This is a genomic window from Pseudomonas sp. Pseusp88, assembly GCF_047303955.1.
Taxonomy (GTDB): domain Bacteria; phylum Pseudomonadota; class Gammaproteobacteria; order Pseudomonadales; family Pseudomonadaceae; genus Aquipseudomonas.
Genome location: NZ_JBGLYM010000032.1, coordinates 1 through 56,233, shown reverse-complemented (window position 1 = coordinate 56,233; position 56,233 = coordinate 1). Strand labels below are relative to the sequence as shown.

The following is a 56,233-nucleotide window of genomic DNA, read 5'->3' as shown; positions in this document are numbered from 1 at the left end:
CGCTCGCTGATCCACCTGGCCGCCGGTTGCCCTGCACACCTGCGTCGCAAGCTGCACCGCACCACCATCCAGGGTGATGCGCCGTTCTGATTCAGGAGTACCGTTTCATGAATGCTGTTTTGCAAGGCCACACGGCCAGCGAAAGCCCGGTTGCCCAGACGCTGCCTGTGCAGGCGCCTGACGCGCTGCTGAAGGTACAGAACGTCAGCCTGGAATACCGCACCCCCGAGCGCGTGGTGCGGGCCACCCATCAAGTCAGCTTTGAAGTCGATCCGTCCGACCGCTTCGTCCTGCTTGGCCCTTCTGGCTGTGGGAAATCGACCTTGCTCAAAGCCGTGGCCGGTTTTATCCGGCCCAGCGAAGGCGAAATTCGCCTTGCCGGTGAGCAGGTTTCCGAGCCTGGTCCGGACCGGATCGTTGTATTCCAGGAGTTCGACCAACTGCCGCCCTGGAAAACCGTGATCCAGAACGTCATGTTCCCGCTGCTGGCCTCGCGCACCCTGAAAAAGCCCGAAGCCCAAGAACGTGCGCGTTACTACCTGGAAAAAGTCGGCCTCAGCGCCTTCGCCGACGCCTACCCGCACACGCTGTCCGGTGGCATGAAGGCACGAGTGGCGATTGCCCGTGCCCTGGCGATGCAACCGAAGATCCTGCTGATGGATGAGCCCTTCGCCGCTCTTGATGCCCTGACCCGGCGCAAGATGCAGGAGGAGCTGCTGGAGCTGTGGGAAGAGGTGCGATTCACCTTGTTGTTCGTCACCCACTCCATCGAAGAAGCGTTGGTGGTTGGCAATCGCATCCTGCTGCTGTCGCCTCATCCGGGACGTGTGCGGGCCGAGATCAACAGCCATCAGTTCGACCTGAAAAGCCTCGGCGGTACTGCCTTCCAGAGCACGGCGCAACGCATTCACCGCCTGCTGTTCGACGAAAGCGACGGCAGCCCGGTGGAGCGCGATCTGAGCTTCCAGGATATTCGAATCGCCTATTGATAAGCCCCTGATTGTGGGAGCGAATTCATTCGCGAATGCGGTATTTCAGTCGCTGAAAATGCGTTGAATGTGCTGGCCTCTTCGCGAATGAATTCGCTCCCACAGAAAGTGCGCCTTCAAAGATTTCACACCAGATCATGTGTTTCATGAGAGTCGGCAACCAGTATTCAAGAGATCAGAACCATGAGCCTTGCACCCCCCATCCGTGAGGAATACGAAGTCACGCTACAGCCCTTCACCCAAGAAGACCTGGCGCGTGATATCCCCCTGGCCCAACGCATCTGGCAACTGAGCTGGGTGCGCAAGAGCGTGATCCTCATCGCCCTCGCCGTGCTGTGGGAAATTGCGGCGCGTATCCAGGGCAATGACCTGCTGCTGCCCAGCTTCCTGCAAACCGCGTCGGCATTTTACGACGGCATCATCAGCGGCGAGCTACTGAGCAAGGTGTGGATTTCCCTGACCGTACTGGTCAAGGGCTATCTGATCGGTATTGTCCTGGCCTTTGGCCTGACGACCTTGGCGGTGTCGACCCAGTTGGGGCGCGATCTGCTCAGCACCCTGACTGCGATGTTCAACCCGTTGCCGGCCATTGCCCTGTTGCCGTTGTCCCTGCTGTGGTTCGGTCTGGGCCAGAACAGCCTGATTTTTGTGTTGGTGCATTCGGTGCTGTGGGCGTTGGCCTTGAACACCTACGCCGGTTTCCTTGGCGTTTCCGAGACTCAGCGCATGGCGGGGCGCAACTATGGCCTCAAGGGGCTGCGCTTTGTCTGGTACATCCTGATCCCGGCGGCACTGCCCTCGATCCTGGCGGGCCTGAAGATCGGCTGGGCCTTTGCCTGGCGCACCCTGATCGCCGCCGAGCTGGTGTTCGGCGCTTCATCGGGCAAGGGCGGTCTTGGCTGGTACATCTTCCAGAACCGTAACGAGCTGTATACCGACAAGGTCTTCGCCGGCCTGGCGGCGGTGATTCTGATCGGCCTGCTGGTGGAAAACCTGCTGTTCGCCAATGTCGAGAAGCTGACCGTGAAGCGTTGGGGCATGCAGCGCTAAGAAACCTGACACCTGTGGGAGCGGGGCAAGCCCTGCTCCAACGAGTACTACCACCCACCACTCGAATTTTCCTGAGGTTCTACATGGCAGCTTCTTTCAAACGTCCCGCACTGACTGTGCTGGCGGCCACAATCGGCTTGTTCGCAGGCTTGCTCAGCAGCGGCGCCCAGGCGGAAGGCAAGATCAGCATCGCCCAACAATTCGGTATCGGTTACCTGATCCTTGACGTGGTTCGCGATCAGAAACTGATCGAGAAGCACGGTAAGCAGGAAGGGTTGGATATCACCGTGGACTGGAACAGCATTTCCGGCGCCACGGCCATGAACGAAGCGCTGCTGGCCGGTGCCCTGGATGTGGTATCCGCCGGTATTCCGCCGATGCTGGTGCTGTGGGACCGTACAAAGGGCAAGCAGAACGTCAAGGCCATCGCCTCCCTGGGCTCGATGCCCAATTACCTGCTGACCAACAACCCAAACGTGAAGACCCTCAAGGACTTCAGCGACAAGGATCGCATCGCCGTACCTGCTGCGGGCGTAGGCTTCCAGTCGCGCACCCTGCAGATCGAAACGGCCAAGCAGTTTGGTAACGACAACTTCAAGAAATTCGACAATATCTCCGTCAGCGTGCCGCACCCGGACGCCACCTCGGCGCTGATTGCCGGTGGTTCGGAAATCAACTCGCACTTCTCCAGCCCACCGTTCCAGTATCAGGAACTGGAAAACCCCAACGTGCACAAGGTGCTGAGTTCCTACGACATCCTCGGCGGCCAGGCCACGTTCAACGTGCTCTACACCACGCAGAAATTCCACGACGAAAACCCCAAGACCTACAAGGCGTTCTACGACGCCCTGGCCGAGGCGGAGAAGATCATCAAGGCCGACAAGCCTGCGGCGGCCAAGACCTACATTGCTGTCGAACAATCCAAGCTGCCGCTGCCTCTGGTCGAGAAGATCGTCGCCGATCCGGAAATCGACTTCACTGTGGTGCCGCAACGCACCTATATCTACGCCGAGAAACTGCATGAGCTGGGCGTGCTGAAGAACAAGGCGACTGACTGGAAGGAATACTTCTTCGAAGAAGCCCATGGTGGCGCGGGCAGCTGATTGGCGCTACTCAAGCGATGAAATGAATTCGCGGCTGAATGAGATTGGCGTGGGAGTGAATTCATTCGCGAAAGCGGTATTCCATCTGATGCAGATGTATTGGATTTACTGGCCTCTTCGCGAATGAATTCGCTCCCACAATTCTTTCCCACGACGTTGCTTTGAAACAAAAAACCGCCTGCTGACAGGCGGTTTATTTTGCCCTCACGTCACTCGCTGTTCCTGCATCTGTTCCCGCTGATGATTGGCCAGGGCCTTGGCCATATCGATCAGGTAAAGAAAGGGAGCAGTCCTGCGCATTCGTCACTTTTGGTGTGGCCGCAGCGCTATGGCGGAAAATTTTGCGGGAACGAACTGTGGGAGCGAATTCATTCGCGAAAGCGGTATTCCAGCTGATGCACATGTATTGGATTTACTGGCCTCTTCGCGAATGAATTCGCTCCCGCAGTTGATTCCCGCCGTTCGCTCACAACGGTGGGGCGCTGATACTACTGAGCCTTGCGCCAGACACTCGCCAACCAAGGCTGTTGATCCCTCGGCAGCCCCGCCGGCCGGTAGTAATGCTCCAGCTCGACAAAGCCTGCCGTCGTCAGCAGTTGCCGCCAGTTTTCCAGATCGTGGTAGGCGCCGTAGCGCGGGCCTTTCCAGCCTTCCTGGTTGTCGCCGCGGGGGTTGGAGCTGAACAGCACGCCGCCGGGTTTCAGTGCCGCATGCAGTTCACGCAGTACCCGGGGCAGCTCCTGCTTGGGCACATGGAACAGCACGGCATTGGCGAAAATGCCGTCGAAGCGTTCGGCCGGCAGGTTGAGTTCGAGGAAGTTCTGTTGCAAGACCTCGCAGCCAGTGTCGGCCCGGGCCATTTCGGCGAAACGTTCGGAGCCGTCGAGGCCGGTGGCGATATGGCCCATGAGGGTGAACGTCTGCAGATCACGCCCCGGGCCGCAGCCGAAGTCGAGGATCTGCAGCGGCGCCGGACCCTGGATATGCCGAAGCAGGGCGTCGATGTTCTGGCTGACGTCGTGGTCGCGAGTGCCTTCGCGAAAGTCATCGGCAACCTGGTTGTAGTGGTCCAGGGTCGTGGCGGTGATGGTCTGTAGCGTGTCGCGGTCGAGGGTCATGGGGGCTTCGCGCAGGGCTCGTTGAGTGCTGACCTTACTCAAAATGCCCTGCGCCGCATAGCTCAGCGCTTGTTCAGCACCCGTGCCAGGCGATCGCCGCCGAACTGGATAAACGCCACCAGCACCACCAACAGCACGATTACCGTGACCATCACCTGGCTGTCGAAACGCTGATAACCGTAGCGGTAAGCGATGTCGCCAAGGCCACCGGCACCGATGGCACCGGCCATGGCCGAGGAGTTGATCATGGTCACCAGAGTAATGGTGAAACCGCCGACGATGCCCGGCCGCGCTTCGGGCAGCAGCACATGCCAGACGATGTGCCAGCGGCGGCAACCCATGGCCTGGGCGGCTTCGATCAGGCCGTGGTCGACTTCACGCAGGCTGACTTCGGCGATGCGCGCAAAGAATGGCGTCGCCGCGATGGTCAGGGGCACGACCGCCGCCCAAACGCCGTAAGTGGTGCCGACGATCAGCCGGGTAAAGGGAATCAGCGCGACCATCAGAATCAGGAACGGTACCGAGCGGAACAGGTTAACGAAGGCGCCGAGTATGCGATTGAGGTTCGGCGCCTCGTAGATGCCGCCTTTATGGCTGGTGACCAGAATCACCGCCAGTGGGATGCCCACCAACAGCGCAATCAACGATGAAACGCCGACCATCAGAAAGGTATCCAGGGTGCCCTGGAGCAAGCGATCAAACCACATAGCCGATGACCTCCACATGCTGTGCCTGTTGTCGGGCACGACTGAGCAACTCTTCGCGGCTGTAACGCGATGCCGCCACCGAAATCAGCAGGTGCCCCAGGGGACGGCCCTGAATGCGTTCGATACCGCCATTGAGCAGGCGAATCTGTCCGCCGAGGGCGTTGAACAGCGCCGCCAGATCGGGCTCTTCGCCGGACTCGCCGGTAAAGTGCAGGTCCAGTACCAGCGCTGCGTCCGGCTGCGGTGGCTGTGCGTGCAAGCGAGCCTGCAAGTCTTCCGGCAAGCCGTGCTGCAGCGGTGCCAGCAGAGTTTTGCTGACCGCATGCTGCGGGCTGCCGAACACCTGCCAGACCGGCCCTTGCTCGACGACTTTGCCCTGTTCCAGCACGACGACGCGGTCGCAGATATCGCGGATCACTGCCATCTCGTGGGTGATGAGGATAATGGTCAGGCCCAGGCGCTGATTGATCTGTTTGAGCAGGCCAAGGATCGACTGGGTGGTCTCCGGATCCAGGGCCGAGGTCGCTTCGTCGCACAGCAGAATGTCCGGGTCATGGACCAGAGCGCGGGCAATGCCGACGCGCTGTTTCTGCCCGCCGGACAACTGCGCCGGGTAGGCGTGATGTTTGTCTTGCAGGCCGACCAGTTCCAGCAACCCGGCCACTTTGCGCTGGCGCTGTTCCTTGGCGACGCCTGCGACTTTGAGCGGCAGTTCGACGTTCTGCCACACGGTCTTGGCCGACATCAGGTTGAAGTGCTGGAAGATCATGCCGATGCGCCGACGCAATTTGACCAAGCTGTCTTCGTTCAGCTCACCGATATCCATCTGATTGATCAGCACCCGGCCGCTGCTCGGTTGCTCAAGACGGTTGATGGTGCGGATCAGCGACGACTTGCCCGCGCCGCTGCGGCCGATGATGCCGAAAATTTCGCCGCGCTGGATGGCCAGGTCGATGTTGTGCAGCGCCTGCACCGGGCCTTGTTGCCCGTTGTAGGTCTTGCCCAGGTTGATGAAACGTACCAGTGCGTTGTTCAGGTCAGGATGCAGTTCGACCTTGTCGGCGGACTGCGCGTTGTCGGTGGGCTGCTGACGCTGGGCGATGGCGGTCATGTCACTTTTCCCAACCGGCCTGATAGAGCTTGCCATTGACCTTGTCCAGGGAGGCACGCACAACCGGCGAGTGTTGATAGATGTCGATGAACTTGGCCAGGCGTGGATCGTTCTTGTGGTCCGGGCGGATCACGAACTGGATGACGTATTCCGGGTGATCGAGACCGTCGAAGAGAATCGCCGAGCTTGGGTCGAAGGTCTTGGCCAGACGGATATAAGCCGGGTAGCCCTGGACCAGGTCGGCATCATCGTAGGCGCGCACCAGTTGCACGGCTTCGACCTGAATGATCTTCAGCTTCTTTGGGTTGGCGGTGATGTCTTCTTCGGTGGCCTTATATCCAACACCCGGCTTGAGAGTCAGCAGACCGGCCTTGGCCAGCAGTTGCAGACCGCGCCCGGCATTGATCGGGTCATTGGCGATTGCCACGGTGGCGCCGCTTGGCAGCTCATCAAAGCTTTTGTACTTCTTCGAGTACAGACCGACGTTATTGATAATCCCTGGCGCATAGGATTCCAGATGGGTCCCGGCGTTGGCATTGGCATTGGTCAGGAACGGGATGTGCTGGAAGTAGTTCACGTCGATATCACCCGCTGCGAGGCTGACGTTGGGGGCGATCCAGTCGGTGAATTCCACCAGTTCGACTTTCAGGCCCTGCTTGCCGGCTTCCTCGACGGCAGCTTCCAGGGGGATGGCGAAAGCGGCGGTGGTGCCGACTTTCAACGGCGCATCGGCGGCGTGGGCGGTGAGGGTCAACAGGCCCAGGGCCAGGGTGGCGATCAGTTTGTTCATGGGTGAATTCCGCAAGGTTTGGGTTTTGTCTGATAGATGCATTCATCGCTGAGCAATATGGGAGCGAATTCATTCGCGAAGAGGGCAGCAAAACCAAAACATTTCCATGGTTTGAAATACCGTTTTCGCGAATGAATTCGCTCCCACAAAAATCTCGTTCTTTCAGCTGGTTATGAGTTGTTTGGCTGTCGGTAACTGGCCCCGGTATGCCGTTCGGGCAAATGCGCTTCACCCTCGGGAAACAGCTTTTCCCGTAATGAGCCGCTGTCGTAGGCGGTCTTGTAGGAGCCGCGTCGTTGCAGCTCGGGGATCACCAGTTCGATGAAGTCGACGTAGCTCTGCGGCGTGACGATGCGGGTCAGGTTGAAGCCGTCGAGGCCGGTTTCGGCTATCCAGGATTCCAGTTCGTCAGCCACCTGCTGCGCCGAGCCGACCACGGTGAAGTAGCGCCCGCCCAGGGCGTGTTGGTCGAGCAGGCGTTGGCGGGTCCAGTCGTTGTTCTTGAGGTTTTTCGTCGCGGACTGGATGGCGTTGCTCTTAACGTACTGGATCGGTTCATCCAGTTCGTATTCGGCAAAGTCGATGCCGGTGGAAGCTGCGAAGTGCGCCACACCCGCCTCGGCGCTGGCGTACTGGCGATACTCCGCAAGCTTGGCTTGGGCCTCTGCTTCGGTGGCGCCGACGATTACGTTCAGGCCCATGAAGATCTTGATGTCTTCAGGCTTGCGCCCGGCGGCCTCGGCGCTGGCGCGGACCTTGTCCACCTGCTCGCGGGTCGCGGTCTTGTTCTGGCCGCTGATGAATACGCACTCGGCATGACGCCCGGCGAATTGCAGGCCGCGCTCGGAGCTGCCGGCCTGGAACAGCACTGGCGTGCGCTGCGGCGACGGCTCGCACAGGTGGTAACCCTCGACCCGGTAGAACTCGCCTTCATGGCGGACCTTGTGCACTTTGTCCGGCTGCGCATAGATACGTCGGGCCGGGTCATTAAGTACGGCGCCATCTTCCCAGCTGCCTTCCCAAAGTTTGTAGAGCACTTCCAGGTACTCGTCGGCCTGATCGTAGCGACGGTCATGTTCGACCTGCTGGCTCAGGCCCATGGCCCGGGCGGCGCTGTCGAGGTAACCGGTGACGATATTCCAGCCCACCCGGCCGCGGCTCAGGTGATCGAGGGTCGACATGCGTCGGGCGAACAGATATGGCGGCTCGTAGGTCAGGTTGGCGGTGAGGCCGAAACCCAGATTGCGCGTGACTGCCGCCATGGCCGAGACCAGTAGCAACGGGTCGTTGACCGGCAACTGGATGGATTCTTTGAGCGGCACGTCCACCGAGTTCTGATAGACGTCGTAGACGCCGACGATATCTGCGATGAACAGGCCGTCGAACAGCCCGCGCTCGAGCAGTTGGGCCAGTTCGGTCCAGTATTCCAGGGTCTTGTACTGGGTCGAATTGTCCTGTGGATGAGTCCACAGGCCATGATTGATATGGCCGATGCAGTTCATGTTGAACGCATTGAGCAGGATCTTTTTCTTCGCCATCAGAGGGTCCCCCGGCGTGGAGGATTGATGTCGTTGAGGTAGTAATTGCCGATAGCGTGGTACTTCCAGCGCACCGGGTCATGCAGGGTGTGCACGCGGGCGTTGCGCCAGTGACGGTCCAGGCCGTGTTCGGCCAGGGTGGCCTGGCTGCCCGCGAGTTCAAACAGGGTGCTGCCCGCAGCCAGGGACACTTCGGTGCTGATGGCACGGGCTTCGGCCACGGCAATCGAGGCGGCGGCGAGGCTCTCGGCGCTGGTGTCGAGTTGAGCGCGGTCGAGGAATTCACCTGCACGCTCGAGCAAGGCTTCGCAGGCACTCAGGCGTGCGCCGAGCTTGCCGAAGCTATGCAGCGTCAGCGGGTCGTCCACGGCCTTGTCGCTGCCGGAGTCGATCCATGGCCGGGTGCGGGTACGAACGAAAACCAGCGCATCGTCATAGGCGGCGCGGGCGATGCCGGTGTCGATGGCCGCGTGGAGAATTTGTGCCAGAGGGCCGACTGTAGTGGGGCGTTCGAAGGCGCTCTGGAATGGCACGACGTCGTCCGCCTGCACGAACACACTGTTGAACACCACCGAGCCGCTGCCGGTGGTACGTTGGCCGAAGCCGCTCCAGTCGTCTATCACGCTCAGGCCGGGGCTGTCGGCGGCGACAAAAGCCAGTTGCTGGACGCCGTCGTCATCGATGACCGAGGTGGGAATGCGCTGCGCATACAAGGCGCCGGTCGCGTAGAACTTGCGGCCATTGATGCGATAGCCATCGCCGTCGCGGCTCAGGCGTGTGGTGCGGTCATGGGCTGTGCGGGTGCCCAGTTCGGCCAGGGCATTGCCGAAACGCACGCCGCGCAATGCTTCGCCATAAAGGCGTTGTTGCTGGGCCGGGTTGCCGTTTACCCGCAGCACTTCCAGTGCATAGAAATGGTTTTGCGGGATTTGTCCGAGGGAGGCATCGGCAGCGGTAATCAGCGCAATGACTTTGGCCAGGGTGACATTGGACACGCCAGCACCGCCATGGGCTTTGGGCACGTTGATGCCCCACAGGCCTGACTGGCTGAACACGTCGAGTTCGGCCAGGGGCAGGCGACGTTCGCGATCGCGCAGAACACTCTCGCGTTGAAACTGTGCAGCCAGTGCGGTGGCGATTTCCAGGGCCTGGGCGTCGTCACCGATCACAGCGGCGGGAGAAGTAAAACTCATTGGGTGGTGCTCCAGAGGTCTGGTTCAGATCCACGAATGGCGGGCGGGCAGGTTGCCGTTAAGGTTCCAGGCGCCGATGGCGTGGTATTTCCAGCGCACCGGGTCGTGCAGGGTGTGCACTCTTGCGTTGCGCCAGTGGCGGTCGAGGTTGAACTCGGCGAGGGTGGCGCGGCTGCCAGCCAGTTCGAACAGCTTCTCGCTGGCCAGCAGGGCGATTTCCGTGGTCAGTACCTTGGCCTCTGCCACGGCGATGGAAGCCCTGGCGGCGGACTGTTCGTCGACCTCCGTGGCGGCGACTTCGTCCAGTACTTGCCCGGCCTTGCGCAGCAGGGCTTCAGCGGCATGCAGGTCGAGTTTGAGCTTGCCGATATCGGCGATCACATAAAGGTCGTCACTGGCCCGCTCGACATTGGCATCTACCCACGGCCGTGAACGTTCTCGGACAAAGCTGATGGCGTCGTCTATGGCGCCACGGGCAATTCCCGCATCGATGGCCGCCTGGATCAGTTGCGAAACCGCGCCTTGAATATTCGGCACCAGGGCCTGGCGCCAGTTGTCGATCACCCGCTCGGCATCGACCCGCACGCCTTCCAGCAGCACCGTGCCGCTGGCGGTGGTGCGCTGGCCGAAGCCGGACCAATCGTCGACGATACTCAGGCCCGGCGCATTGCGCGGCACCAGTGCCAGCACCTGACGACCTTCGTCATTCAATGCTTTTACCGCGACCCAATGGGCGAACAGGGCGCCGGTGGAGTAGAACTTCTGTCCGTCGATGATGAATTGATCACCGTCGCGCCGGGCCCGGGCCTTGAGTTCCAGGGTGTTTTTTGTGCCGCGTTCAGGCCCGGCATTGCCGATGCGCCAGCCGTCCAGGACACTCTGGAACAGCGCGCGTTTCTGCGACTCGGTGGCGCAGCCCGCCACCAGTTGCAGGATGCCGAAATGATTCTGCGGGATCTGCCCCAGGGCCGGATCGGCTGTGCAGATAATGCGAAATACCTCAGCCAGGGTGACGAATGAAATCTGCGGCCCGCCGTAGATTCGGGCAACGGAAATACTGCCCAGGCCGCTGCGGGTGAAGTGTTCGATTTCCGCCCAGGGCAGTTTGCGCTCGCGGTCGCGTTGGGCCGCGTGGACACGGGCGATGGCCGCCAGCTCATGTGCGGCGACGATGGCTTCGGCATCAGAGCGCAGAACCTTGGCGGGCAGCAATGGAGCGATGTTGTCCCGGGCCTGCTGTGGTGGTGTGCGGTTGACCGTTGAAATGACCATGGGAACCTCGTATGAAACGCTGCAGTGGCTGCGGCGAGAAAAATCAACGATGTCCGGTGGTCCGGTCTATATACCCTAATCGTGTATAAAAATTAAATAAACTACCGTTTAGGAATAAGCATAGAAGACTAAGCTCAGCCTGTTGTCAGAGAACGGTGACGTAGGTGAAGGTCAGGATAAAAATGCACATCACAGCGACTTTTTTTCGTTGCATGGTGGTCATCCTCGGTATTGATCACGTGTTTTGATACAGGCTAGCAGCGCGTCATAAGTGAACCGTGGAATAGCTGTAGGAATAAGTGCGGTGTTGTGTGGGATAAATCTGAATGGTCATCAATATGTGTGGAAGTTCACACTGTTTGGCGCTGCGAGTAAAGACGATGCCGATACGGCGGATGAATTGCTATTGGTTATCCGCCGTATCGGCCGTGTGTGATGTGCTCGAAGTTAAAGGGTTTTTTTCGCAATATTGGAAGTGTTGATGATGCGCGTCGGTGCCCAGCGTGAGTTATTCCCGGCCCGGTCAATGATGCAGTAGGTTATTTCCTGAGCCTCTTCGACGCAGGCCTCACGAATGAACTCCGGGGGCACTGTGAATGTCACCGGCATGCCCACTTCATCGGCACTGAGGGCGGGGAGGTCCATGCGCAAATCACCCCAGCGCAAGGTGATCTCATCATGGGCCGCCATGTTCAGGTACGGCGCGATGCTCACGGGCATGCCGTCGAGCATGTGACTGGAGTGCAGCCCGCGTTGCAGCACCGGGTCGGGCAGTGTCAGCGGTTCCAGGCCCTGGTTTTCCTCGGTGTCCGGGTCCAGCAACTGGCCGCCGGGCAGATCCAGCCTGACCCAGAGCGTGCAGGGAATGGAGGCTTCGGGCAGGTCACCTATCTTCATGATCCGATAGCTGATCTTGACCTTGCCGTTCTGCAGAAAACTTTCCGGGACACGTAAGGCTATGGTCTGGCCGATGTCGGCGGCGTTGACGGTTTTTGAGGTCACGTAGCAGCCTCCCCAGAGCAGCTCGATCAGGTCGCCTTCGTCCATGGCCGGGTAGGGTTCTATATGTACCATCAGGTGAGCGGCGGCCAGACGGCCGATGCCCCTGTGATGTGCCTGGGGCACATGGGGGGGCGGGAGGGTGAGATGAGGTGTCTTGCAAGTGGTGGTATGAGTCATATTCTGAATACTCTTGATCGTCGACTTTCCAAGTAACAGCAGGACAGGGATGCACCGGGAAAACGACTTAACATTTAAGGGGTATCGAATGGTGGAGTGCTGAAAGTTACGGCAGGTATTGCAAGGTGTTGGTCGGTAATATTTGCAATAGAACAATGACGTTAAACCTTCCGCCATCACCGAGCTAATTGGGTTATTGCGAGGCTGTCAAGAAGTGTTGCGGGTAAAATATGATGGAGGAGTGAAGTCAGAAATTTCCCACGAATATAGTGGTATTTATCTGCATTTGTTTAATTGTTTCCCTACCAAATGCGTCGCGGATTGCCTTGATAGCGTCGGATAGAAGTTTTTCAGTATGTGAAGTTGTTTAAATGTTACAGGAGGATAGTGTGTGTTTGACGACGATTCAACAGGGTTGCAAGCCGCACAAAAAAGCGCCCGGAGGCGCTTTGTTCATGCGGTGGTCTAGTGTCCTGTCTCGTAAATAAGCTGTTCAATCTGGACGGCGTCGGATTTCGCCAGGCGGCGTTGCCGCTCCTGACAAAACCAGCCACTCGACCAGAGTGAACGTATTTGCGAAACAGGAAACTGGATCAATTGCGGCTGCGCTCGAGAAATTGCCGGGTCCGTTCTTCGCGAGGGTTGGCAAACAGAGCCTTGGCTTCACCCTGTTCGACGATGACGCCCTTGTCGATGAAAATCACCCGATTGGCCACATCTCTGGCAAAGCTCATTTCATGGGTCACGATGACCATGGTGCGTTTCTCTTCGGCCAGGCTGCGGATGGTCGCCAGCACTTCACCCACCAGTTCAGGGTCCAGTGCCGAGGTCGGCTCATCGAACAGAATGACTTCCGGTTCCATGGCCAATGCCCGGGCAATCGCCACCCGCTGTTGCTGCCCGCCGGACAGACGACGCGGATAGGATTGCTCCTTGCCCGCCAGACCCACCCTGGCCAGCAGCTTGCGACCCAGACCGATCGCCTCTTCACGTGCCATCTTCTTGACCACGATGGGCCCTTCGATGACGTTTTCCAGCGCGGTGCGATGGGGGAACAGGTTGAAGTTCTGGAAAACAAAGCCGACGTGCTGGCGCAACTGGCGAATCAAACCTTGTTGCTGGCTCAGCGGACGGCTGCCATCAATGGCAATGTCGCCGACGACGATCTTGCCGCTGCTCGGTTCTTCGAGGAAGTTCAGGCAGCGCAGCAGGGTGGTCTTGCCCGAGCCGCTGGGGCCGATAATGGCCACCACTTCGCCGGCCTCGACTTTCAGATCAATGCCCTTGAGCACCTGCTGGCCCTTGAATTCCTTGGTCAGCTTTTCAACCACTATCATGCTCATGACTCCAGATCATGCCGATTGACCCGCGCTTCCAGACGGTTCTGCAAATGCGCGAGCAGGCTGGCGAGGATCCAGTAGATCAAGGCGGCGGCAAGGTACATGGTGAAGACTTCGAAGGTCCGGGCGGTGATCAACTGCGCCTGACGGAACAGCTCCGGCACCTGAATGGTGGCTGCCAGGGCGGTGTCCTTGACCAGTGAGATGAAACTGTTGCCCAGCGGCGGCAAAGCGGTGCGTGCAGCCTGCGGCAGGATGGCCCTGCGCATGGTCTGCGCGCGGGTCATGCCGATGCTGGCGGCGGCTTCCCATTGCCCACGATCCACGGCGCCGATGGCGGCACGCAGGATTTCGCAGGCATAGGCGCCCATGTTCAGGGAAAAACCGAGCAGGGCTGCCGGTAAAGGGTCCAGTTCGATCCCCAGTTGCGGCAGGCCGTAATAGATCACGAACAGCTGCACGAGCAGAGGCGTGCCGCGGAAAAACGATACATAGATCCGCGCAATCCAGCCCAGCCAGCGCCGGGATGACAAACGCATCAGCGCCAGGCCGAAGCCCAGCGCCAATCCGAAGAACATCCCGCCCAGGCTGAGGATGACCGTAAAGTAGGCGCCCTTGAGCAAAAAGGGCACCGAATCCAGCGCGAGCTGTAGGCTCTCTTCAATCATTTGGTTACATCAGCGTTGAAGTACTTCTGCGACAGCTTGGCCAGGGTTCCGTCGGCGCGCAGTTTATCCAGGGCTTTGTTGATGGCGTCCAGCAGTTCTGGCTCGCCTTTACGCAGGGCGATACCGGATTCCTGACGGGAGAATGGAGCGCCCGACACGGCTAATGGCACCTTGCTCTTGTTGGAGATCTCAAGCGCTGCAAGACGGTCAACGAGGATCGCATCGACACGTCCGACGCTCAGATCCTGAAGCTTGGTCGGATCATCATCATAGGTCTTGACGATAGCGTCCGGCACATTGGTCTTGAGCCATTGCTCGTAATTGGTGCCCAGGCCTACGCCGACCTTGTGGCCTGCCAGCGACGCGGGGGTGTCATATTTGCCAGCATCTTTTTTCTGCACCAGAGCCTGGATACCGGACACGGTGTAGGGTTCGGAGAAGTCGTACTTCTTCTTGCGCTCGTCAGAGATGGTCACCTGATTGACCACGATGTCCAGGCGCTTGGACTCCAGCGCGGCGAGGATACCGTCCCACTTGGTCGGCTGCAGCTTGACCTTGACGCCCAGCTCCTTGGCCAGCGCTTCGGACAGATCCACTTCGAAACCGGCCAGCTTGCCGTCTTCACCGACGAAGCTGAATGGTGGGTAGGTGCCTTCCAGGCCGACGTTGAGGGTGCCGTTCTTCTTGATGGTTGCGAGTTGTTCACCGGCAACGGCCTGGGTCATCAGGCTGGCGCCCATGACCAGACCCATGGCGGAAACGAGCAGTGTGCGACGGATGGCAGACAGATTCATACGAGCCCCTTGTTTTAGGAATGTTTTGGCTTGAAGCCTTTAACCAGCTTTTGCGGCACTTGAACAGCCCGTGTGCCTTGGGCCGCGACTATAGAGAGGCGGCCCATATGAAATAAAATAATTAAAATCTATTTGTTGGTTCTATTTGGGTATAAGTGTCTACGTCGGTCAATCGCCGAATACCCCAGGGTAAGCAAACAGCGCCGGAGCGCCACCGGTATGCAGGAATATCAACGGGCCGTCGTCGAAACGCTGGCGCCCGATACCGTCGAGCAAGCCAGCCATGGCCTTGCCGGTGTAGACCGGATCAAGCAGCAGGCCTTCATGACTGGCGACCAGTTTCACTGCAGCCAGCGTGCCAGCATTGGGTTCCCCGTAGCGCGGGCCGTAATACTTATCCCACAGATGCACTTTGAAGGCATCCGGCACCGGTACGCCCAACAGCTCGGCAGTGCGTTCGGCCAAGCCCTGGACTTTAGGGAATTGGGTTTCCTCCGGCCGCGACACGGTGACGCCGACGACAGGGAGGCCTGGTAGTTCTTCGGCCAGGGCCAATGCCAGGCCGCTATGGGTGCCTGCGCTGCCCGAGGCCAGCACCACGGCGGCGAAGTCCAGGCCGGTCATTTTGATCTGTTCGGCCAGTTCCAGCCCGGCCCGCACATAGCCCAGGGCGCCGAGGGCATTGGAGCCGCCGATGGGCACCAGATACGGTTTCTTGCCGCTGGAGCTCAGGCGGGCGGCCAGGGACTGCAATTGTTCGTCGGCGTTATCGAGGTTTTCCACCAGTTCGACCTTGGCATCGAACAGATCCAGCAACAGGCGGTTGCCGTTGTGCAGGTAGTTGCTGTCTTCACTGGCGATGGGATTCTCCAGCAGGGCCACGCAGCCCAGGCCCAGTTGCGCGGCGAGGGCGGCGGTCTGGCGGACGTGGTTGGACTGGATGGCGCCAGCGGTGACCAGGGTGTCGGCGCCTTGCGCCAGGGCATCGGCGGCCAGGTATTCGAGCTTGCGCAGCTTATTGCCGCCCATCGCCAGTGGCGTGGTGTCATCACGTTTGACGTAGATATCGCGCCCCGCCCACGCAGACAGGCGTTCAAGTTTCACCAGCGCCGTCGGCGCACCAAGCAGGTCCAGACGGTTAAAGCGGGCGAGCTGTTGTTTGATCATGAGGGTCGATGAGCCGTACAGATAAGTCGCAGGACTATAGGTCAGAGGTTTCCCCTGTATCAACCGCCACGTACTTATGCGATGAGCGTTCAGCCCTCGCACAAATTGTTATTTTTTCCTCATAAAAGTTTGCCGTAGAGTGGCCGCATCAGCGGTCGCCACCCTAAAAGACCGCGTCCTGTCAGGAGATGTCAGCGTGAGCGAACTAACCAAAGCCTCCGTCAACGGTCGCTCCAGTCATTGGCAATTGCAGGGCATCGTCAGCCAGTTGCGTGAAGCACGGGCTGACTGGCGCACCCGCAATGGCCGGGTCAGCGGCGAGCATGGCGGTCGCGAACTGCCTTCCCGCGCAGCCATGGGCGACATTCTTGAAGCGCTCAGCGGGGCGTTGTTCCCCATGCGCCTGGGACCGGTGGATTTGCGCGAAGAGAGCGAGGATTTCTATGTCGGCCACACCCTGGACGTAGCGCTCAATGCGTTGCTGGCCCAGGCCCGGCTTGAGCTGCGTTACGTCGCCCATCAACGTGGCCAGGATGTGACCGGCGTGGACCAGAAGGCTCTGGAGCTGATCCAGGGTTTCGCCAGTGCGTTGCCGGGCATTCGTCGTTTGCTCGACACCGATGTGCTTGCCGCTTACCACGGCGACCCGGCGGCACGCAGCGTCGACGAGGTGTTGTTGTGCTATCCGGGGATACTCGCCGTGATCCATCACCGCCTGGCGCACTACCTGTACCGCGTCGGCTTGCCGCTGCTGGCGCGGATCAGCTCGGAAATCGCCCACTCGGCCACCGGCATCGATATCCACCCCGGCGCACAGATCGGCGCCAGCTTCTTTATCGACCATGGGACGGGCGTGGTTATCGGCGAAACCGCGATCATCGGCGAGCGCGTGCGCATCTATCAGGCCGTGACCCTGGGCGCCAAACGCTTCCCGGCCGATGAAGACGGCCAATTGCAGAAAGGTCATGCCCGTCACCCGATCGTCGAAGACGATGTAGTGATCTATGCCGGTGCGACCATTCTCGGGCGCATCACCATCGGCCAGGGCTCGACGGTCGGCGGTAACGTCTGGCTGACCCGCAGCGTACCGGCGGGTTGCAACCTGACCCAGGCCAACCTGCTGCAGGCGCAGACTGACGATGGCTGCCAGCAGAAAGGCCGGGAATGATCCTGCTGGTGTGATCCATGTCGCAATTGGAAGTGCTGCCTGTCGGGTTGGATTGAACAGGCGGCACCCCGGCCTCATGCTGAGGCTTATAGAGTGCGGGCTATGGTTGCCCTCTATGAGGCGGCTAACTGCCATTAGTCTTTTTATCGGGTATTCCGTCTCTATTGCTGTTTCAATAGCCGTGTTCGCTTTCTGAACAGAGGATCATTCCATGCAAGTGACATTGAACAACTCCGTTTACCCGGGCCTCAGCGCCATGCAGGTTGGCGAGACTCGTGTCGATCAGGCAGCCAGCCAGCTCGCCAACAACAACATCGAAATCTCTGGCCGCAGCCAGTCTTCGGATTTCCAGTTGGAGCGTTTGCGCGCGGTTGACCGTTCCCAGCGTTCGGACATGGCCACCAATGTCGTCGAGCTGGAGTCGGGCAAGAACCAGGTTCAGGCCGGTGCTGCTGTGCAAAAGGCCAGCGACGAAATGCTCGGTACTCTGATCAACGTAACTGCCTGATAAAGCCCCTTCTTGCCGTGCGAATCTGCGCACGGCAGCTCTATGAATCTCCCGGTATCACTTCCCTGTATCGCCCTCGCAACACCCTCCTGCTCAACTAGACTTTCTGCTATCGCCACTCGTTGGGGGGTTGGTCTTGCGCTGTTTCGGTGGGACGGGCTTTAGCCGGTAATACGCGTCCCCGGCTAAAGCCGGTCCCACAGAATATCCAGGCCGCCGACGATGAATGGTTTGCGCAGCCCGCTTGACAAGATTTGGGCGTAAACGTATGTTTCAAACACCCGTTTGATCGACAGGCATCAGAGAGTTGTCCGGTGCTCTTCATCACACCGATCGGTCATTCATTCCAGGATTCATCAGCAGAGGTTTATCGCTATGCCTGAATACAAGGCCCCCTTGCGTGATATTCGCTTCGTACGTGACGAACTGCTCGGTTATGCAGCCCACTACGAAAGCCTGCCGGCTTGCCAGGACGCCACGCCTGACATGGTGGACGCCATTCTCGAAGAGGGCGCCAAGTTCTGTGAGCAGGTACTGGCACCGCTGAACCGTGTCGGCGATACCGAGGGCTGCACCTGGAGTGAAACCGGCGTGAAGACGCCGACCGGCTTCAAACAGGCATACAAGCAATTCGTTGAAGGCGGCTGGCCAAGCCTGGCCCATGATGTCGCTCACGGCGGTCAGGGCCTGCCTGAGTCCCTGGGCCTGGCGGTCAGCGAAATGGTCGGCGAAGCCAACTGGTCGTGGGGCATGTACCCAGGCCTGTCCCATGGCGCGATGAACACCATTTCCGAGCACGGCACGCCTGAGCAGCAAGAGGCTTACCTGACCAAGCTGGTCTCCGGCGAATGGACCGGCACCATGTGCCTGACCGAACCGCACTGCGGCACCGATCTGGGCATGTTGCGCACCAAGGCCGAGCCACAGGCTGACGGCAGCTACAAAGTGTCCGGCACCAAGATTTTCATCTCCGCCGGTGAACACGACATGGCCGATAACATCGTCCATATCGTTCTGGCGCGCCTGCCCGATGCACCGGCCGGCACCAAAGGCATCTCGCTGTTCATCGTGCCCAAGTTCATTCCATCGATCGAAGGCAGCATCGGTGAGCGTAACGCCGTGACCTGCGGCTCCATCGAACACAAGATGGGCATTCACGGCAACGCCACCTGCGTGATGAACTTCGACGGCGCTACCGGCTACCTGATCGGCCCGGCGAACAAGGGCCTGAACTGCATGTTCACGTTCATGAACACCGCTCGCCTGGGTACCGCGCTGCAAGGCCTGGCCCACGCCGAGATCGGTTTCCAGGGCGGCCTGAAATATGCCCGCGAGCGCCTGCAGATGCGTTCCCTGACCGGTCCGAAGTCTCCGGAAAAGGCCGCTGACGCGATCATCGTGCACCCGGACGTACGCCGCATGCTGCTGACCATGAAGGCCTTCGCCGAAGGTACGCGGGCCATGGTGTACTTCACCGCGAAACAGGTCGATATCGTCAAGTACAGCGAAGACGCCGACGCCAAGAAAGCCGCCGACGCGCTGCTGGCCTTCATGACCCCGATCGCCAAGGCGTTCATGACTGAAGTGGGCTTCGAATCCGCCAACCACGGCGTACAGATCTACGGTGGCCACGGTTTCATCGCCGAGTGGGGCATGGAGCAGAACGTGCGCGACAGCCGTATTTCCATGCTGTACGAAGGCACCACCGGCATCCAGGCGCTGGACCTGCTGGGCCGCAAAGTGCTGATGACCCAAGGCGAAGCACTGAAAAGCTTCACCAGGATCGTCCACAAGTTCTGCCAGGGCAACGAAGGCAACGCTGCTGTCCAGGAGTTCGTCACCCCGTTGGCGGCACTGAACAAGGAGTGGGGCGAGCTGACCATGAAGATCGGCATGGCCGCCATGAAAGACCGCGAAGAAGTCGGCGCAGCCTCGGTGGACTACGTTATGTACTCCGGCTACGCCTGCCTGGCCTACTTCTGGGCTGACATGGCGCGCCTGGCAGCAGAAAAAATCGCCGCTGGCACCACCGAAGAAGCGTTCTACAACGCCAAGTTGCAGACCGCACGCTTCTACTTCCAGCGCATCCTGCCGCGTACCCGTACCCACGTGGCCGCGATCCTGTCGGGTGCCAACAACCTGATGGACATGAAAGAAGAAGATTTCGCACTGGGTTACTAAGTCCCCGGCGTTTCTCAAAGGCCGCCTCCCTGCATGGGGAGGCGGCTTTTTTTTTGGCAATCAGATCACAACCATCTGAATTGGAATGGGGTTTCGCAGGAGCTGCCTAAGGCTGCGAACGGGTCTCCCTGATCTACCGCTATCGCAGCCTTCGGCAGCTCCTACAAGAATCTCACTCCAATTCAGGTGCGGCATAAGGCGGTAATCCTCAGGTAGTTAAATAACCTTCATGCAGCGCCGATAAACCTTTTCTCTTTCCTGCCGTTAAAGAAAGTAGCCCGCTATTTAGTACTACTGAATGCATTAATCATCCGTTGAGGGCACAATGCCATCATACGAGTTCTTTACCCTGGTGCCGGGTAGGAGACACCCCCTTGCTGCGTTCTTCCGCTACACGCTTCAGTCATTTCCTGCCCTCGCTGGTGCTTCTTCTCGCCGGGCTCGCAGCTGCGTACGTCAAGGACCTGAACGTTTTCTTCACTTCACTGTTCAACGTCCTGCCAACCCTGGTGCTGTTGTTGGGCGGGGCCTACTGCACGGTGTATCGACGCCAGCGTGAGTTGTTCCTGATGCTCACGGTGTACGTTGCCTATTTCCTGCTCGATACCCAGACCGATTACTACCGCGACAACGGCAAGGTGCGGGAAGACGCGGCGGTGGTCTTTCATCTGATCTGCCTGTTGTTGCCCGTCTTGTACGGCCTGTTCGCCGCCTGGGAGGAGCGCACTCACCTGCTGCAGGACATGGTGGCCCGTGCCGCCGTGCTGCTGGCCGTAGGTGGTGTGGCGCTGGGCCTTGAGCAGAGTTATCCGGACGCGCTGCTGGCCTGGCTGGCCGATATTCGCTGGCCGGCCTTGCATGGTTCGTGGATGAGCCTGATTCAGCTGTCCTACGCGATGTTCCTGCTGGCCTTCTGCCTGTTGATCGCCCAGTACGTGCAAAAGCCGCGACCGCTGCATGCGGCGCAACTGGTGGGTCTGCTGGGGCTGTTCTGGGCCTTGCCGAAAACCTTCATTCTGCCGTTCACCCTGAATATCCTGTGCAGTCAGGTGATGCTGATGATTGCCGCCGCCGTGGCCCATGAGGCCTACCAGATGGCTTTCCGCGACGAGCTCACCGGTCTGCCGGGGCGTCGTGCATTGAATGAACGCATGCAGCGCCTGGGGCGCAACTATGTGCTGGCCATGGGTGACGTCGATCACTTCAAGAAATTCAACGACACCCACGGTCACGATGTCGGCGACCAAGTGCTGCGTCTGGTCGCGAGTAAGCTGGCGAAGATCACCAACGGCGGCGGGCGCGCCTATCGCTATGGCGGTGAAGAGTTCGCCATTGTTTTCGCTGGCAAGAGCGTCGAGGAATGCCTGCCCCATCTTGAGGTGATCCGCGAATCCATCGCCAACTACAGCATCCAGTTGCGTAACCCCGACAGTCGCCCGCAGGACGATCAGCAGGGGCGACAGAAGCGTGGTGGGGCTGGGGCTTCTGCGGTATCGGTGACGGTCAGCATTGGCGTTGCCGAGCGCCTGCCGGAACACCGCACGCCGGACGAAGTGCTCAAGGCCGCCGACCAGGCGCTGTACAGCGCCAAGGGTGCGGGGCGTAACTGCGTCATGGTGTTCGGCCAGCAGAACAAGCGCGGGGCCGTTCGGGCGCCGGAGATGGCGGGGTAGGTCAGCGCTTTCTATCGCAGGCCCACGGAACACAGCAAGCCAGTCGGTATGTCGGGTAAAAATGGTGTGACCATAATCAGATAAATAGTCACTACTTGACCCTATGTGTCGCAAATGATCTTGGGATACACTCGGCTGCAATCGACACTGCGGCTCTGGAATTTGTGAGCCGGGTCATTCCCCCAGGATCCAGCTCCTGTTTTGCGAGGTATGCCATGGCTGACTACAAAGCCCCCCTGCGCGATATGCGCTTTGTCCTCAATGAAGTCTTCGAAGTGTCCAAGCGCTGGGCCCAGCTGCCGCAACTGGCAGAGGTGGTCGATGCCGAAACCGTCGAAGCGATTCTTGAAGAAGCCGGCAAGGTCACCAGCAAAACCATCGCGCCCCTGAGCCGCGCGGCCGATGAAGAAGGCTGCCACTGGAAAGATACCGTCGTTACCACGCCAGCCGGTTTTCCCCAGGCCTACCAGACCTACGCAGAAGGCGGTTGGGTCGGTGTAGGCGGCAACCCCGAGTTCGGTGGCATGGGCATGCCCAAGGTGGTCTCGGCTCAAGTCGAAGAAATGCTCAACTCCGCCAGCCTGGCTTTCGGCCTGTATCCGATGCTGACCTCCGGCGCCTGCGTATCGATCAATACCCACGCTACCGAAGAACTGAAAGCGACTTACCTGCCGAATATGTACGCCGGTACCTGGGCCGGGTCCATGTGCCTGACCGAAGCCCACGCCGGTACCGACCTGGGCATCATCCGCACCAAGGCCGAGCCTCAGGCTGATGGCGCCTACAAGATCAGCGGCACGAAGATCTTCATCACCGGCGGCGAGCACGATCTGACCGAGAACATTATCCATCTGGTCCTGGCCAAGCTGCCGGACGCGCCGGCCGGTCCGAAAGGTATCTCGCTGTTCCTGGTACCCAAGTTCATGGTCAATGCCGATGGCAGCCTGGGCGAGCGCAACACCGTCAGCTGCGGTTCCATTGAACACAAGATGGGCATCCAGGCCTCTGCGACCTGCGTGATCAACTTCGACGGCGCCACCGGTTACCTGGTCGGCGAGCCCAACAAGGGCCTGGCGGCGATGTTTACCATGATGAACTACGAGCGTCTGGGCGTCGGTATTCAGGGCCTGGCTTCGGGCGAGCGCTCCTACCAGAATGCCGTGGACTACGCCCGCGACCGCCTGCAAAGCCGCGCGCCGACCGGTGCACAGCAGAAAGACAAGGTGGCTGACCCGATCATCGTCCACCCGGACGTGCGCCGCATGCTGCTGACCATGAAAGCCTTTAACGAGGGCGGTCGGGCCTTTTCGACCTATGTGGCGATGCAACTGGACGTGGCCAAATTCAGCGATGACGACGCCGAGCGCGAGCGCGCCGATGCATTGGTGGCGTTGCTGACGCCAGTGGCCAAGGCTTTCCTCACCGATCTGGGGCTGGAAACCACGGTACATGGCCAGCAAGTGTTTGGCGGCCATGGCTTCATTCGTGAGTGGGGCCAGGAGCAACTGGTGCGTGACGTGCGAATTACCCAGATCTATGAAGGCACCAACGGCATCCAGGCGCTGGACCTGGTCGGGCGCAAGATCGTCGGGAGCGGTGGGGCTTACTACAAGCTGTTCGCCGATGAAATCCGCCAGTTCGTCGCCTCGTGCGACAGCTCGGTGATCGAATTCACCCAGCCATTGAGCGCGGCCCTTAACACTCTGGACGAGCTGACCGACTGGGTACTGGATCGCTCGCGCAATAACCCCAATGAAATTGGCGCTGCGTCAGTTGAATACCTGCATGTCTTCGGTTACACCGCCTACGCCTACCTGTGGGCGATGATGGCCAAGGCTGCGCTGGGCAAGGAGCAGCAGGAAGACTTCTACGCCAGCAAATTGGGCACTGCGCGCTTCTTCTTCGCCCGCCTGCTGCCGCGTATTCACTCGCTCGATGCGTCGGTGCGCGCTGGCAGTGAATCGTTGTTTCTGCTGGACGCGTCGCAGTTTTGATGAGTTGAACGCAAGCGTTCGCTCGACTGGCGTGCAACCCCATGTAGACGCTGGCGAAGGCTGCGAAGACGGTTTGACGGGTAAACCCGATTCGCAGCCTGCGGCAGCTCCTACAGATCTCATTTCAATTCATTGGCTGAAATGCATTTGTAAGCATTTGCTTACACGCCGTGGTGCTGTTTGACCATATCGGCAAAATGGATCCAAAGATAATCTACTTCACATGGACGTCGCGCAGGATGCGCATAAAGAGATAACAGGGACACGTAGGGAATACCTGCCAGGATGGTGGGACGAAAGGGATATCACGGGAAACAATATGCAAAACCCCGCTTCGGCGGGGTTTTCTTTTGGGCGCGATTTATGTCGCTGCCAAACCTTCCAACGGTGCCGTGCGCACATCCTCAAGCAACGAACGCAGCAACTCGATGGTTGCCTGCTGGCGCTGCGCATCTCGATAGACCAGGCCAATCTGTAAAGGCACGCGTGGCTCGCTCAAGGGTTTCCATAGCAGCTCCGGGTTCTGCTGCGCCTGTCGGGCACGCCCAGGCAACACGGTTACCAAGTGAGTGTGTTCCAGGCTGTCGAGAATCACCGCCATGCTATTGAGCTCGGCCTGCACATGGGGCCTGCGTCCCAGATTGGCCAACTGTGTCTGCCAGATCTGACGCACCTGGAATTCTTCTCCGAGTAACAGCATCGGCAGGTCCGCCGCCTGATTCAGCGACACTTTCTTGAACTCGCGCAGTGGATGGCTGGCGGGCATGACCAGTTGCAGCTCGTCTTCGTACAGTAACAGGCTGTGCAGCCCAGGCTGACGCGGCGGCAGGTAGCTGATGCCGATATCCAGCGAGCCATTGAGCAGGCGCCGCTCCACTTCCATGCCGGTCAGCTCGTAGATCTGCACGACCAGATGCGGCTGGGCTTTGCGGATGCGTTCAAGCATCTGCGGCACCAGGCTGGGGTGCACGGTTTGTAGTACGCCGATGGCCAGAGTACGCAAAGCCTGACCCTTGAAATGACGCAGGGCCTCCCGCGCTCGCTCCATGCCTTCGAGCAACGGCACCGCGTGGTTGTACAAGGTATGGGCAGCAAGGGTCGGCAACAGGCGTTTGCTGCTGCGTTCGAACAGGCTGACATCCAGGCTGTTTTCCAGATGGCGGATCTGTTGTGACAGTGCTGGTTGCGACAGCGAAAGACGCTCGGCAGCCCGGCCGACATGGCCTTCTTCAAACACCGCGACGAAATATCGCAGTTGGCGCATATCCATAAGTAACTCTTATCGAAAAAGCTCGAAAATCGAAATGGTGGTTCGCCCCTCAGGAGCATAGTCTATCCCCTATTCAAAGGGCATGAGGGCTGAAAATCGTGATGGGCAACGTGACTGTTGAAGGTGTTTACATAGGGAAAGCGAAAAACCTAGGTCACGGATTGATCATCGATATCGATAAGCAGCGACTTGACGGACGCATCTGGTTATGGCCGCAGGGCCTTGGCACCGATGAACACGGCGATCCGCGCTTCCACACCGGCCCGGAACGCGCCGTGCATCACTACCCGGCCGAGCATTACGCCTGGTGGCGCAAGCTCTACCCGCATATCGACTGGAGTGCCCCGGCCTTCGGCGAAAACCTCGCCACCCATGGTGTCACCGAAGAGCAGGTGTGCCTGGGTGACATGTTTCGCTGGGGCGGCGCCTTGCTGCAAATCAGTCAGCCACGTTCGCCGTGCTATCGCCTCAGCCAGCGTTGGGGTCTGCAGGATATGCCACAGGAGGCACAGGATTCCGGTCGTTGCGGCTGGTTCTACCGTGTGCTCAAGCCCGGCTTTGTCAGCGCCGAAGACTCCCTCGAACTGATCCAGCGCAGCTACCCTGGCCTGACTGTGGCCTGGGCCTTGCGCAGCTTCTTTCTCGAACCACTGGAACACGGCAACCTGAAGAAACTGGTGGACTGTCCCGCGCTGTCTTCACGCTGGCGTGACATTGCCCTCAAGCGTCTGCGCAGCGGTCGGGTCGAAGACTGGTCAGACCGTTTGCTGGGTTTGCCACTGGAAGGGCTACGCGCATGAACCTGTTCAAGTTGCGGCGCCCGACCATTGATATTGACGACGCCACCCGCAGCCAGGCCTTGCCCGCGCAACGCCGGGATGTTTCCAGCCGCCACCTGATGCCGGGGGCTGAACGCAGCGATCCGGTATTTGTCCGTGGGCAGGGCTCGTGGCTGTGGGACAGCGATGGCCGTCCATATCTCGATTTCAATCAGGGCGGCGCGGTGAATAGCCTCGGCCATAGCCCCACGGTGTTGATCCGTGCCCTGAATAATCAGGCCATGGCCCTGATCAACCCCGGCGCCGGTCTGCATCATCGCGGCGTGGTCGATCTGGCCCAGCGCTTGTGTGAAAGCACCGGCAGCGACCAGGCCTACCTGCTCAACAGCGGCAGTGAGGCCTGCGAAGCAGCAATCAAGCTGGCGCGCAAATGGGGGAGGCTGCACCGTGGCGGCGCCATTGGCATCATCACCGCGCGACAAGGCTGCCATGGCCGCAGCATCGCCGGGCTGTCGACTTGCGGTTACGAGAATGGTCTGCCCGGTTTCAGCCAGGTGCCATTTAACGACCTGGCCGCGCTGCACAGTGCAGTCGATGCCCAGACCGTGGCGATCATCCTCGAGCCGATCCAGAGCGAGGCCGGGGTGATTCCCGCTACCCATGACTATCTGCAAGGCGTTGCCAAGCTGTGCCGCGAGCTTGGCATCCTGCTGATCCTCGATGAAGTACAGACTGGCATGGGGCGTTGCGGCACGTTGCTCTGTGAAGAGACTTACGACATCCGTGCCGATATTGTCGTGCTTGGCAAAGGCCTGGGCGGCGGCGTGCCCTTGGCGGCGTTGCTGGCGAGGGGCAAAGCCTGCTGCGCTGAATCGGGTGAGCTGGAAGGCAGTCACCATGGCAATGCGCTGATGACCGCTGCCGGCCTTGCCGTACTGCACAGCGTGATGGAGGAAGGCTTTCTGCAACGGGTACGCGAAACCGGTGAATACCTGCAACAGGGTCTGACCCGGCTGAGCCTGCGCTATCAGCACGGCGAAGTGCGCGGCCAGGGTCTGCTCTGGGGCATGCAACTGGACAGCGATTCGGCCGCCGCCGTGGTTGCCGCCGCACAACTCGAAGGCCTGCTGCTCAATACCCCGCAAGCCGACTGCCTGCGCTTTTCCCCGGCGCTGACCGTCAGCCGCGCCAATATCGACGAAATGCTCCAGCGCCTGGGCCGTGCCTTCGCCCGGGCCAGGACTGCCCGCCTGAATCAGGGCCGCAACCCATCGGCCTGAGCCCTGGGCAAACCGAACCGTCGCGTTAGTAACGCGTTGCCCCGCGCCGGATGTCTTGGCGCGGGGCTTTTTTATTGCGAAAGCGGCAGCTCCTGCAGGGAAGGTCATGGCCTCACGATACTGGCTCGTTGCCATTTCCCCGCGGAACCCTGATGCCGCCCCAAGGTCGATTAAGCATGGGGCGTAATTGAACGCCCATCATCAGGAGCCTCACCCATGGATATCATCCGCATCATCATCGCCATTCTGCTGCCCCCGCTGGGTGTGTTCCTTCAGGTCGGTTTTGCCGGGGCGTTCTGGCTCAATATCCTGCTGACCCTACTGGGTTACTTCCCGGGCATCATCCATGCGGTCTACATCATCGCCAGCCGCAAGTAAGCCCGTTCGGATGTCAGCAAACCGCTCGGTCTGAATTGAAATCATGTCCCCTGGGAGCCGGCTTGCTGGCGATTGTTTTGGATCGGTCGGTGAATATGTCGGCTGCTCACCGCATCGCCAGCAAGTCGGCTCCTGCGTTTATAGCGCCAGGCGCCTGACCCTGACGATCAATGGCTCTGCCGCCGCTCCCCCTCCAGCACCGCCTGATAGAACGCGCATTCCTTTTCCAGGGCATCGGCGAGGTTGGCTGCCTTGCGAAAGCCATGGTGTTCGTCGCGATAGTAGTGCGCCTGGACGCGGGTGCCGTTGTCTTGCAGGGCCTTGACCATGGTGCGGGTCTGTTCGGGGACGACCACGGCGTCGAGTTCGCCCTGGAAGAAAATCACCGGCACATGAATGCGTACTGCATGCAGCAACGGGGTGCGGGTCTGATAGCGTTCGGCGTCTTTGATCGGGTCGCCGATCAGCCAATCCAGATAATGCGCTTCAAATTTGTGCGTGACTTTGCCTAGCGCGAGGGGATCGCTGACGCCATACAGGCTGGCGCCGCCACGAAATACATGACGGAAGGCCAGGGCGCAGAGGGCGGTGTAGCCGCCGGCACTGCCGCCGCGAATGAACGCCTGTTGTTCGTTGATCAGGCCGCGTTCGGCCAGGTGGGCGACTACGGCGCAGGCATCGTCGACGTCCGCCACGCCCCAGTTCAGGCGCAGAGCGTTGCGGTAGATGCGGCCATAGCCGGTGCTGCCGCGATAGTTGAGGTCGGCCACGGCAAAGCCGCGCTGGCTCCAGTACTGGATGCGCAGGTCGAGCACCGGATAGCAGGCAGAGGTCGGGCCGCCATGGATAAACACCACCAGCGGCGGTTTGGCTGCGCCATTGATTGGCGGGTAGAAGTAGCCGTGGGCCTGCACCTTGCCGTTGGCGCCGCTGGCATAGCGCAGCGGTTGCGCACGGCTGATACGTGCAGCGGGCAGCGGTGAGCCGCCACCGGCAATCATCTTCGACTTGCGAGTATTGCGGTTGATGGCGATGACGGTGGGCAGGCAAGTGGCTGAGGCGGCGACGCAGTAGATGTTCTCATCGTCGAGGGTCAGGCTGCGGAAGCGACTGTACTCGCCGCTGAAATCGGTCACTACGCCGTGGCTATCGCGCAGGCCCAATACACCGACACCATTTTCCGACCAGGTGGCGAGGTAGGCGCCCATGTCGATGGCCAGCCAGCTGTGCCCGCCCAACTGCCAGGGCGCCGGTGCGTGATCGGCTTCGGCAGCCTTGAGGTGGGTCAGGCCGAAGGAACCCTCGACGCAAGGCTGCCAATAGCCTTCCTGATCACTGAGGCAGTAAAGGCGGTTATGGGCGTCGAAGCAGGGTTGCTGGATGGACTCTTCGTCGCGGTCCCCGGCCAGGCAGCGCGGCTCGGACCATCCCCCCGTCTCCAGGCGCTTGCATATCATCAGCAGCGTACTGGTCCAGGGTTGGTGGGGGTTTTGCCACTCGACCCAGGCCAGTCGCTGCCCGTCAGGGCTCATGGTCGGCGATGCGTAGAAGTCGGCGCCCCGGGCCAGGACCAGGCGCCTGCCGTCGCGGATATCGAAGGACACCAGTTGATGGACGTCTTTGTCTTCTTCCACGGCCAGGACCAGGCCATTGGCGAAGTGCAGGTCGCCGTAGCGCTTGCGGCCACGAGTGAGGGCCTTGGGGTCGCCCTCTTCGAAGGGCTGCACATAGATCTGTTGATCGCTTTCATTGACGAAGATAACCGAGTCTTCCGTCAGGCAGAACGCGCCACCGCCATACTCATAGACCCGGCTGCGCACGCTGAAGTCGGCAGGCGTCAGGCAGGTGATGGTGTCCTCGAATCTGCGCCATATCCGGCTGTTGCCTTCAGCGGGGCGATACTCATTCCAGAACAGGCCGGCCGGGCTGATTTGCAGTTCCGCAAAATCAACGCCTGCCGCTACGGCCTGGGCTGCTGTGAGGGTTTCAGGATCTAGCGATGAGGTGCGAATTTCTGTCATTGCGAAATGCCATCTCGTCTATTTTTTGGCTAGCATACTCGGCTTCTTCGCGGGCTTGAATGATCAATTTATGGTCTAAGGATTTTCCGCATACGGGGTCAGCATTTGCCGCATCCCCGGTCAGCATGAAGGCCTGACAACGGCAGCCGCCGAAGTCTTTTTCCTTCTCATCGCACGAGCGGCAGGGCTCGGGCATCCAGTCATAGCCACGGAAGCGATTGAAGCCGAACGAGTCGTACCAGATGTGTTGCAGGCTATGGTCGCGCACGTTGGGAAACTGGATCGGCATCTGCCGCGCGCCGTGACAGGGCAGGGCTGTGCCGTCCGGCGTAATGGTGAGGAACAGGCTGCCCCAGCCGTTCATGCAGGCTTTCGGGCGCTCTTCGTAATAGTCGGGGGTAACGAAGATGAGCTTGCACGGGTGACTCTCTGCGGCCAGCCTGGCGCGGTATTCATTGGTGATGCGCTCGGCCCGTACCAGTTGTTCTTTGCTCGGCAGCAGGCCCGCGCGGTTGAGGTAGGCCCAGCCGTAGAACTGACAGGTGGCCAGCTCGACGAAGTCCGCTTCCAGGGCCAGGCACAGCTCGATGATGCGGTCGATGCGATCGATATTATGTCGGTGGGTGACGAAATTGAGGACCATGGGGTAGCCATGCTTCTTCACCGCCTTGGCCATTTCCAGCTTGTGGGCGAAGGCTTTCTTGGAGCCTGCGAGCATGTTGTTGACCTGCTCGTCGCTGGCCTGAAAGCTGATCTGGATATGGTCCAGCCCGGCTTCCTTGAAGTCGATGATCTTCTGTTCGGTGAGACCGATGCCGGAGGTGATCAGGTTGGTGTAATAACCCAGGCGTCGGGCTTCGCGGATCAGTTCGGCCAGGTCCTGGCGGACCAGCGGTTCGCCACCGGAAAAGCCGATCTGCGCCGCGCCCATCTGCCGTGCTTCGGCCATGACCTTGAACCATTGCTCGGTGCTCAGCTCCTGGCCTTGCCGGGCAAAGTCCAATGGGTTGGAGCAGTAAGGACATTGCAGCGGGCAGCGGTAGGTCAGCTCGGCGAGCAGCCATAATGGCAGGCCGATTGCGGGTTTCGCTGGCAGCTCAGGCAAGTTCGATCCAGTGTTCAGCACGGGCGACCTCCATGAATTGCTCGACGTCTTCGCCAAGCTCCGGCACACCGGGGAATTGCTCGTCGAGCAGGGCGATGATCGCCGCCACCGAGCGCTCCCCGTCGATCAGGCCACCGATGGCGGCGGCGCTTTCATTAAGCTTGATCATGCCTTCCGGATAGAGCAGCACATGGCCGTTCTGCGCCGGTTCGAACTGGTAGCGATAGCCGCGCCGCCAACCTGGAATGCGATTGCGATCAAAGCTCATAGGGCGATCCCCCGGTGCCAGACCCGTTGGTCGGTGACGCTGTGATAGGGCGGCCGGTGCAGCTCGTAGGCCATGCTCATGGCGTCCAGCATGCTCCATAAAATGTCGAGTTTGAACTGGAGGATTTCCAGCATGCGCTGCTGGCCCTCAAAGGTGGTGTAGTGCTCCAGGGTGATCGCCAGCCCGTGCTCGACATCGCGCCGCGCCTGGCTCAGGCGGCTGCGGAAATATTCGTAGCCGCTGGGGTCGATCCACGGGTAGTGCTGCGGCCAGCTGTCCAGACGCGACTGATGAATGAGCGGTGCGAAAAGTTCGGTCAGCGAGCTGCTGGCTGCTTCCTGCCAACTGGCGCGACGGGCAAAGTTGACGTAGGCATCGACGGCAAAGCGCACGCCGGGCAGCACCAGTTCCTGGGAGCGCAACTGATCCGGGTCCAGACCCACGGCCTGGCCCAGGCGCAGCCAGGCTTCGATACCGCCGTCTTCGCCGGGGGCGCCGTCGTGGTCGATCATGCGCTGAATCCATTCGCGGCGGACATTGCGGTCCGGGCAGTTGGCCATGATCGCGGCGTCTTTCAGCGGGATATTGACCTGGTAGTAGAAGCGGTTGGCGACCCAGCCCTGAATCTGCTCGCGGCTGGCCCGGCCTTCGTACATGGCGACATGGAAGGGGTGGTGGATATGGTAATAGGCGCCTTTGGCGCGCAAGGCCCGTTCGAATTCGGCGGGGGATAGGGCTGGGTGTTCGCTCATTCAATTGTCCCCTGAGGATCATGTGTGGCAATCAATGTGGGAGCGAATTCATTCGCGAAAGCGGTATTTCAGACGGTACACATGCGCCGGATGTACTGGCCTGTTCGCGAATAAATTCGCTCCCACAAAGGTTAGGTGTGAGTCACCATCTACAACTCGATACTCATCCCATCAAACGCTACTTCGACTTCGCGTCGGGTCAGTTCTGCCCGTTGCGGCGAGTCTTCGTCGAGGATCGGATTGGTGTTGTTGATGTGGATAAGTACCTTGCGCTGCCTGGGCAGGCGCTCCAGCACGTCGAGCATGCCGCCCATACCGTTCTGTGCCAGGTGGCCCATTTCCCGACCGGTGCGGGTGCCGACGCCGCGCTGTTGCATTTCGTCGTCGTCCCACAGGGTGCCGTCCACCAGCAGGCAATCGGCCAGTTGCATCTGGCTCATCAGGGCGTCGTCGACCTGGCCCAGACCGGGGGCGTAGAACAGCCGGCCGCCAGTTTTCAGGTCTTCGACGATCAGGCCGATGTTGTCGCCCGGATGCGGGTCGAAACGATGGGGCGAATAGGGCGGTGCGGCGCTGCGCAAGGGCAGCGGGGTGAAGCGCAGGTTCGGGCAGGCGGGAACGGTGAAGCTGCCGTGCAGTTCGATGCGGTTCCACGCCAGGCCGCCATTCCAGTGCTTGAGCATTTCGAACAGCGGGAAGCCGGTGCTCAAATCTTCATGGACCATATCGGTACACCAGACCTGGTGCGGGCAACCTTCGCGCAGGCTGAGCAGGCCGGTGGTGTGGTCGATCTGGCTGTCCATCAGGATGATCGCGGCAATTGCTGTATCACGCAGCGCTCGCCCCGGTTGCATCGGTGCAAAGCTTTGCAATTGTGCGCGGATATCCGGGGAGGCATTGCACAGCACCCAGTTCACGCCGTCATCGGACAGGGCGATGGAGGACTGTGTGCGCGCTTTCGCGTTGAGACTGCCGTCCCGCAGGCCTGCGCAGTTGACGCAGTTGCAGTTCCATTGCGGGAAACCGCCACCGGCGGCTGAGCCGAGAATCTGGATAAGCATGGAGTCGAACATCCCTTTCGCGATTGGTTGTGGGACCGGCTTCAGCCGGGAATACGCCTTCCCGGCTGAAGCCGGTCCCACAGTATTGTTATGCCGATGCCATAGCGTTTGTTGTGCCGGAGGCACTACGAAAAAGCCCCGGCGAACCGGGGCTTCGTGCCGCGTTGCGATCAACGGTTGGCAAAGTACATGGTGACTTCGAAGCCGATGCGCAGGTCTGTGTAGGTCGGTTTGGTCCACATAAGCGTTTCCTCCGGGTAAGTGCCGCGATGGGCGTTACAAGGTTAGTCCAGCTGCGGCGGTAAACGTTCAGGGCCCTGTGTCGCGATGTATATGAAGGTTTGTTTAAGACGTATTACGGCTTGTTGCAGGGCTGCGGCGTCCAGTCGGGCAATGGCCATGGGCAATGCGTCGAAGTAGTCGTCTCCATGTCCGGCCAGATGTGCTTGCCACAGCAGCTGCGCGGCCTGGGCGTAGTCAAGGGCATCGGGCGCGAACTGCGCGGTCAGGGCCTTGGCCTGGGCGGGAAGATCGACGCTGGCAATGAGTCGGGGCAGGTCGTCGATAAACTCTTCCATATGCTCGGCCAGTTGACCGACCGGTGTTCCCGGCGACTGCACGCCGAACAGCCAGCCGACTTGCCCGTTGAGCTGGCGAATACCGCTGAATACTGCGTAGCCCAGTTGCAGCTCGACCCGCAGGCGTTGATAGAAAGGCGCCTGAGCCAGATGAGCGAGCAGGCGCCACGCGGCTTCGTTGGCAAGATCATTGTCGGGCGTCGGGCAGAACAGCAGCAGGGCGTGTTCGGTCGAATCGCAAGGCTGAACGCACCAGCGTCGGCCGGGCTGAACAGTCAGTGGCGCTCGCACGGACAGGGACTCAGTGCCGGGGAGTGGCGTAGAGGGCAGCAATTGCGCCAATGACGCGCCGTGGGCAAAGGCGATCCAGCGGCTGCTTTGCCAGAGAAGTGAAAGGTCCTCGGTTTCGGCGCGGTGCTCGGGCAGGTTGTAGTCCGGCAGATGGTTGAGCAACTGACGAATGGGGATCAGTGGGGCTTTGTCGGCAGGTTCGGCTGAATTCGCTGTGATGAGGCAGCGCAGGGCGCTATCGGCAATCGCTGCCATGGGCGCGGCAAGGCCGGTCAGGGCAAGTTGCCAGTAAACGTCATAGGCGCTGAAGCTCAGATTGACCCCGGCTTCATTGGCTTGTTCGATCAGGGCGCCAAGGCCGCTATTGAGTCTGCGCCAGAGCGTCGGGTGTGCGGCGGGCAGCTGCCAGCGCAGGAATAGCGCGGCTTCGTTACCGCTGTCAGTCGCCGATGCGAGAAAAGGGTTAGGCGCGGGTAATTGCCATTCGATGGCTGTGTCCGGGGGTGGGCCTTGTAGTTGATCGAACAGTGCTGCAAGCGCGAGGGCGCCCTGATCAGACAACTCGCCGGGCAGTTTGCGCGCGTGGTGATGGGCCAGGTCCAGGGCGCTGCAGGTGTGCAGGCGCAGTTGTTGGCGCAGGTTGTATTCGTGGCGCAGGGCGGGCCAGTGGGTTTTGAAGAAGTCCAGCCAATCGAAAAATATCAGGGGCCCTCTCGCGGATGAATCCGCTCCCACAGGGGGGCACGGACAACCTGCGGGAGCGAATTTATTCGCGAAGACGGCGCCAGCAGCACCGTCGATCCTGAGCAAAGCCTGCCCGGCGAATTGATACAGCACCTCGGCCCCAGCCAACCAGCTACAGAAAAAACCGAGCGCCTCATCCGCCCCATCCGGCAAATCTTCACAGGCAAACAACAGCGGCACTGTCGAAGGCTTGTCGAATAACGGTGGCGGTTCAGTCTGTGCCACGCGAATCCCCGGCGCAAATAACCCGCCCGCACTCAACGCCAGGGCCCGCAACTCCTCCACCGGCTGCGGCCCGCTCAGGCACAGACGCATCTGCCCGGCCTGATAAAAGCGTCGATAGAAACCCATCAGCCCTTGCTGAAAAGAGGCGTCCGGCACCGGCAGGCTGTAGCGGTTACCAGAGTGAAAGCCGCGCAATGGATGTCGGGGCGATAGATTGGCCAGCAGCGCTTGCTGCGCGCGGGCGTTGGCATCCCGGGACCAGGCGATGAATTCGGCGTGCAGCACTTCCCGTTCGCGCAGTTGCTCGGCCAGGGCCATGCGCGGATGAGCGAGCATGTCGCACAGGCGCTCCAGACCTTGGCTGAATGTGTCCGGGGGCAGTTCGAAGAAAAAGTCGGTGCAGCGCTCGCGCGTGCTGGCGTTGACCTGCCCGCCATGGCGCTGGACGAAGGTCATCAGGTTGTCGGCCGCTGGAAAGCGTTTGGTGCCAAGGAAAAACAGGTGCTCAAGAAAGTGTGCCAGTCCCGGCCATGCCAGAGGGGCGTCATGGCTGCCCACCGCGACTCGCAAAGAGGCTGCGCTGCGTTTCAGGCGTGGTGCGTGGCACAACACCACGCCCAGGCCGTTGGGCAGGATCAGGTCTTCGCGGGTTTGCTGAACGGGCATGGCTGGCAACGGCTCGACAAGGGAGCCCTCATGCTAGCGCGTTGTCGTGTTTGAGTCGTCGCTCAGACGCGTATACAACTCGGCCCGGCGATCCTTGAAGTAAGGATTAAGCGTGCGCGAATTGTCGAGCAATTGCCGATCCAGAGTGCCGAGAATCAACGTCTCGTCACGACCGGCCAGGGCGATACGGCTGCCGTCCGGGGCGCACAGGCTGCTCAGGCCGCAGTAGCGGATCTGCCCTTCGCTGCCGCAATAGTTGGCGTAGGCCACATAGCACTGGTTTTCATAAGCCCGGGCCCGAACCGTGACATCAGCGACAAAATCATAGGGCTCCATGTTGGCGGTCGGCACCAGGATCACGTCGGCACCGGCCAATGCGAGGTCCCGGGTGTTTTCCGGGAACTCGACGTCATAACAAATCAGCAGTCCCAAGCGCCAGCCGTTCAGCTCGAACACGGGCAGCGAGGTAGCGCCGGGGCTGAACATTGCTCGGTCCAGATCGCCATAGAGATGGGTCTTGCGATAGTTGCCAAGGGTGTTACCCGTGGCATCGATCAGTTGCACGGCGTTATAGACCCGGCCGTCGTCACGCTCGGGGTAGCCGTACAGAATCGCAATGCCATTGGCCTGGGCCATGGCGGCAATGCGGCTGGCCGCCGGGCCGTAACTCAGTTGCGCCAGTTCCTGCACCGCAGCGGCACCGATGTTGTAGCCGCTCAGGTACATCTCCGGGCAGACCAGCAGGTCCGCGCCCTGTTGCGCGGCAATACGCGCCTGCTGCGCCAGGCGTTGCAGATTGCCGTCGATATCCAGCGGCAGCGGCGGGCATTGATACAGGGCGATACGCATGGGCGCGGCTCCAGTCAGTCAGGCAAGGCAATCGGGCCGATCTCGGCGAAGACGTCGCCGGGGCCCGGGTTTTCGGCGTGGGTCTTGCCACCGAAGTGGGTCATGATGCCCCACACCGCATTGAGCGAAGTCTGCACCGCGCCTTCGACCCAGGCCGGAGTCCACGATACATCGTCACCCGCGATAAAGATGCCGCGTTGCTCGGCGGGCATGTCCTGCTGCATGAAGTGCGCGTACATACGCTGGTTATAACGGTAGTGGCCCGGCAGCGCGCCTTTGAAAGCGCCGAGGAAGTACGGGTCGGCCTCCCACGACACGGTGATGGGGTCGCCGATGATATGCGCGGCGATGTCGACTTTCGGGTAGATCTTTTTCAGCGCATCCAGGGCCAGCTTGACCCGCTTGTCGGTGGGCTGCGGCAGCATTTTCAGGGCGTCGCTCATCCATGAGTAAGACAGGCAGATCACCCCCGGCTTATCGTCGCCGTTATCGAACAGGTAGGTGCCGCGGGTCAGGCGGTCGGTGAGGGTCATGCTCATCAGGTCGCGACCGGTTTGCGGGTCTTTGTCCTTCCAGAACGGTCGGTCGACCATGACGAAGGTTTTCGATGACTGCATGTAGCGGGTGCGGTCCAGGGCCATCCACATCTTCTGCGAGAACAGTGACTCTTCGCAGTCGATCTGCGTGGTCAGCAGCCAACTCTGGCAAGTGGTCAGCACGGCGGCGTAGTGGCCGACGTTGCCCCAGTCATCGGTTACGGCAAAGCGTCCGTCGGCGGCGCGGGCAATGCGCTTGGCCCCGGCGCGTGGCGCACCGCGATGCAGCGACGACAGGCTGGTGCCTTCCGGCCAGTGGGCGCAACGCTCGGGCACGTGGCGCCAGATGCCTTGGGGCACTTGCTCGACGCCGCCAACGATCAAGTGCTGATGATCGTCGCAGTTGGTCATGACTACGCGAAAGATTTCAAGCATCGAGTTGGGGAAGTCCGAGTCCCAGCCACCGGTACCGAAACCGACCTGGCCGAACACTTCGCGATGGGCGAAAGACAGCTTGGCAAAGGCTTTCGAAGTAGCGACGAAATCGTAGAAAGTGCGGTCGTCCCACAGTGGCACGAGGGTGTTCCACAGCTGCTTCAGCCGGGGCACATCGCGGTCGCGGATCGCCTGCTGAATATCAGCGAATTGTGAACCGGCTTCCAGGGCGTCGGCCCAGGCGTCGGCCACTTCCTGAAACAGCGCGGGCAGGTCGGCGATGGACTGGGCATAGTAGGTCGAGCCTTCCAGATCGATGACCGTGCTGCCCGAGGCCGGCGTCAGCGGGTTGGGGAAGGGCCTGGATTCCAGGCCCAGCTTGTCGACGTAGTGATAGAAGGCGGTGGACGACACCGGGAAGCGCATACCGCCCAGCTCGGCAATCACACCTTCGGCTCCTTCGAATTCCTGAGAGCGCAAACGCCCGCCCAGTTTCGAGGCTTCATAGACCACTGGCTTGAGGCCCAGCTTCATCAGCTCGTAGGCCGCCACCAGCCCGGCGATCCCGGCGCCGACAATCGCCACCTCCGCGCCATGATGCTCGGCGGGAATGCAGCCCAGACCCGCCGGGTGTTCGATCCAGTCATCGAAGGCGAACGGAAAATCCGGGCCAAAAATGGTGATGGGTTTCTTGCCGTCGGCGGGGTGGCGATTGTTCTTCATGACTGACCTTGTTCGGCTGGGACGCGAAAGGCCACAGTCTAGTCAAGGGTTGGCACGTTAATAAGACGCAAAGTGTCGTCGTTATGCAGGGTTTTTGATCGTTATGACGAGGCAAGTGGTCATTTTGCAATTAAATATTGAATTGTGGGACCGGCTTCAGCCTGGAAGGCGATTATTCCGGTGTTGGGAGATGTGTAGCCTTCACCGGCCTCTTCCCGGCTAAAGCCGTTCCCACAAAGCCCCGTCCATAGTGTCTTGTGGCGAATCAGATCTGCCCGCGATCAATTTTGCTGCTGAGAATGATCGAGGTGGTGGTCTTCTCGACACCATCGACACTGCCGATCAAGTCCAGCAACTCGTCGAGCTGTTCGGGTGACTCAGTGCGCAGCCAGGCGACGTAATCGAACTCGCCACTCACCGCGCACAGTTGCTGCACCTGGGCCAGGGTGCTGAGACGGCGCAGGACTTCCTTGCCGGAGCGCGGTTGCACGGTGATGCCGACGTAAGCCTGCAAGCCCCCATCGACGACCCGCTGGCTCAGACGCACGCCGTAACCGGTGATGACCTTGCTGCTTTCCAGGCGGGCCAGGCGTGAGGTCACGGTAGTGCGGGCGATGCCCAGTTGCCGGGCGAGCATGGCTACGCTTTCCCTGGCATTGAGCTGCAGGGCGGCGATCAGTTGGCGGTCGATTTCATCGAGAACGGGTGGGCGAGTGGCGGACAAGGCAGGTCTCCTGTGGGCGGAGACATATTACCTGCTTGAATGGAATTCCGTTGGAGCGAGGCTTGCCCGCGAACAGGTCACCTCAGTGTTTCAGGCAAACCGCGTCGCGGCCTTCGCGGGCAAGCCTCGCTCCAACGATCCTTATTACAACTTGTATTCGGGCGCTATCCGGTCCAGCAGCCGCAACAACGCTGCCCAGGCAAACTTCACGGCATCCGGGTCACTCAGTTCGCCTTCGGGCACGTCCTTGCCCGGCTCGTTGAATTGCAGCTCGGTACGGCGACAGACCTCGTCCGAAGGCAGGCGCAGGGGGCCGCCAGCCTGGGCGGCCAGCTGGATCTCGCAGGCTTTCTCCAGGTAATACATGCGCAGGAACGCCTGCTTGACGCTGTCGCCCACGGTCAGCAGGCCGTGGTTGCGCAGGATCATCACCGACTTGTCATTGAGATCCGCCACCAGCCGTTGCTGCTCGCTGAAGTTCAGGGCGATGCCTTCGTAGTCGTGGTACGCCACCCGGCCATAGAACTCCAGGGAGATCTGGTTGACCGGTAGCAAACCGCCTTCCTGGGCCGCTACCGCACAACCGGCCCTGGTGTGGGTATGCAGCACGCACTGGGCATCCTCGCGGGCACGATGGATCGCGCTATGGATGACGAACCCGGCCGGGTTGACCGGGTAGGCGCTGTCCTGAACCTTGTTGCCGTCCAGATCGATCTTGACCAGGTTCGAGGCGGTGATTTCCTCGAAGAACAGCCCGTAGGGATTGATCAGGAAGTGGTGCTCAGGCCCGGGCAGGCGTACCGAGATATGCGTCGAGATCAGATCGGTCATGCGGTAGTGCGCGATCAGACGATAGCAGGCGGCCAGTTCTTGCCTGAGTTGCCATTCTTCCTGGCTGTAAAGGTGTTCCATAGGGGCTCCGGTCAGTGGATCTGTCAGTGGGCGAGCCAGGCGTTGAGGCGCTCTTCCAGCTCTTCGCCGTGGTCGACCCAGAACTCGATATTCAACGGCACGGCCACGGCCATGTTTTGCGGTGAAGTGGCAATCCACGGGGCCTTGTCGGTGTCGAGTTTGTCGGCCAGGGATTTGTTGGTCACGCCATAAGCGATCATATGGGCAAATGTCTGTTGCGGCTCGGCCTGGTTGGCGTAGGCGATGAACTTATTGGCGGCGTCACCATGCGCCGAGTGTTTGGTGATGGCCCAGTAGTCCATGCTGTACAGCGAGCCTTTCCATAGCGGTGCAACTTTCAGGCCTTCACTGGCAGCTACTGCGCCGCGGCCGCTGAAGGCGGTACTCATGACCACATCGCCCGAGGCCAGCCATTGCATCGGCTGGGAACCGGCTTCCCACCACTGGATCGACGGCTTGAGCTTGTCCAGCTTGGCGAAAGCACGATCGACGCCCGCCGGAGTGCCCAACACGTTGTAGATATCGGCAGCCGGGACGCCATCGGCCAGCAGGGCGTATTCGAGGGTGTACATGGCGCCTTTACGCAGGCCGCGCTTGCCGGGGAATTTGGTGGTGTCCCAGAAATCCGCCCAGGACGTCGGCGCGGTCTTGACCTTATCGGTGGCGTACACCAGTGGCATGCCCCAGACCAGCGCAGCCGAACCGCAATCCTGCCTGGCACCGGTGATCAACTGGTCGCTGCCGCCGAGCTTGTTCCAGTCCAGTTTCTGAAACAGGCCTTCAGCGCAGCCGCGCTCCAGATCCGGTGCTTCGACCTGGACCACGTCCCAGTCGGCGTGGCCGGTCTCGGCCATGACTTTGATCTTGGCCATTTCCCCGTTGTATTCGGTCTGCACGACATCGACCCCGGCCTTTTTCGCGAAGGGCTCGAAGATCGCTGTGTTCTGGACTTTCTGCGCGGCACCGCCGAAACCGACAATGACCATGCTTTCCGCCGCCAGGGCGGGCAAAGGCGAGAGCATCAACAACGCACAGGCAATTTTTAGTTTTTTACTGTTCATCGACATTTTCCTAACGGCCAAAGGCCTTGCTCGGCAAGCCGGGAGGGCGGCGATCAGGCACGCTGAAGCTCCCGGGCTGCGCAGGGGTAAACGGATTTAAACAGGCACGAAGCGAATTGGCGGAAAGACCGGACGGACATGCGCAAGGACTCCGCGCAGACCGGTGCAGCTTGATTTTCTTATGACGCCCATTCGGTGTGGGCGTGATCCAGAGACTAATCCAGGCGTAGTGAAAAAAACAGACGGAAAAGACTCTTTTGTGAAAAAAAGTCGATTAATTTCACTGGGCGTAAAATCCTGTCGAGAGATTGGACTATTGTCACGGCATGCCCTCTACAATGCGGCTTGCTTCATCGACATTAGGACATTGAGGGAAACATGACATCAGGCCAGCCCCGCAACAGCGCCATGGACGCGCAACCCGCACAGAGCGATGTGGCCGTCAGCGAGAGCTTTCTCGGCGAGCGTATTCGCGGCCTGCGCAAGCGCCAGGGCCTGACCCTGGCCGAGCTGGCCCGGCAAAGCCAGTTGTCGGTGGGGTATATCAGCCAGCTCGAACGCGACTTGTCGCGGCCCTCGGTGGACACCCTGCTGAAGATCGGTCGCTGTCTTGGCGTGAATATTCAGTGGTTTTTCTCGACGCGCATGGAAGTATCCAGCGCCGATGCCGGCTATGTGGTGCGCAAGGACAGTCGGCAGAACATCCACTATGACGACGGCATCCACGACCAGCTGCTGACCCCAAACCCCAGCGGCCAGATTGAAATGGTCCACTCGCGCTTTCCGCCCGGCGCCTACAACCGCACCAGCTACACCCATGAAGGCGAAGAGGTGGGCTATGTGCTTACCGGCAGTTTCGAGCTATGGGTGGGCGAGCGGCACTTTCGTCTGGAGGCCGGCGACAGCTTTCGTTTCGCCAGCGAGGAACCGCATCGCTATGGCAACCCGGGCGAGATCGACGCGGTGGTGATCTGGGTGATTACGCCGCCGACTTATTGATCGGCTTTCGCCCCTTTGGGGCTGGCTGACGAAATCTGTAGGACCGGCTTTAGCCGGGAAAGCGTGGTCAAGACCGCTACATCTCCATCGCTTGGCCGATTGTCTTCCCGGCTAAAGCCGGTCTCACAATTATCCCGCTCATATCTCCTCAAGACTTGCGCACGAAATGACTGAATGATCATAAAAATGATTGGTTTGCTCATTTTTCGCAAATGTTCTAATCTTTTTGAGCGAAATGATCATTTGTATGATCGTTTTGATCAAATCATAAGAATAAGGAGACAACCCGTGGCCCAGATTCCTATCAAGCGCTCGATAGAACGTGTACCCGGCGGCATGATGATCGTTCCGCTGCTGATCGGTTCGCTCGTCGCGACCTTCCTGCCCGATATGCCCAAGTTCTTTGGTTCCTTCACCAACGCCCTGTTTACCGGTTCACTGCCGATTCTCGCGGTGTTCTACGTGTGCATGGGCGCCAGCATTGACGTCAAGGCCACGCCTTATCTGCTGAAGAAAGGCGGCGTGCTGTTTGGCGCCAAGGTCGGTACGGCGATTCTGGTGGGCGTGGTCATGGGGCATTTCCTTGGGGAGCAACCTATTACCTCGGGCATCTTCGCCGGGATCTCGACCCTGGCCGTGGTGGCCGCGATGAACGACACCAACGGTGGCCTGTATATGGCCCTGATGGGGCAATACGGCCGCTCGGAAGACGTCGGCGCCTATTCGGTGATGTCCCTGGAATCCGGGCCGTTCCTGACCATGGTTACCCTGGGCGTGGCCGGGCTGGCGGCGTTTCCCTGGCCGACCCTGGTGGGGGCGATCCTGCCGTTGTTGCTGGGCATGCTGCTGGGCAATCTGGACCGCGAGATGCGTGACTTCCTGGCCAAGGCCGTACCGGTGATGATCCCGTTCTTCGCCCTGGCCCTGGGTGCCAGCCTCGATCTTCACAAGGTCTGGCAGGCCGGTCTGCTGGGTATCGCCCTGGGTGTTGCGGTGGTCGTGGTGACGGGCATTCCGTTGTATTTCGCTGATCGTCTGTCGGGCGGTACGGGGGTGGCGGGAGTCGCCGCGGCCAACACAGCAGGCAATGCTGCGGCCGTACCGGCGCTGATTGCGGCGGCGAACCCTGTGTATACCGAGGCTGCCAATAGCGCGACCCTGCTGGTGGCGGCCTGCGTTGTCGTAACGGCCATTCTGTCGCCGATTCTTACGGCTACTGTCGCCAAACGCTACAAGGAACGTCAGGCTGCACGGTCACCTCATTACGTCGGTGGCGAGCAAGAGGTACGTCGATGAACCTGCTGATCATTGCCGATGACCTGTCCGGTGCTGCCGATTGTGCGATTGGCTTTGCCAGTGCCGGTCTGCCCACGGTGGTCACTCTTGATCCATCCCGGGATACCGGTGCGGCCCAGGTGATTGCCGCCGATACCGACAGTCGGCGCCTGGCGCCCGAAGCTGCGGCGCAGCGGGCCCTGTCCACTTTCAAGACGCTGCTCAAGCCTGGCCAGCGCCTGTACAAGAAAATCGACTCGACCCTGCGCGGCAATTGGGCCGCCGAGGTCGCCGCGCTACAGACGCTGGCCGGGTTGGCCATCGTCGCCCCGGCATTTCCGGCCACCGGGCGTACGACCCTTGACGGTCGCGTGTGGGTCAATGGCCAACCTCTGGAAAGCACCGATACCTGGCAGTTGGAGCACGCTGGTCGTTGCGCGGACATCGATGGTCTGTTGGCTACGGCGGGCTTGCGTACGGCCCCGCTGACACTCGAGATTCTGCGCGGCGATGTTCAGGCCTTGGCCGAGCAAATCCTGGCGGCAGCTCACACTGGTGTGCAGGCGTTGATCGTCGATGCGCAAACCGCGCAGGACTTGCGCATTCTGGCCCGGGTCACTCTGGATCTGGATCAACCGCTGTACTGGGTCGGCTCCGGAGGCCTGGCGCGGGAGATCGCGCAACTTGCCGGGCTTCCTGATGCGGTGAATGAGGGGCCGCCTCCTGCCGCGCACGCGCCGATCCTGGCCCTGGTCGGCAGCCTGTCCGAGGTCTGCCAGCGGCAATGCGAACTGCTCAAGGCGCGTGCTGATATCGACGAGTTGATCGTGCCGCCCGAGGTCCTGCGCCAGGGGGTGCAGCATGCTCAGTGGGCTAACTGGCAGAGCGACATCGGCCAGGTACTGGAACAGCGCCGCGATCTGTTGCTGCGCATCGGTCGCGACCAGGCTTTTGATCCGGCCGAGGGCGTGCACCTTTCAGAACAACTGGCCGCCATGGTTGCGCCGCACTTCGGCAAACTCGGCGGCCTGGTCGCCACGGGCGGCGAAACTGCGCGGGCGATGCTCGGTGCGGTGGGCATCGGCAGTCTGCAGCTGCTCGCGGAAGTAGAGGCCGGTGTGGCCTTTGGGCGTCCGGTAACGAGCGGGCATTGCCCCGGCATTGTCACCAAGGCCGGAGCATTTGGTACCGACCACGCGCTGTATGCCGCGTGGCTGCATTTACACGGCCTGAGCGAACCGCTGGCCGTGGCGAATATTTAAACCGTATTTCTAAAGGATTCAGGTAAGCACATGAGCGACTATCTCCCCGTCATCGGCATCACCATGGGCGACGCCAGCGGCGTCGGACCGGAAATCATCGTCAAGAGCCTGACCCACGACATCGTCTACCAACAATGCCGCCCTCTGGTCATTGGCGATGCGCGGCGCCTGGAGCAGGCCAACCGCATCGTCAATGGCAGTGCCAAGGTACGTCGAATCAAGGACGCCAGCGAAGCATTGTACGAGCCCGGCACCATCGATTGCGTGGATCTGGACCTGATCCCCGACGACCTGCCGTTCGGCCAGTTGTCGCCCATTGCCGGGGATGCCGCCTATCAGTACATCGCCCGCGCCGTGGTCCTGGCCGAGGCAGGACAGATCGATGCCATCTGCACCGCGCCGCTGAACAAGGAAGCGCTGCATGCCGGTGGCCACAAGTACCCCGGCCATACCGAGATGCTCGCGCACCTGACCAATGTCGACGAAGTATCGATGATGCTGGTGGCGCCGCAGCTGCGGGTGATCCACGTCACCACCCATATCGGCATCATCGACGCCATCCGCAAGATCGAGCCGGGCCTGGTACAACGCACTATCGAGCGCGGCAACGCGACCTTGATCAAGGCCGGTATCGCCCGTCCGCGCATTGGCGTCTGCGGCATCAATCCCCATGCCGGGGAGAACGGCCTGTTCGGCTATGGCGAGGAAGAAGAAAAGATTATTCCGGCGGTCAAGCTGTTGCAGGAACAAGGGTTGGATGTGACCGGCCCGCTGCCTGCCGACACGCTGTTCTTCCGCGCAGGGCGCGGCGACTTCGATCTGGTGGTGGCGATGTATCACGACCAGGGTCACGGTCCGGTCAAAGTCCTGGGCCTGGAGGCCGGGGTCAATGTGACGGTGGGCCTGGAGGTGATTCGTACCTCGGTGGACCATGGCACTGCATTCGACATCGCCGGCAAAGGTATCGCCGATGAGCGCAGCCTGCTTGAAGCCCTGCGTCAGGGGGCCGAGCTGGCGACACGCCGGGGTTGAGTCGCGTACTATCGGCGGCCGTCCTATTGCGAGATTTTTCATGAAAGCGAGCGACCGCCACCGCGCCATTCTCGAGCTTGTTCGCGCCCGCGATACCAATGTCGAGCAATTGAGTGCCGCGCTGGGTGTGTCTGAAGCCACAGTGCGTCGCGACCTGACCATGCTGGCCAAGCAGCGTCATCTGGTGCGCACCCATGGTGGCGCCACGGCGCTGGTCGGCGTGCATGAGCCGGAAGCCTCGCTGGAAGAGCGCAAGGCCAGCCAGCGCGACCAGAAGGAAGCCATCGCCCGTGCCGCCGCCGCCCATGTACAGGACGGCGATACAGTGCTGCTCGATGGTGGTACTACCTGTGCGGCCTTGGCGGTGCACCTGTATTCGCGGCAGAACATCCACGTGGTAACCAATAATCTGCTGGCGGTGATGACTCTGGCCAATGCGCCGGGCGTGCAATTGACCCTGATTGGTGGCGACCTGCGCGGATCGAGCATGAGCACCCTGGGCCCGTTGGCCGAGCTGTCCCTGAGCCGGCTGAGTGTCGACAAGGCCTTCCTCGGCGCCGATGGCGTGGTCGCCGATTTCGGTTTGTGCGAAGCCAGCGCGCAACAGGCTTATCTCAAGGAGTGCATCATCAAGCGCGCGGCCCAGGTCATCGTTCTGGCCGATTCGCAAAAGCTCGGCCGCGCCCGGCAACAGCACTGGACGCCCATTGAGCGGGAGTGGCTGCTGATTACCTCAACGGCGGACGAGGCTGAACTGGCTGCGTTTCGTGCGGTGAAGGATGTGACGGTGCAGGTGGTTGAGTGTGCTGCGAGTGAATAGTGAGGACGACCTCTGGGGTATGAATTCTGTGGGGCTGAGTTGTGGGAGATTCTATGTTTGCTGTAAAGCCAGAGCAGCCCCTTCGCGGATGAATCCGCCCACAGATCCGGCGATATGCACGCACTACTGTGGGAGCGAATTCATTCGCGAATGAATTCGCTCCCACCGATCGTTGCTTCCGACTTCTTCATTTATCCAGCTGTTTCGAGATCCGGCAGCCGCTGCTCGATCACCCCGAGCCAGCCCATCCCTTTATAAGTTTCGAAACCCGGCGTCAGAGAGTAGCCCTGGATAACGTTGTCCTGCAGGGTGCTGTAGCCGCTCTGTTGACCGTTCTTGAGTTGCAACTGGATGCTTTCGCCCAGGTGGCTGTCGGCATCGGAACTGGCGATGATCTTGTGGTTGGCATCGACCATCATTACCCGGCTGCGCGAGCGCTCTTCGTCGGTCAGGCGCACGCCGTTGATGACTGAGGCGGCCTGGTTCTGCCAGTCGAAGAAAATACCGATCACGCCGATGACCGGGCTCAACCGGTTTTCACTGCTGCGCACGCCTGCGCTGAAGGCACAGGTCTGGGCGTTGTTGAGCAGCGGCTCGACGGCCACTTGCCCGGCGTAATACTGGTCGCCTGAACTGTGGCGCATCGCCTGGGTGAACCAGGGGGACTGGGAGACGTCGGCACCAATCACTTTGCTGTGGGCTTTCGGGCGACCGGACGCGATGACTTTGCCGTGGCTGTCGGCCACCCAGATATCCAGGTACACGGTGTAACTGTCGAGAATGATCCCCAGGCGTTCGCTGGCGTGGGCGCAAGTCTCGGCGCTCGGGCGCGACAGTACATCCAGCAGCGAAGCATCGGTCGCCCACCAGCGCACGTCGCAGGTGCGCTCATACAGGTTGCGATCGATGATTTCGATCAGGTTCAGCGACAGATCCGCCAGGCGCTGGCCGCGCATGTCGAAGCACATGCTTTGCCCCAGGTCGGTCAGTTCGTTGACTGCCGCTTGCAGGTCCTGGGTCAGGCCGCTGGCAATTTTCGAGATACGCTCGGAGATGTTCTTGACCTCTTCCGCCACCACCGAAAAGCCCCGTCCGGCGCTTCCCGCATGGGCCGCTTCGATCAACGCATTGACCGCCAACAGGCGAGTCTGGCGGGTGATCATTTGAATATCGCTGACGCCGCGGGTAGCCAGGGCTTCGACTTCCTTCGATAACGTCACAATCCGTTCGGGTTCGATCATGGTGTTCTGCTTAAAGTGTTAAGTGGCGGCAGCAGACAAAAGAAAAAGAATGCGCAGGAGGGGCTATTGGTTGCCCCCTCAGTTGCGGGTCTGGCCCGCTTTAATAGTTAGCAGCCTATTTATTAGTTGGGCTGGCTTTTCGCCAGTAAACGCTAGCGTATACAGATGTCATCTGTCATCCGCAGGCCTGCGGCCGGAAAAGATTTCATCGGCTGATGTCGCTATTGAGGTTAGCGATGTCGCTTTTGTCTATCAAATCTTCCAGCGTCGCGCCGTCTTGGCCAGACGTTGTTGCATGCCGTCGAGATTGCGCGCCATTTGTTGGGTCAGCAAGTGATAGCCGACCAGTTCCGGCGGTACTTCCATGGGTGCCGGAGTCGGCTCGGCAGTGCGCTTGAGGCGTTCGGTCGCACCGGTTTGCAGGGCCCGGGCCATGCCGACCAGTTGGCGGCGGATCAGGCGATGCTCGGCTTCGAGGCAGGCCTTGAGTTCGGCTGGCGCGTTATCGATATCTTCGGGGCGGATATTGGCGAGGATTTCCAGCGTACTCAGGCACATGCGGAAATGGCCCTGGATGGCTTCCAGCTCGACAATGGAAATGCGCACTTCCTTGGACACCGAAGGCATCAGCGAGCGCAGCTGCAACATGATGGCGTTAAGTCCTGCCATCAACTTCAGATGCTCGTCGGCGGTGATGGCCTGGCCGTGGCTGATGCGCCCGTAGACTTTGGCACAGTCGCGCAGACCCTTGGCCAGGTTGTAACGCCAGGAGTAAACCGCGTAGAGCGGCAGGGCGAAAGAGAACGCCAGGGCCAGGGCGATACCGATAAGGATATCAACGGTGCGCCACAGACCATCGCTGATGGGGTTATCACCGTGCCCGGCGACGATGAACAGGGTGATCGCCGATAGCAGCGCGGTGTAACCGCCCTTGCCGATGGCGTGATAGGCGAAGAAGCCGCACGCCACGGACATGATCAGGTAGGTCAGCAGCGGCTGGCCGAAATAGTTTTGTTGCGCCACCACCGCCAGGCCGAGACCGGCACCAATCAAGGTGCCATAGGCGCGTTCCACCGACTTTTTGCCGATGTTGCCATGGTGCTGGAGGCCGCCGATCACGATCAGCATGGTCACCGAAGCCCATTCCCCGTGGGGCAGGTTGATGCCGGTGGTCAGCATGATAGTCACCAACAGGCCCACGACGATCCGTGCGGCGTGGATCAGGCGAGCATGACGGTAGCGACGATAAGGATCGAGCAAGGGACGCAGTACCCGGCGCAGCCAGGCGGGCAGATGGGCGGTGAAGGGCTTCTTCATACAGCGAAAGATCCAAAGGCTTACGACGTCTTCCAGTAGGCCACAGATTTTTCTGAAAGCAATCAGCGATGTTTTCCACGCATAGATGTGATTTTTCTCACATGTGATGACTTGCGTGCTTTCGATTTCAGGCCTAGTGTATGTCCTCATCACATGTGAGATTCACAGAGGCGCCGAAATGGCTCGGAAAACTTCAACCGATTACATGCGTGAAATGCGCGCACGGCTGACAGCTGCCGGGCTCGTCAAACGAGAGCTGTATGTTCTTCCGGAAAACGCAGATGTGCTGCGAACGATCGAGAAAGCCCTACGCCAGCCCTACCGGGGTAACCGAGTCAAACTGGAGCAATTCATGACGGAAAATACCAACTGGACCATCGACACGCTGCATGCCGCCCTGGTCGAGCAAGACGCGGTCAAAAGCGATGATATCGAGCTGACCCTGCTGCAGGGTGCCGAACCCAGCCTGCAGTTGACCATGCATCAGTTTGGCGGCCTGCCGATCATTATCGCCATTGCCGGCAACCAGATTCTGGTGGACTCGGTGCTGGTCTACACCTCCCAGGTCAAGGACGTCGCCGAATTCAACGATGCTGTGCTGCGCAGCCGGGACATTTTCCCGCTGTCGTCCATCGGCATCGAAACCATGCCCAACGGTGAGACCGTCTACAACATGTTCGGCGCCCTCAGCGCGGCTTCGTCCCTGAGCGTCATCGTCCATGAAGTCCTCACTCTGGCGGACAACGTTATCCGTGCCGCCGAAGCCTACGAACACTTTTTAACCGCTGATTCGAAGTAAGGGAGACGTATTCATGAGCCTTTGGAAAAAAATGGTAACGGCCCTGCGCGGTGGTGCCTCGGAAGTTGGCGAGGCGATTGTCGACTCGCAAGCGCTGCGTATTCTGGATCAGGAAATTCGTGACGCTGACGCTTCGATGCTTGCCGCGCGCAACCAGCTGATTCAGATCAAGGCCAAGCACAAGCTGTCGGTACAGCGCGTTGAGGAGCACGACAAGAACATCGCCGACTGGGAACAGAAGGCCATGGCCGCACTGAACCACGGCGAAGAAGGCCTGGCTACAGAGTGCGCCGAGAAGGTCGCCGAGTTGACCGGCCTGCGCGATCAGGAAAAGACCGCCGCCGATCAGTTCGGTGCTCAGGTCGCCAAGCTGACCGCTCAGGTTGCCAAGGCCGAAACCCAGATCAAGGGGCTGCGTCAGCAGGCCGATATGGCCAAGGCGCGCGACAGTGTGCAGCGTGCGCAGATCAATGCCGCCGCCGCGACCGGTGGCGCCAATGGCCGTCTGGAAACCGCAGTGGGTTCCCTGGCGCGGATCAAGCAGCGTCAGGACGAACAGGACGCCAAGCTCGAGGCCGCCGAAGAACTGGCCAATGCAGCCAATGGCGGTGACCTGGAGCGTCGCTTGCAGGAGGCCGGTATCGGCGCGAAAACCGGCGGCGCCGCCGATGTCCTGGCCCGTCTGAAGGCGCAAAGCCAGGCCGGTAAAGACGCGTAACCAGCACGACCACGAGGGGCAGGCGCACAGCTCGCCTGGCCCTTTTCCTGCCCGCTTTTCAGTGGTGTGAACATGAAGGTTGGAAACGGCCTGCGAATCGTCCTTGGCCTTGCCGCGTTGATGATCGCGGTCCAGATCATCAACGTCGTGACCGGTTATAGCCTGCTCCATCATGGCTTGCTGCCGCGTACGCTGACAGGGCTGCAAGGCATCCTGTTCGCGCCTTTTCTGCACGGTTCTGTGCGCCACTTGCTGGGCAACCTGCTGCCCTTTGTCGTGCTTAGTGCATTAGTGCTGAGCGAGGGCGTATCGCGTTATGTCCGGGTGACGCTGCTGATTGTGATGCTGGGCGGTCTGATGGTCTGGGCCATCGGCAGACCGCTGATGCATGTGGGCGCCAGTGGGTTGATTTTCGGCCTGTGGACCTATCTGCTGGCCCGGGCCTGGTATCAGCGCAGTCTGTTGAGCCTTGCCGTGGCGACCGTTGCGCTGATCGGCTACAGCGGCTTGCTGCTGGGCTTCGTGCCGGTGCCGGGAGTTTCGATTGAGTCACACCTTTGCGGCGCCATAGCCGGTATCTTCGTTGCCTGGCTGATGCATGGCAAAAGCCTGGGTGAGCAAGCAGCGACTTAAGGAAAAGCATTATGAGCTGGATAAAACGTGTTCTTGGCCTGCAAGCGCCAAACCGGTCAGGGGATGCCCCGCTGAATCCTGTCCCCGCAGGAAACCCCTTCGGGCTGGCTAGCGGGCGCATGCTTGATCTGGATGACTCCCTCAAGCTGCTGCTCGATGGCCATTCGGAGCTGGTGGTGCCCAACGAGGAAGTGGTCTGGGCGGTCGGTCATGTCGATCTGGGGCAGTCCATGCGCCTCGTGCGCTTCTACTTCGAAGACGAGGACTACTGGCTGCAGGTGATCATGAACGGCTCGGCCACCGAGGACGTGCAGGACATCATTCTGTTCGGCTACAGCAGCGTAGTGACCATCAATAGCGAGGCCGAGCTGAAACGCCTGGTCGGCCCGCAATCGCAGATCGGCCTGCCGGTCTACGAGCACGAAGGCTATGAATACGGCCGCCAGTGGGGCACCGAAGAAGGCCAGACCGAACTGACGCCCATGACCGAACAGGTCACCAACCCGGAGACGTCCTACCGTATCCAGCACCTGAGCATGCTCTATGCGCGGGACACCGGGCTGGTTGATCGACGCGAATTTCTGCTGCTGTCGGTCGAGGAGGATGAAGAGGGCAATGTGTCTCTGACTACGTCCGTGGGCGTCACCTTGCGGTCTACGGACTTCACCGTGCTGTAAGCATTCTGATGTGGGACCGGCTTCAGCCGGGAAGGCGTAGGGAGGGCTGATAGATTTCTATCGTCGATCATATCGTCATCCCGGCTAAAGCCGGCCCCACATAGCGTCGTGCCCATCGTTCAAATAGCTCCGTTGTTGTCTCATTTATAAGGAAGTAACCATGCTTGATATGTTGCGTATGTCGCTCAACGCCCAGGCGGTCACCAGTTTTGTCGTTTATATCGTCGTCGCGGCGCTGTTGTTCGCGCTGTTCCAATTCGTCTATACGCGCATGACTCCGCACAAGGAATTCACCCTGATCCGTGAGGGTAATGTGGCTGCCGCGGTGGCTTTGGGCGGTGCGTTGATCGGCTTCGCTTTGCCGGCGAGTAATATCATTGCCTATAGCGTCAGCGTGCTGGATGCGGTGGTTTGGGCATTGATCGCGGGCGTCGTGCAACTGCTGGCTTTCAGCGTCACCAGCCTGGTGCTCAAAGGCTTGTCCGCACGGATTGCCAAGGGCGAAATCGCTGCAGCCATCTATGCCGCCAGCGTGTCGATCAGCGTCGGCCTGCTCAATTCGGCCTGCATGACGCCTGCGACCTGATCGCCCGTTATCGAAAGGAGTATTCGATGAGACGCAGTTCCTTGAAGCTGGTCCTGGCCAGCACCCTGCCGCTGGCGATCAGTGCATGCAGCAAGCCGGATGACACGGTTGAGGTCAACACTCGCACCACTTTCACCACGGTCCAGGCCTGTGTGGATCAGAAGTTTCCTGTGGATGTGTGTTCCGACGCCTATATGAATGCCCTGGCGGATCACCGGCGCATTGCCCCGACCTACGACGACCAGGCTTCCTGTGAAGCGGATTTCGTCCCGGATTATTGCCAGCCGAACTCGGATGGCAAATTCACGCCCAAGCTCGCCGGTTTCGAACTGGGGGTTTCTGGTCGGTTGCCTAAGGACCAGGTCGCTGCAGCGCAGACCCAGGCCAACAATAATGGCGGGTCTGGCGGTGGCAACGGTTTCCTCACCGGTCTGCTGATCGGCAATTTGCTCAGTAGCAACAATGGCAGCAATAACTATTACTCGCAGCCGATCTACCAGACCCGCGATTCCCGAGGCGCCTACCAAAGCTCGACGTTGTCCAAGCAGATTGAGGACGGCAAGAGTTTCGGCCGCTCCACCCAGGCCCGGTCCAGCTCTACCGGCAGCTACAGCTCCGATACCCTGGCGCGCAATCTGGGCAGCGGCTCGGTCTCGTCCTCGGTTTCCCGCGGCGGCTTCGGCAGCCAGGCCACTGCGCGCAGCGGTTGGGGCGGCAAGAGCAGCGGCGGTTTCAGCTCGGGCGGCTGACAGGAGCGGGTAGAGATGAAACGGATTGAAATCGAAGAGCGGCCCGACTGGCTGCAGACCGCCGAGCGTGAGGGTTTCGACTTTCACACCATCGGCGGCGAGCGTTATTGGGATGAGCGCGCCTATTACCAGTTCACCGAAGCGCAGATCACCCATGATATCGAGGCGCCGACCCAGGAGCTGCACGCCATGTGCCTGGACGTTGTGGAGCGGGTGGTCGACAGCGAGGAATTGCTGACCCGCCTGGCCATCCCGCCGGCGTTCTTCGATCTGGTCCGCACTTCGTGGAAGGAAGGCCACCCCCATCTCTACGGCCGCTTCGATTTCAGCTACGACGGCGTCAACCCTGCCAAGCTGCTTGAAGCCAACATGGACACGCCGACCTCCCTGTACGAGGCGGCGGCCTTTCAGCTGATCTGGCTGGAGGAGCAGATCGCCCGTGGCGTACTGCCTGCCCAGGCCTCGCAGTTCAATTCCCTGGCCGAAGACCTGGTGCGCGCCTTTGCCGCCATTCCCCCGGGCGGGCCGTTCTATTTTTCGGCGATGTCCGGTTCCATCGAAGACCGCGGCACCACCGACTTCATGCGCAAGATGGCCGAACACATCGGTATCGAGACGCGGCATATCGATATCGAGGACATCGGCCTCACCCCCGAAGGACGCTTCGTCGACCTGGAGGGCCACTGGATCGAGCGTATCTTCAAGCTGCACGCCTGGGAGCATGTGTTCCACGAGCCCAACGGCCAGGCCATCCCCGGTTGCGACACGCAATTCATCGAGCCTGCATGGAAGTCGATCATCTCCAACAAAGGCATCCTGCCATTGCTCTGGGAGCTGAACGAAGGCCATCCCAACCTGCTGCCGTCCTTTGTTGATAAAGACCCGCGCGTCCCAGTGGCAAAAGGTTGGGTACGCAAACCGTACTTCTCCCGCGAAGGCGCCAACATCGAAATCCGCACCCCTGGCGATCAGGTGATCTTCGAAGACGGCCCCTACAACGATGCGCCTTACATCCTTCAACAATTCGCGCCACTGCCGCGCTTTGGCGACAGCTACACGTTGATCGGTTCATGGGTGATCGGCGATACCGCCTCGGGGATCGGCATTCGTGAGGACGACAGTCTGATTACCAAGGACAGCAGCCGGTTTTTGCCTCACGTCGTACTGGATTGATTGCCTATACCTGTAGGAGCCGAGCTTGCTCGCGAAGAGGCCGGTACGTCTGATCTGGAATAACGCTCTCGCGGGTAAGCCATCCTTCAAAGGCAGCCAGCTTCACTCTGATTCAACCATCCAAAGCGCCTGGGTAATCCTGCACTTGGGATAAGCCGAACATCCCCAGAACTGCTGCCCAACTTTTTCGCCCGTCTTGCGAGTGCGAATAACCAATGCGCTGCCGCATTTCGGACACTGCCGCCGGGCGTTCGGATCATGGCGCTGTTTGAGGTTTTGCAGATGCTCGCGATGAGTCGCCCGGCTCGGTGTGCGGCGCCCGTCATGCAGGATTTTCAGCAAAGCCTCGACCTCTGCCTCGCTGAATATCGGCTCTCGGAATGACCGGATGATTCGGCTCATTATGTGAGCCGAATAGGCGAATCATTCGGCTCATGGCACCACATCCTTGCGTATAAGGTCGTCCGGCTTGGCAACAAGGCATAATCTCCCCTCATCAAACAGCAGATCAGGGAGACGGATGCATGGGTTGGGTTTTTCTGTTGTTGGCAGGCGCCTGCGAGATTTTCTACGCCGCTGCCATGCCCCGCACCGATGGCTTTACGCGACTCTGGCCCAGTCTGTTCTGCGGGCTGTTTATCTGTATGAGCATGTATCTCCTGTCCCTGGCGGCCAGGAGTATTCCGGTCGGCACCGCCTATGCGGTCTGGGTCGGTATCGGCGCATTGGGCACCGCGATCTACGGCATGGCTTTTCTTGGTGAAGACCGCAGCCTGATGCGGGTATTGTGCTTTATGCTGATCCTGGCCGGGATCGTCGGGCTGAAACTGATTTCTGTGGAAAAGGCTTAGCGGCTGTCCTTGCCAGCGGGCTATTGCACAGCAAACCCGATCCTGTAGGAGCTGCCGAAGGCTGCGAGTGGGTCTGTCTGATGCACCGCTTTCGCAGCCTTTGGCAGCTCCTACGGAAATCGCATGCCAATTCAGCCTGAAGCGTTGTGTTTGATAGGAGACAAAGCGTGGACTTCGCGCTGGAAATTCGCACATACCAGACGGAAAACCCCGACCACCAACATGACTTTGCGCAGTTGGTGCTGCCTGTCCATGGCCGCATGGAAATTGACGTGGATGGCCGCGGCGGCTATGTCGACCACTCCCTCGCTGCGCTGGTTTCTCCCGGTTCCACCCACTCGCAGATGACCCAACGGGACAGCCGCTTCCTGATCCTCGACTGCCCCGCAGCAGTACTGGAAAACATGCAGATGGCGCAGCTGTCCCGACGCATCTACGTGCCGATCCCGCCCGCGACTCGTCGCCTGATCGAGTTTGCCGAGCTGACCGGCAATGACCAACTTGCCGTCAGCGCCCCTCAACTGGCGCCGCTACTGCTTGCATCCCTGAGTGCTCAGCCTGCTCCGCTCGCTGGCGGGATGGATCGTCTGCTCTCGCGCATGCGCGCCTATCCCGGTGCCAGCTGGAGCAACGAAGCCATGGCCCAGGCCGCCGCCATGAGTATGAGCCAGCTGCACCAACGCTTTCGCCAGTTGTTCGACCAGACGCCCCAAGCCTGGCTGGCCGAGCTACGCATGCAGGAAGCACAACGCTGGCTGCGCGACAGTGGCTTGCCGATCGCCGATATTGCCCTGCGCTGCGGCTTCTCCGACCAGGCCGCCCTGACCCGGGCCATGCAACGCCTGTGCAGCACCACCCCGGCGGTGTATCGCCGCCTGAGCCAACAGCCTCGGTAAAAAATCCCACAGTTATCGACAATAAGTCGCCGCACTCCTTGAGCAGACTGAGCACTTTGCAGTCGAGGATGCGGACAACATGTTTATCGATCGATCATTGGCCAAAGGTCTTGGCTATGGCATCGGCGCAGGGCTGTGCTGGGGCGTGATCTTCCTCGGCCCGGCACTCACTCCCGGCCTGAGCGGTCTGCAGTTCGCGGTGCTGCGCTTTCTCTGTTATGGCGCGTTTTCCATCGTGCTGCTGATGCCGCGCTGGCGCGATGTCTGTTCCCGACTCACCGGTGCGGACTGGAAATCCCTGTTCTGGCTCAGCCTGATCGGCAATCTTCTCTACTACTCCCTCGTCGGCAGCGCCGTACAACGAGTCGGTATCGCCACTACCTCCCTGATTGTCGGGCTGATACCCGTGGTCATTACCCTGGCCGGGCGTAACGACGCCAACGCGGTAGCCCTGACGCGACTTGTCCCGTCCCTGTGTTGTGCCATTGCGGGCGTGGTACTGATCAGCCTGAGCGCACTTCAGCGCGGTGAAAATACCGGGATGCGCGCAGGCAATGTCCTGGGTCTGCTCTGCGCGACCGGCGCCATGATCAGCTGGAGCTGGTACGCCGTCAGCAATGCCCGCCACTTGAAATTAATCGCCAAGGTCTCGTCCCACGAATGGTCCCTGCTTACCGGCATCATGACCGGCGCATTGGCGCTGCTCCTGGCGATACCGGTTTTTGCGCTGGAGGGTTCGACTTACAGCATGCCCGAGTGGATCAACTTCTTGCTGGTGGCAGGTGGCGTTGCGTTGCTCTCATCCGTGGTAGGCGGCGCCTTTTGGAACCAGGCCAGCCGACTGCTGCCATTGGCCCTCGGCGGCCAGGTGCTGGTGATCGAAACCCTGGCGGGACTGCTGTTTGGCTTTCTCTGGGAACAGCGCTTGCCCAGCTTGCTTGAGGTGGTGGCGATTGGGTTGTTGGTGAGCGGGGTGGTGTGGTGTTTGGGGTGCTATCGGGGGC

54 protein-coding genes and 1 pseudogene (1 of these 55 cut by a window edge) are annotated in these 56,233 nt (G+C 60.4%); 27 read left to right on the top strand and 28 right to left on the bottom strand.

Annotated elements, in window-relative coordinates; genetic code table 11:
* The 4 genes from ACCD02_RS27135 to ACCD02_RS27120 all read left to right on the top strand — a co-directional run.
* A protein-coding gene (locus tag ACCD02_RS27135) for a TauD/TfdA dioxygenase family protein (RefSeq protein WP_413308845.1) crosses the window boundary here: on the top strand, positions 1-90 show its final stretch. Its footprint begins 807 nt before the window's first position; the window shows 90 of its 897 coding nt (coding positions 808-897); its start codon lies off the left edge, out of view; its stop codon occupies positions 88-90.
* Positions 91-107: 17 nt separating this feature from the next.
* Complete coding sequence (locus ACCD02_RS27130; protein ID WP_413308843.1) at positions 108-989, top strand: ABC transporter ATP-binding protein; 882 nt, start codon at positions 108-110, stop codon at positions 987-989.
* Between the two features lie 183 nt (positions 990-1,172).
* Positions 1,173-2,039: an ABC transporter permease gene (locus ACCD02_RS27125; protein WP_413308841.1), complete on the top strand. Its 867-nt coding sequence runs from the start codon at positions 1,173-1,175 to the stop codon at positions 2,037-2,039.
* Between the two features lie 83 nt (positions 2,040-2,122).
* The gene (locus tag ACCD02_RS27120) at positions 2,123-3,142 is read left to right on the top strand and encodes an ABC transporter substrate-binding protein (RefSeq protein ID WP_413308839.1); all 1,020 of its coding nucleotides are present in this window, start codon (positions 2,123-2,125) and stop codon (positions 3,140-3,142) included.
* A gap of 488 nt (positions 3,143-3,630) precedes the next feature.
* On the opposite strand, the gene ACCD02_RS27115 is transcribed toward ACCD02_RS27120, so the two are convergent.
* The 12 genes from ACCD02_RS27115 to ACCD02_RS27060 form a co-directional block, all read right to left on the bottom strand.
* Positions 3,631-4,260, bottom strand: a complete 630-nt coding sequence (locus ACCD02_RS27115; protein ID WP_413308863.1) for a class I SAM-dependent methyltransferase — start codon at positions 4,258-4,260, stop codon at positions 3,631-3,633.
* Between the two features lie 62 nt (positions 4,261-4,322).
* Positions 4,323-4,967, bottom strand: coding sequence for a methionine ABC transporter permease (locus ACCD02_RS27110; protein ID WP_413308837.1), 645 nt, complete (start codon positions 4,965-4,967; stop codon positions 4,323-4,325).
* Positions 4,957-6,078: a methionine ABC transporter ATP-binding protein gene (locus ACCD02_RS27105; protein WP_413308835.1), complete on the bottom strand. Its 1,122-nt coding sequence runs from the start codon at positions 6,076-6,078 to the stop codon at positions 4,957-4,959. Before ACCD02_RS27105 ends, ACCD02_RS27110 begins: the two co-directional genes overlap by 11 nt.
* A gap of 1 nt (position 6,079) precedes the next feature.
* Entirely contained in the window at positions 6,080-6,868 is a 789-nt protein-coding gene (locus tag ACCD02_RS27100) for a MetQ/NlpA family ABC transporter substrate-binding protein (protein ID WP_413308833.1), read from the bottom strand.
* Between the two features lie 170 nt (positions 6,869-7,038).
* On the bottom strand, positions 7,039-8,406 hold the full coding sequence (locus ACCD02_RS27095) for an LLM class flavin-dependent oxidoreductase (RefSeq protein WP_413308831.1): 1,368 nt from the start codon (positions 8,404-8,406) through the stop codon (positions 7,039-7,041).
* A complete protein-coding gene (locus ACCD02_RS27090; RefSeq protein WP_413308829.1) occupies positions 8,406-9,599 on the bottom strand; it encodes an SfnB family sulfur acquisition oxidoreductase in 1,194 nt (397 codons plus the stop codon). Before ACCD02_RS27090 ends, ACCD02_RS27095 begins: the two co-directional genes overlap by 1 nt.
* A gap of 24 nt (positions 9,600-9,623) precedes the next feature.
* Positions 9,624-10,871, bottom strand: coding sequence for an SfnB family sulfur acquisition oxidoreductase (locus tag ACCD02_RS27085; RefSeq protein ID WP_413308827.1), 1,248 nt, complete (start codon positions 10,869-10,871; stop codon positions 9,624-9,626).
* Between the two features lie 447 nt (positions 10,872-11,318).
* Positions 11,319-12,050 carry a hypothetical protein gene (locus ACCD02_RS27080; RefSeq protein WP_413308826.1) on the bottom strand — a complete coding sequence of 244 codons (732 nt, stop codon included), beginning with the start codon at positions 12,048-12,050 and terminating at the stop codon, positions 11,319-11,321.
* A gap of 593 nt (positions 12,051-12,643) precedes the next feature.
* On the bottom strand, positions 12,644-13,387 hold the full coding sequence (tcyN, locus tag ACCD02_RS27075; RefSeq protein ID WP_413308824.1) for an L-cystine ABC transporter ATP-binding protein TcyN: 744 nt from the start codon (positions 13,385-13,387) through the stop codon (positions 12,644-12,646).
* A 2-nt stretch (positions 13,388-13,389) separates the two neighbouring features.
* Positions 13,390-14,058, bottom strand: coding sequence for a cystine ABC transporter permease (tcyL, locus tag ACCD02_RS27070; protein WP_413308822.1), 669 nt, complete (start codon positions 14,056-14,058; stop codon positions 13,390-13,392).
* Positions 14,055-14,852 carry a cystine ABC transporter substrate-binding protein gene (gene tcyJ / locus ACCD02_RS27065; RefSeq protein WP_413308820.1) on the bottom strand — a complete coding sequence of 266 codons (798 nt, stop codon included), beginning with the start codon at positions 14,850-14,852 and terminating at the stop codon, positions 14,055-14,057. The genes tcyL and tcyJ overlap by 4 nt, the downstream gene beginning before the upstream one ends.
* A 168-nt stretch (positions 14,853-15,020) precedes the next feature.
* A complete protein-coding gene (locus ACCD02_RS27060) occupies positions 15,021-16,019 on the bottom strand; it encodes a D-cysteine desulfhydrase (protein WP_413308818.1) in 999 nt (332 codons plus the stop codon).
* Positions 16,020-16,215: 196 nt separating this feature from the next.
* Between ACCD02_RS27060 and epsC the strand changes: the two genes are divergently transcribed.
* The 5 genes from epsC to ACCD02_RS27035 all read left to right on the top strand — a co-directional run bounded on the left by epsC (position 16,216) and on the right by ACCD02_RS27035 (position 23,543).
* Complete coding sequence (epsC, locus tag ACCD02_RS27055; protein WP_413308816.1) at positions 16,216-17,187, top strand: serine O-acetyltransferase EpsC; 972 nt, start codon at positions 16,216-16,218, stop codon at positions 17,185-17,187.
* 211 nt (positions 17,188-17,398) lie between these two features.
* Complete coding sequence (locus tag ACCD02_RS27050; protein ID WP_413308814.1) at positions 17,399-17,695, top strand: pyrroloquinoline quinone biosynthesis protein PqqE; 297 nt, start codon at positions 17,399-17,401, stop codon at positions 17,693-17,695.
* Between the two features lie 375 nt (positions 17,696-18,070).
* Positions 18,071-19,876: a phenylacyl-CoA dehydrogenase gene (locus ACCD02_RS27045; protein WP_413308812.1), complete on the top strand. Its 1,806-nt coding sequence runs from the start codon at positions 18,071-18,073 to the stop codon at positions 19,874-19,876.
* Positions 19,877-20,250: 374 nt separating this feature from the next.
* Positions 20,251-21,549 (top strand): GGDEF domain-containing protein, encoded by a 1,299-nt coding sequence (locus tag ACCD02_RS27040; RefSeq protein ID WP_413308810.1) that lies wholly within the window; start codon positions 20,251-20,253, stop codon positions 21,547-21,549.
* A gap of 215 nt (positions 21,550-21,764) precedes the next feature.
* The gene (locus tag ACCD02_RS27035; RefSeq protein ID WP_413308808.1) at positions 21,765-23,543 is read left to right on the top strand and encodes an acyl-CoA dehydrogenase C-terminal domain-containing protein; all 1,779 of its coding nucleotides are present in this window, start codon (positions 21,765-21,767) and stop codon (positions 23,541-23,543) included.
* A gap of 361 nt (positions 23,544-23,904) precedes the next feature.
* On the opposite strand, the gene ACCD02_RS27030 is transcribed toward ACCD02_RS27035, so the two are convergent.
* Positions 23,905-24,813, bottom strand: a complete 909-nt coding sequence (locus ACCD02_RS27030; protein ID WP_413308806.1) for a LysR family transcriptional regulator — start codon at positions 24,811-24,813, stop codon at positions 23,905-23,907.
* A gap of 101 nt (positions 24,814-24,914) precedes the next feature.
* Between ACCD02_RS27030 and ACCD02_RS27025 the strand changes: the two genes are divergently transcribed.
* The 3 genes from ACCD02_RS27025 to ACCD02_RS27015 all read left to right on the top strand — a co-directional run bounded on the left by ACCD02_RS27025 (position 24,915) and on the right by ACCD02_RS27015 (position 27,250).
* On the top strand, positions 24,915-25,613 hold the full coding sequence (locus ACCD02_RS27025; RefSeq protein WP_413308804.1) for an MOSC domain-containing protein: 699 nt from the start codon (positions 24,915-24,917) through the stop codon (positions 25,611-25,613).
* Complete coding sequence (locus ACCD02_RS27020; RefSeq protein ID WP_413308802.1) at positions 25,610-26,872, top strand: aspartate aminotransferase family protein; 1,263 nt, start codon at positions 25,610-25,612, stop codon at positions 26,870-26,872. Before ACCD02_RS27025 ends, ACCD02_RS27020 begins: the two co-directional genes overlap by 4 nt.
* Positions 26,873-27,088: 216 nt before the next feature.
* Entirely contained in the window at positions 27,089-27,250 is a 162-nt protein-coding gene (locus ACCD02_RS27015) for a YqaE/Pmp3 family membrane protein (RefSeq protein WP_081564967.1), read from the top strand.
* 167 nt (positions 27,251-27,417) lie between these two features.
* Here ACCD02_RS27015 and ACCD02_RS27010 read toward each other — a convergent pair whose 3' ends face one another.
* The 12 genes from ACCD02_RS27010 to ACCD02_RS26955 form a co-directional block, all read right to left on the bottom strand.
* Positions 27,418-29,271 (bottom strand): prolyl oligopeptidase family serine peptidase, encoded by a 1,854-nt coding sequence (locus ACCD02_RS27010; RefSeq protein ID WP_413308800.1) that lies wholly within the window; start codon positions 29,269-29,271, stop codon positions 27,418-27,420.
* The gene (gene pqqE / locus ACCD02_RS27005) at positions 29,237-30,397 is read right to left on the bottom strand and encodes a pyrroloquinoline quinone biosynthesis protein PqqE (RefSeq protein WP_413308798.1); all 1,161 of its coding nucleotides are present in this window, start codon (positions 30,395-30,397) and stop codon (positions 29,237-29,239) included. The genes ACCD02_RS27010 and pqqE overlap by 35 nt, the downstream gene beginning before the upstream one ends.
* A complete protein-coding gene (gene pqqD / locus ACCD02_RS27000) occupies positions 30,369-30,644 on the bottom strand; it encodes a pyrroloquinoline quinone biosynthesis peptide chaperone PqqD (RefSeq protein WP_413308796.1) in 276 nt (91 codons plus the stop codon). The genes pqqE and pqqD overlap by 29 nt, the downstream gene beginning before the upstream one ends.
* Positions 30,641-31,396: a pyrroloquinoline-quinone synthase PqqC gene (gene pqqC / locus ACCD02_RS26995; protein ID WP_413308794.1), complete on the bottom strand. Its 756-nt coding sequence runs from the start codon at positions 31,394-31,396 to the stop codon at positions 30,641-30,643. The genes pqqD and pqqC overlap by 4 nt, the downstream gene beginning before the upstream one ends.
* Before the next feature lie 149 nt (positions 31,397-31,545).
* Positions 31,546-32,457, bottom strand: coding sequence for a pyrroloquinoline quinone biosynthesis protein PqqB (gene pqqB, locus ACCD02_RS26990; protein ID WP_413308792.1), 912 nt, complete (start codon positions 32,455-32,457; stop codon positions 31,546-31,548).
* Between the two features lie 170 nt (positions 32,458-32,627).
* Entirely contained in the window at positions 32,628-32,699 is a 72-nt protein-coding gene (gene pqqA / locus ACCD02_RS26985; RefSeq protein WP_124086857.1) for a pyrroloquinoline quinone precursor peptide PqqA, read from the bottom strand.
* A 42-nt stretch (positions 32,700-32,741) separates the two neighbouring features.
* Positions 32,742-34,961 carry a pyrroloquinoline quinone biosynthesis protein PqqF gene (gene pqqF / locus ACCD02_RS26980; protein WP_413308790.1) on the bottom strand — a complete coding sequence of 740 codons (2,220 nt, stop codon included), beginning with the start codon at positions 34,959-34,961 and terminating at the stop codon, positions 32,742-32,744.
* A 33-nt stretch (positions 34,962-34,994) separates the two neighbouring features.
* Complete coding sequence (locus ACCD02_RS26975) at positions 34,995-35,810, bottom strand: carbon-nitrogen hydrolase family protein (RefSeq protein WP_413308788.1); 816 nt, start codon at positions 35,808-35,810, stop codon at positions 34,995-34,997.
* Between the two features lie 14 nt (positions 35,811-35,824).
* The gene (locus tag ACCD02_RS26970) at positions 35,825-37,504 is read right to left on the bottom strand and encodes a flavin monoamine oxidase family protein (protein ID WP_413308786.1); all 1,680 of its coding nucleotides are present in this window, start codon (positions 37,502-37,504) and stop codon (positions 35,825-35,827) included.
* A gap of 265 nt (positions 37,505-37,769) precedes the next feature.
* Positions 37,770-38,228, bottom strand: a complete 459-nt coding sequence (locus ACCD02_RS26965) for an Lrp/AsnC family transcriptional regulator (RefSeq protein ID WP_413308784.1) — start codon at positions 38,226-38,228, stop codon at positions 37,770-37,772.
* Positions 38,229-38,372: 144 nt separating this feature from the next.
* On the bottom strand, positions 38,373-39,140 hold the full coding sequence (locus tag ACCD02_RS26960; protein ID WP_413308782.1) for a class II aldolase/adducin family protein: 768 nt from the start codon (positions 39,138-39,140) through the stop codon (positions 38,373-38,375).
* 23 nt (positions 39,141-39,163) lie between these two features.
* Positions 39,164-40,207, bottom strand: coding sequence for an ABC transporter substrate-binding protein (locus ACCD02_RS26955; RefSeq protein WP_413308780.1), 1,044 nt, complete (start codon positions 40,205-40,207; stop codon positions 39,164-39,166).
* A 402-nt stretch (positions 40,208-40,609) separates the two neighbouring features.
* Between ACCD02_RS26955 and ACCD02_RS26950 the strand changes: the two genes are divergently transcribed.
* The 5 genes from ACCD02_RS26950 (at position 40,610) to ACCD02_RS26930 (ending at position 45,589) form a co-directional block, all read left to right on the top strand.
* Positions 40,610-41,200: a cupin domain-containing protein gene (locus tag ACCD02_RS26950; protein ID WP_413308861.1), complete on the top strand. Its 591-nt coding sequence runs from the start codon at positions 40,610-40,612 to the stop codon at positions 41,198-41,200.
* Between the two features lie 288 nt (positions 41,201-41,488).
* Positions 41,489-42,496 (top strand): 2-keto-3-deoxygluconate permease, encoded by a 1,008-nt coding sequence (locus ACCD02_RS26945; protein ID WP_413308778.1) that lies wholly within the window; start codon positions 41,489-41,491, stop codon positions 42,494-42,496.
* On the top strand, positions 42,493-43,737 hold the full coding sequence (locus tag ACCD02_RS26940) for a four-carbon acid sugar kinase family protein (RefSeq protein WP_413308776.1): 1,245 nt from the start codon (positions 42,493-42,495) through the stop codon (positions 43,735-43,737). The genes ACCD02_RS26945 and ACCD02_RS26940 overlap by 4 nt, the downstream gene beginning before the upstream one ends.
* A gap of 30 nt (positions 43,738-43,767) precedes the next feature.
* A complete protein-coding gene (gene pdxA, locus ACCD02_RS26935; protein WP_413308774.1) occupies positions 43,768-44,769 on the top strand; it encodes a 4-hydroxythreonine-4-phosphate dehydrogenase PdxA in 1,002 nt (333 codons plus the stop codon).
* A gap of 40 nt (positions 44,770-44,809) precedes the next feature.
* Positions 44,810-45,589, top strand: a complete 780-nt coding sequence (locus ACCD02_RS26930; RefSeq protein WP_413308772.1) for a DeoR/GlpR family DNA-binding transcription regulator — start codon at positions 44,810-44,812, stop codon at positions 45,587-45,589.
* A gap of 191 nt (positions 45,590-45,780) precedes the next feature.
* Here the strand turns inward: ACCD02_RS26930 and ACCD02_RS26925 are convergent, their stop codons facing one another.
* Positions 45,781-46,830 (bottom strand): methyl-accepting chemotaxis protein, encoded by a 1,050-nt coding sequence (locus ACCD02_RS26925; protein WP_413308771.1) that lies wholly within the window; start codon positions 46,828-46,830, stop codon positions 45,781-45,783.
* Between the two features lie 252 nt (positions 46,831-47,082).
* Positions 47,083-48,147, bottom strand: a complete 1,065-nt coding sequence (locus ACCD02_RS26920; RefSeq protein WP_413308769.1) for an FUSC family protein — start codon at positions 48,145-48,147, stop codon at positions 47,083-47,085.
* Between the two features lie 178 nt (positions 48,148-48,325).
* Here ACCD02_RS26920 and ACCD02_RS26915 point away from each other — a divergent pair, with 178 nt between their 5' ends.
* From ACCD02_RS26915 to ACCD02_RS26885, 7 genes are all read left to right on the top strand, one after another.
* Complete coding sequence (locus tag ACCD02_RS26915) at positions 48,326-48,946, top strand: YjfI family protein (protein WP_413308767.1); 621 nt, start codon at positions 48,326-48,328, stop codon at positions 48,944-48,946.
* 13 nt (positions 48,947-48,959) lie between these two features.
* The gene (locus tag ACCD02_RS26910; protein ID WP_413308765.1) at positions 48,960-49,664 is read left to right on the top strand and encodes a PspA/IM30 family protein; all 705 of its coding nucleotides are present in this window, start codon (positions 48,960-48,962) and stop codon (positions 49,662-49,664) included.
* Positions 49,665-49,736: 72 nt separating this feature from the next.
* Complete coding sequence (locus ACCD02_RS26905) at positions 49,737-50,297, top strand: rhomboid family intramembrane serine protease (RefSeq protein ID WP_413308763.1); 561 nt, start codon at positions 49,737-49,739, stop codon at positions 50,295-50,297.
* A gap of 11 nt (positions 50,298-50,308) precedes the next feature.
* Positions 50,309-50,974, top strand: a complete 666-nt coding sequence (locus ACCD02_RS26900) for a DUF2491 family protein (RefSeq protein ID WP_413308761.1) — start codon at positions 50,309-50,311, stop codon at positions 50,972-50,974.
* Positions 50,975-51,134: 160 nt separating this feature from the next.
* Positions 51,135-51,560 carry a DUF350 domain-containing protein gene (locus ACCD02_RS26895; RefSeq protein WP_413308759.1) on the top strand — a complete coding sequence of 142 codons (426 nt, stop codon included), beginning with the start codon at positions 51,135-51,137 and terminating at the stop codon, positions 51,558-51,560.
* Between the two features lie 26 nt (positions 51,561-51,586).
* A complete protein-coding gene (locus ACCD02_RS26890; RefSeq protein ID WP_259108340.1) occupies positions 51,587-52,309 on the top strand; it encodes a DUF1190 domain-containing protein in 723 nt (240 codons plus the stop codon).
* Positions 52,310-52,324: 15 nt separating this feature from the next.
* Entirely contained in the window at positions 52,325-53,482 is a 1,158-nt protein-coding gene (locus ACCD02_RS26885; protein WP_413308757.1) for a glutathionylspermidine synthase family protein, read from the top strand.
* 102 nt (positions 53,483-53,584) lie between these two features.
* Here the strand turns inward: ACCD02_RS26885 and ACCD02_RS26880 are convergent.
* Positions 53,585-53,878 (bottom strand): annotated as a pseudogene (locus ACCD02_RS26880) (topoisomerase DNA-binding C4 zinc finger domain-containing protein); the annotation flags it as partial.
* Positions 53,879-54,006: 128 nt separating this feature from the next.
* Here ACCD02_RS26880 and ACCD02_RS26875 point away from each other — a divergent pair.
* The 3 genes from ACCD02_RS26875 to ACCD02_RS26865 all read left to right on the top strand — a co-directional run.
* On the top strand, positions 54,007-54,333 hold the full coding sequence (locus ACCD02_RS26875) for a DMT family transporter (protein WP_413308755.1): 327 nt from the start codon (positions 54,007-54,009) through the stop codon (positions 54,331-54,333).
* Positions 54,334-54,500: 167 nt separating this feature from the next.
* Positions 54,501-55,229 carry an AraC family transcriptional regulator gene (locus ACCD02_RS26870; RefSeq protein ID WP_413308753.1) on the top strand — a complete coding sequence of 243 codons (729 nt, stop codon included), beginning with the start codon at positions 54,501-54,503 and terminating at the stop codon, positions 55,227-55,229.
* A gap of 79 nt (positions 55,230-55,308) precedes the next feature.
* Positions 55,309-56,233, top strand: a 925-nt coding sequence (locus tag ACCD02_RS26865; protein WP_413308751.1) for a DMT family transporter, incomplete at its 3' end; no start/stop codon positions are given.

Bases quoted from the DNA above. Each gene is read 5' to 3' on its own strand.
- ACCD02_RS26905 (WP_413308763.1), top strand. From the start codon at position 49,737: ATGAAGGTTGGAAACGGCCTGCGAATCGTCCTTGGCCTTGCCGCGTTG.
- tcyN (WP_413308824.1), bottom strand. From the start codon at position 13,387: ATGATAGTGGTTGAAAAGCTGACCAAGGAATTCAAGGGCCAGCAGGTG.
- ACCD02_RS26930 (WP_413308772.1), top strand. From the start codon at position 44,810: ATGAAAGCGAGCGACCGCCACCGCGCCATTCTCGAGCTTGTTCGCGCC.
- pqqD (WP_413308796.1), bottom strand. From the start codon at position 30,644: ATGAGCTTTGATCGCAATCGCATTCCAGGTTGGCGGCGCGGCTATCGC.
- ACCD02_RS27080 (WP_413308826.1), bottom strand. From the start codon at position 12,050: ATGACTCATACCACCACTTGCAAGACACCTCATCTCACCCTCCCGCCC.
- ACCD02_RS27090 (WP_413308829.1), bottom strand. From the start codon at position 9,599: ATGAGTTTTACTTCTCCCGCCGCTGTGATCGGTGACGACGCCCAGGCC.
- ACCD02_RS26920 (WP_413308769.1), bottom strand. From the start codon at position 48,147: ATGAAGAAGCCCTTCACCGCCCATCTGCCCGCCTGGCTGCGCCGGGTA.
- ACCD02_RS27020 (WP_413308802.1), top strand. From the start codon at position 25,610: ATGAACCTGTTCAAGTTGCGGCGCCCGACCATTGATATTGACGACGCC.
- pqqF (WP_413308790.1), bottom strand. From the start codon at position 34,961: ATGCCCGTTCAGCAAACCCGCGAAGACCTGATCCTGCCCAACGGCCTG.
- ACCD02_RS27100 (WP_413308833.1), bottom strand. From the start codon at position 6,868: ATGAACAAACTGATCGCCACCCTGGCCCTGGGCCTGTTGACCCTCACC.
- ACCD02_RS27125 (WP_413308841.1), top strand. From the start codon at position 1,173: ATGAGCCTTGCACCCCCCATCCGTGAGGAATACGAAGTCACGCTACAG.
- ACCD02_RS26895 (WP_413308759.1), top strand. From the start codon at position 51,135: ATGCTTGATATGTTGCGTATGTCGCTCAACGCCCAGGCGGTCACCAGT.
- ACCD02_RS26915 (WP_413308767.1), top strand. From the start codon at position 48,326: ATGGCTCGGAAAACTTCAACCGATTACATGCGTGAAATGCGCGCACGG.
- ACCD02_RS26885 (WP_413308757.1), top strand. From the start codon at position 52,325: ATGAAACGGATTGAAATCGAAGAGCGGCCCGACTGGCTGCAGACCGCC.
- ACCD02_RS27060 (WP_413308818.1), bottom strand. From the start codon at position 16,019: ATGATCAAACAACAGCTCGCCCGCTTTAACCGTCTGGACCTGCTTGGT.
- ACCD02_RS27010 (WP_413308800.1), bottom strand. From the start codon at position 29,271: ATGACAGAAATTCGCACCTCATCGCTAGATCCTGAAACCCTCACAGCA.
- ACCD02_RS26925 (WP_413308771.1), bottom strand. From the start codon at position 46,830: ATGATCGAACCCGAACGGATTGTGACGTTATCGAAGGAAGTCGAAGCC.
- pqqB (WP_413308792.1), bottom strand. From the start codon at position 32,457: ATGCTTATCCAGATTCTCGGCTCAGCCGCCGGTGGCGGTTTCCCGCAA.
- ACCD02_RS26940 (WP_413308776.1), top strand. From the start codon at position 42,493: ATGAACCTGCTGATCATTGCCGATGACCTGTCCGGTGCTGCCGATTGT.
- ACCD02_RS26900 (WP_413308761.1), top strand. From the start codon at position 50,309: ATGAGCTGGATAAAACGTGTTCTTGGCCTGCAAGCGCCAAACCGGTCA.
- ACCD02_RS26955 (WP_413308780.1), bottom strand. From the start codon at position 40,207: ATGTCGATGAACAGTAAAAAACTAAAAATTGCCTGTGCGTTGTTGATG.
- tcyL (WP_413308822.1), bottom strand. From the start codon at position 14,058: ATGATTGAAGAGAGCCTACAGCTCGCGCTGGATTCGGTGCCCTTTTTG.
- pdxA (WP_413308774.1), top strand. From the start codon at position 43,768: ATGAGCGACTATCTCCCCGTCATCGGCATCACCATGGGCGACGCCAGC.
- ACCD02_RS27105 (WP_413308835.1), bottom strand. From the start codon at position 6,078: ATGACCGCCATCGCCCAGCGTCAGCAGCCCACCGACAACGCGCAGTCC.
- ACCD02_RS27120 (WP_413308839.1), top strand. From the start codon at position 2,123: ATGGCAGCTTCTTTCAAACGTCCCGCACTGACTGTGCTGGCGGCCACA.
- ACCD02_RS26890 (WP_259108340.1), top strand. From the start codon at position 51,587: ATGAGACGCAGTTCCTTGAAGCTGGTCCTGGCCAGCACCCTGCCGCTG.
- ACCD02_RS27030 (WP_413308806.1), bottom strand. From the start codon at position 24,813: ATGGATATGCGCCAACTGCGATATTTCGTCGCGGTGTTTGAAGAAGGC.
- ACCD02_RS26960 (WP_413308782.1), bottom strand. From the start codon at position 39,140: ATGGAACACCTTTACAGCCAGGAAGAATGGCAACTCAGGCAAGAACTG.
- ACCD02_RS27095 (WP_413308831.1), bottom strand. From the start codon at position 8,406: ATGGCGAAGAAAAAGATCCTGCTCAATGCGTTCAACATGAACTGCATC.
- ACCD02_RS27115 (WP_413308863.1), bottom strand. From the start codon at position 4,260: ATGACCCTCGACCGCGACACGCTACAGACCATCACCGCCACGACCCTG.
- ACCD02_RS27110 (WP_413308837.1), bottom strand. From the start codon at position 4,967: ATGTGGTTTGATCGCTTGCTCCAGGGCACCCTGGATACCTTTCTGATG.
- pqqC (WP_413308794.1), bottom strand. From the start codon at position 31,396: ATGAGCGAACACCCAGCCCTATCCCCCGCCGAATTCGAACGGGCCTTG.
- ACCD02_RS26910 (WP_413308765.1), top strand. From the start codon at position 48,960: ATGAGCCTTTGGAAAAAAATGGTAACGGCCCTGCGCGGTGGTGCCTCG.
- ACCD02_RS27050 (WP_413308814.1), top strand. From the start codon at position 17,399: ATGCAAGTGACATTGAACAACTCCGTTTACCCGGGCCTCAGCGCCATG.
- ACCD02_RS27045 (WP_413308812.1), top strand. From the start codon at position 18,071: ATGCCTGAATACAAGGCCCCCTTGCGTGATATTCGCTTCGTACGTGAC.
- ACCD02_RS27015 (WP_081564967.1), top strand. From the start codon at position 27,089: ATGGATATCATCCGCATCATCATCGCCATTCTGCTGCCCCCGCTGGGT.
- ACCD02_RS27130 (WP_413308843.1), top strand. From the start codon at position 108: ATGAATGCTGTTTTGCAAGGCCACACGGCCAGCGAAAGCCCGGTTGCC.
- ACCD02_RS26970 (WP_413308786.1), bottom strand. From the start codon at position 37,504: ATGAAGAACAATCGCCACCCCGCCGACGGCAAGAAACCCATCACCATT.
- ACCD02_RS26950 (WP_413308861.1), top strand. From the start codon at position 40,610: ATGGACGCGCAACCCGCACAGAGCGATGTGGCCGTCAGCGAGAGCTTT.
- ACCD02_RS27025 (WP_413308804.1), top strand. From the start codon at position 24,915: ATGGGCAACGTGACTGTTGAAGGTGTTTACATAGGGAAAGCGAAAAAC.
- ACCD02_RS26875 (WP_413308755.1), top strand. From the start codon at position 54,007: ATGGGTTGGGTTTTTCTGTTGTTGGCAGGCGCCTGCGAGATTTTCTAC.
- ACCD02_RS27085 (WP_413308827.1), bottom strand. From the start codon at position 10,871: ATGGTCATTTCAACGGTCAACCGCACACCACCACAGCAGGCCCGGGAC.
- ACCD02_RS26975 (WP_413308788.1), bottom strand. From the start codon at position 35,810: ATGCGTATCGCCCTGTATCAATGCCCGCCGCTGCCGCTGGATATCGAC.
- ACCD02_RS27035 (WP_413308808.1), top strand. From the start codon at position 21,765: ATGGCTGACTACAAAGCCCCCCTGCGCGATATGCGCTTTGTCCTCAAT.
- tcyJ (WP_413308820.1), bottom strand. From the start codon at position 14,852: ATGAATCTGTCTGCCATCCGTCGCACACTGCTCGTTTCCGCCATGGGT.